The following is a 57,671-nucleotide window of genomic DNA, read 5'->3' on the forward strand; positions in this document are numbered from 1 at the left end:
CGAACTCCTGCACAACCTGTATGCGCCAACGCGCAAAGAACTGGCGCACGCCCGTCTGGTTGTAGAAGCCGCTGAAGCCGCCGCTCGCGAAGGCCGTGGCGTTGTCTCCCTGAACGGCAAGATGGTCGACAGCCCGGTTATCGAGCGCGCCCTTCTGGTTATCTCCCGTGCAGAACTTTCCGGCATTCGCGAAGAATAAGGCAAAAAAATGACGCAGAAAATCGAACAGTCTCAACGACAGGATCGCGTGGCGACCTGGAGCCGTCATGCTGAAAGCGACCTTTCCGCTTTCCACAGCAGCGCAAAAGTCGCGTTACAGGCGCAAAAACCCCGCGACAAAAAACTGTGCGCTAACCTGGAAGACGCTATTCGCCGTTCAGGTTTACAGGATGGAATGACCATCTCTTTCCACCACGCCTTCCGCGGTGGCGACCTGACCATTAACCTGGTGATGGATACCATTGCCGCCATGGGCTTTAAAAACCTGACGCTGGCGTCCAGCTCCCTGAGCGACTGTCACGCTCCGCTGGTGGAACACATTCGTCAGGGCGTCGTCAGCCGCATTTATACTTCCGGTCTGCGTGGTCCGCTGGCGGAAGAGATCTCCCGCGGTTTACTGGCTGAACCTGTGCAGGTCCACTCTCACGGCGGTCGCGTACACCTGGTGCAAAGCGGTGAGTTAAGCATTGACGTAGCCTTCCTCGGCGTACCGTCCTGCGACCAGTTTGGTAATGCTAACGGCTACACCGGTAAAGCCTGCTGTGGCTCACTCGGCTACGCCCGTGTCGATGCCGATAACGCTAAACAGGTGGTCCTGCTGACCGAACAACTGCTGAGCTACCCGCATAATCCGGCCAGTATCACCCAGGATCAGGTGGATCTGATCGTGCAGATCGAGCAGGTCGGTGATGCGGACAAAATTGGCGCCGATGCAACCCGCATGACGACCAACCCGCGTGAGCTGCTGATCGCTCGCAGCGCGGCAGAGGTGATTGCCAACTCCGGCTACTTCAATGAGGGCTTCTCTTTGCAGACCGGTACCGGTGGCGCCTCGCTGGCCGTAACCCGCTTCCTGGAAGACAAAATGCGCAGCCGCGACATCCGCGCCGACTTCGCACTGGGCGGCATCACTGCCACCATCGTTGACCTGCATGAAAAAGGGTTAATCCGCAAACTGCTGGATGTACAGAGCTTCGACAGTGCCGCCGCAAAATCCCTGGCCCGCAATCCAAACCATATTGAGATCAGCGCTAACCAGTACGCTAACTGGGGTTCGAAAGGCGCATCGGTTGACCGTCTGGATGTCGTAGTGCTGAGCGCACTGGAAGTGGATACGAACTTCAACGTCAACGTGCTGACCGGCTCCGACGGTGTGCTGCGCGGCGCATCCGGTGGCCACTGCGATACCGCTGTCGGTGCTGCGCTGTCGATTATCGTCGCCCCATTGGTTCGCGGTCGCATCCCGACGCTGGTTGATAACGTGCTGACCTGCGTCACCCCTGGCTCCAGCATTGACATCCTGGTCACTGACCACGGTATCGCCGTCAACCCTGCACGTCCTGAACTGGCTGAACGTTTGCAGGAAGCGGGGATGAAAGTGGTCTCCATCGACTGGCTGCGCGAGCGTGCACAGCAGCTTACCGGTCAGCCACGCGCCATCGAATTCACCGACCGGGTGATTGCCGTTGTGCGTTACCGCGACGGTTCAGTGATTGATGTTGTGCATCAGGTGAAGGAATAAGCCATGCACCTGCTCCCTGAACATGCCACCTGCCACGCGGTTTCTATTCCCGAGCTGCTCGCCAGCCGCGATGAGAGACAAGCACGGCAGCATGCCTGGCTCACCCGCCACTGCGTGCCACTGGTCTCTTTTACCGTGGTCGCACCGGGTCCGATTAAAGACAGCGAACTCACTCGTCGCATTTTTAATCACGGTATCACTGCCCTGCTCACGCTGGCGGAACAATCGGGCTGGGTTGTCAGGGAGCAAAATGCGCGGGTTTCTGCCAGCGGGCCGGAAGGTCTGTTGTCTATAGAGGCCCCGGCACACGACCTCAAGCTCGCCACCATAGAGCTTGAGCATTCACACCCGCTGGGACGGTTATGGGACCTCGATGTCCTGACTCCGGAAGGAGAAATCCTGTCTCGCCGTCATTTCACGCTCCCTGCACGCCGCTGCCTGCTGTGCGAGCAAAGCGCAGCCGACTGCGCGCGGGGTAAAAGCCACACGCTTTCCGAGTTACTTATTCGCATGGAGGAACTGCTGCATGATGCCGATTCCCGCAACATCGACTAAATCCGCCGTTCTTCCTCAGGATTTACCAGAAGCGTACGCGACGCTCGCGTGGCGTGCCATGCTGACGGAAGTCAACCTGTCTCCCAAACCCGGTCTGGTGGATCGTATTAACAACGGCGCGCACAAAGACATGGCGCTGGATGACTTTCACCGCAGCGCCGAGGCGATTCACGCCTGGCTGCCGCGTTTCGTCGAATACGGGGCCTTCAGCGCGCAACTGGTACCTGAAGATGTGCTGAAAGGACTGCGTCCGGTGGGGATGGCCTGCGAGGCCGAGATGTTTCGCGCCACTGCCGGGGTGAACACCCATAAAGGCAGTATCTTTTCGCTGGGATTGCTGTGCGCCGCCATTGGTCGCCTGCACCAGCTCAGCCAGACCGTCACACCTGAAACCATTTGCTCTACAGCAGCAGCCTTTTGCCGCGGCCTGACCGAGCGCGAACTGCGCCAGAACAATCAACAACTCACGGCTGGCCAACGTCTGTATCAACAACTGGGATTAACCGGGGCTCGCGGTGAAGCTGAAGCGGGCTATCCATTAGTGATCCACCACGCGTTACCGCACTACCGCGCATTGCTGTCTCAGGGTCGCGATCCTGAACTGGCATTGCTCGATACCTTACTGCTGCTTATGGCAATCAACGGCGATACCAACGTAGCTTCCCGCGGTGGCGCTGAGGGTCTGCGCTGGTTACAGCAGCAATCTGCCACATTATTGCAGCAAGGGGGAATTCGCACCCCCGCCGATCTCAATTACCTGCACCAGTTCGATCAACAGTGCATTGAACGCAACCTCAGTCCCGGGGGCTGTGCCGATCTGCTGATTGTCACCTGGTTCTTAGCTCAGATTTCACAAGTTCATCATTATCACCATTAAAGATCCTTTCCGGAGAATCATTCATGTCTTTATCAAAAGATAGTATATGGAAGTTACTGGCCCCGCTGGTCGTCATGGGTGTCATGTTTCTTATCCCCGTCCCTGATGGAATGCCCCCGCAGGCCTGGCACTACTTTGCCGTGTTTGTGGCCATGATTGTCGGTATGATCCTCGAGCCTATCCCGGCAACAGCGATCAGCTTTATCGCCGTGACAATTTGCGTTATCGGCAGCAACTACCTGCTGTTTGATGCCACAGAACTGGCAGACCCCACCTTTCACGCCGGCAAACAGGCACTGAAGTGGGGTCTGGCTGGCTTCTCCAGCACCACCGTCTGGTTGGTGTTTGGTGCGTTCATCTTCGCACTGGGTTATGAAGTCACCGGTCTGGGTCGTCGTATCGCGCTGTTCCTGGTGAAGTTCATGGGGAAACGTACCCTGACACTGGGCTATGCGATTGTTATTATCGACATCCTGCTGGCGCCATTTACACCGTCGAACACCGCGCGTACCGGTGGTACCGTTTTCCCGGTTATCAAGAACCTGCCGCCGCTGTTTAAATCATTCCCGAACGATCCGTCAGCTCGCCGTATCGGCGGTTATCTGATGTGGATGATGGTGATCAGTACCAGCCTGAGCTCCTCTATGTTCGTTACCGGCGCTGCGCCAAACGTACTGGGTCTGGAATTCGTTAACAAAATTGCCGGTATTCAGATCAGCTGGCTGCAATGGTTCCTCAGCTTCCTGCCAGTCGGTATTATTTTGCTGATCGTTGCGCCGTGGTTATCCTACGTTCTGTACAAACCCGAAGTCACTCACAGTGCAGAAGTTGCCGCATGGGCCGGTGACGAACTGAAAACCATGGGTAAACTGACCCGTAAAGAGATGACCCTGATCGGTCTGGTGCTGCTGAGCCTGGGTCTGTGGGTATTCGGCGGCAAGCTGATTGATGCCACCGCCGTGGGTCTGCTGGCGGTTTCTCTAATGTTGGCTCTGCACGTAGTACCGTGGAAAGACATCACCCGCTATAACAGCGCATGGAACACGCTGGTCAACCTTGCCACCCTGGTGGTAATGGCCAACGGCTTAACCCGTTCCGGTTTTATCGACTGGTTCGCTAACACCATGAGCTCACACCTGGAAGGCTTCTCACCTAACGCGACTGTGATCGTGCTGGTACTGGTGTTCTACTTTGCTCACTACCTGTTTGCCAGCCTGTCTGCGCATACCGCGACCATGCTGCCAGTAATTCTGGCGGTCGGTAAAGGGATCCCGGGCGTGCCAATGGAGCATCTGTGTATTCTGCTGGTGCTGTCCATCGGTATCATGGGTTGTCTGACACCGTATGCCACCGGCCCTGGCGTGATCATCTACGGCTGTGGTTATGTGAAGTCCAAAGACTACTGGCGTCTGGGCGCCATCTTCGGCGTTATCTATATCGCCATGCTTCTGCTGGTCGGCTGGCCGATTCTGGCAATGTGGAGCTAATCGTACTTCTTAGTCCTTAGCAAAAACGCGTAACGAAAATGATGCCGCTCAGCTAAACCTGAGCGGCTTTTTTTATGATTTAATAGATGACATTCAGAAATTATATAAGTATCCGAATTCATCATGACATCGACACGGCGTTATTGCTCTTTGCTGGCGGCACTTCTGCTGCCGGTTTCTGCGGCCCAGGCCGAACAACTTCAGGCAAAACAGTACGGTGACTTTGATCGCTATGTGCTGGCGCTCTCCTGGCAAACCGGTTTTTGTCAGAGCCAACACGAACGTAATCGTCAGGAACCCGACGAATGCCGCCTGCAAAAAGAAACTGCAAATAAAGCAGATTTCCTGACCGTTCACGGTCTGTGGCCTGGCCTGCCAAAATCGATTGCTGCCCGCGGTGTAGATAATCGTAGGTGGATGCGCTTTGGCTGCGCCACGCGCCCTATACCAAACCTGCCGGAGGCTCGTGCCAGTCGCAAATGCGCCGCGCCAGAAACGGGGATTTCGCTGGAAAGCGCCGCAAAACTGAGCGCTGTGATGCCCGGCGCTGGCGGAACATCGTGTCTCGAACGTTACGAATATGCCAAGCACGGCGCCTGTTTTGGTTTCGATCCTGACGCGTACTTTGGCACTATGGTGCGAATGAATAGCGAGATAAAAAATACCGAACTCGGCAAATTTATTGCCGACAATTACGGACAAACCGTCAGCCGCAACGCATTTGACGCCGCCGTCGCGAAAACCTGGGGTAAAGAAAGCGTGAAGGCAGTGAAGTTAAGCTGTCATGGTAATCCGGCCTACCTGACTGAAATCCAGTTTACGCTCAAGGCAGCCACCATTAATGCCCCGCTTTCCGCAGCATCGTTCCTGCCGCAAGCGCATCCTGGAAACTGCGGCAAGCAGTTTATCCTCGACAAAGTCGGTTATTGATCGCCTGAATGTGAACTAAATCACTTCAAACCTGGGGTAAGTCTCAGTATCATCATAAAAGCTAAACCCTTGCCGCCTGACGGTGAGGGTTTTCTTTTGGGATTATTTACCTGCGCACCCGCAGTATCGACGACATGGAGTAATAAATGTCCAGACCAACTATCATCATTAACGACCTCGATGCTGAGCGCATTGACCGCCTGTTGGAGCAACCTGCGTTTGCGGGTTTACCGATTGCTGACGCCTTAAACGCCGAGCTGGATCGCGCCCAAATGTGTTCTCCAGAAACCATGCCGCACGATGTCGTCACCATGAACAGCCGCGTGAAATTCCGCAATCTGAGCGATGGTGAAGTCCGAGTGCGTACCCTGGTGTATCCGGCCACGATGACCGACAGCAGTACTCAACTGTCGGTGATGGCCCCGGTAGGTGCTGCCCTGCTGGGTCTGCGCGTTGGCGACACGATCCACTGGGAACTGCCAGGTGGTACATCAACCCATCTCGAAGTCATCGAACTTGAGTACCAGCCTGAAGCTGCGGGCGACTACCTACGCTAACTCTGTTATAGCAAAGCTACTCGCTTTATCTTACAGGGGATGCTTACGCATCCTCTTTCCGATGATATCCCCGCCCCTCATTGACATTATTGCTGCTTTCCCTTTCCTGCTCGCAAAACATAAATCTGTGTCGTGACTGACAGAATCATTTTTAATACTATGCTGTTATGTGTTCATGTAATGACAAGGAGAATGTTTATGTACAACACAATCATAATGCCTGTTGATGTATTCGAAATGGAACTGAGCGACAAGGCTGTTCGCCATGCAGAATTTCTGGCACAGGAAAATGGGATTATCCATCTTCTGCATGTGCTTCCTGGCTCCGCCAGCCTGAGCCTGCATCGTTTTGCTGCTGACGTTCGCCGTTTTGAGGAACATCTGCAGCACGAAGCGGAAACCCGCCTGCAAACGATGGTCGGTCACTTCAGTATTGATCCTTCTCGCATCAAACAGCACGTTCGCTTTGGTAGCGTACGTGATGTAGTCAACGAGTTGGGCGAAGAGCTGAACGCCGATGTGGTGGTCATTGGATCGCGCAACCCATCAATCAGCACCCATCTGCTGGGTTCTAACGCCTCCAGCGTAGTCCGCCACGCCACCCTGCCGGTGCTGGTCGTTCGTTAAAAAAAGGGGCTACCTTTCGGTAGGCATCGATGTTATTTCATCGAATCGGTAAGCCTGAAACGCGTTTGCGACCTCAGGCATTTTCCTTCTTTTGCAGGTGAGTCTTACTTTCTTTCTTATTGTACGGTGGAGCGAATCAGGTAATCAAAGGCGCTCAGTGATGCTTTTGCACCTTCGCCGGTAGCTATGATTATCTGTTTGTACGGCACGGTGGTGCAGTCACCCGCAGCGAAAACCCCTTTCACGCTGGTTTCACATTTGGCATCAATAATGATTTCGCCCATGCGATTACGCTCAACGGCGCCTTCCAGCCAGTTGGTGTTTGGCAGCAGGCCAATCTGCACAAAAATACCCGCCAGTTCCACATTGTGGACGTCGCCGCTGACGCGATCGCGGTATTCCAAACCGGTCACCTTGCTACCGTCACCCTTCACTTCAGTAGTTTGCGCATTCAGAATAATGTCGACGTTTTTCAGGCTACGCACTTTATTTTGCAGAACCTGATCAGCCTTCATTTCCGGCGCAAACTCAAGCAGCGTCACATGTTCAACTATACCGGCCAGATCGATAGCCGCTTCAACGCCCGAGTTACCGCCGCCAATCACCGCCACGCGTTTGCCTTTAAACAGTGGGCCATCACAGTGCGGGCAATAGGTTACGCCTTTGGTCCGATACTTATCTTCGCCCGGTACGTTCATGTTGCGCCATTTGGCACCGGTGGCAATAATAATGCTGCGTGCTTTTAGCACCGCGCCGGAGGCCGTTTCAATCTGGTGCAAGCCGCCTTCCTGCGCAGCAGGAACCAACTTGCTGGCGCTCTGGCTATCAATCACATCAACATCATAGTCATCAACATGTGCTTTCAGCGCGCCTGCCAGTTTTTGACCTTCGGTTTTCGGCACCGAGATATAGTTTTCGATATCAACGGTATCCAGCACCTGACCGCCAAAGCGTTCCCCCATCAAGCCGGTACGAATACCTTTACGTGCGGAATACACTGCCGCCGCCGCCCCTGCAGGACCCGAACCGACGATCAGCACATCATAGGCATCACGTTTATTCAGCTCTTCTGCCGCGCGCTTCTCAGCACCGGTATCGACTTTGGCTACGATTTCCGTCAGCGTCATACGCCCCTGACCAAACTCTTTGCCGTTCATATACACGGCCGGAACGCCCATCACGTTGCGATCGGTAATCTCATTCTGGAAAGTACCGCCATCAATCGCCGTATGCTTGATTCGCGGGTTCAGCACCGACATCAGGTTCAGCGCCTGCACCACGTCAGGACAGTTGTGGCAGGACAGTGAATAATAGGTTTCAAACTCAAAATCGCCATCGAGATCGCGGATCTGCTCCAGCAGAGACTGCGCTTCTTTTGACGGATGACCACCGGTCCACAGCAGCGCCAAAACCAGAGACGTAAACTCGTGGCCCAGTGGAGAACCGGCAAAACGCGGTCCCTGGTGAGAACCTGGATTAGTAATCAGAAACGATGGCTTACGTACTGCCAGCGTGTTGTCTTCTTTAAAGGTCACTTTCTCTGACAGTTCAGCAATTTCAGTTAGCAGTCCCTTGATTTCTGCCGATTTAGCGCTGTCATCCAGCGTAGCAATCAGCTCAACAGGTTTGGTCAGTTTCTCAAGGTAAGCCCTGAGCTGGGTTTTCATATTTGTGTCGAGCATTGTTCTTCCCTCTCTGAAAACATCATCATGCAAGCCGATTTCACGGGACTGCATCAATGCAACTTGCGTCATGATGCTGGAATAAAATGGGCGCGCCTGCGCCCATGACTGACGTAATTTCCTAAGTATTTCGCGTCAGAGCAAGGCGGCTAGCCTGAGAATCCCCGGGAGCTTACAGAAGTAAGTGACCGGGGTAAGCAGGTGACGCCAACACGGCTATGACGTGAAAGACGACGAAAATTTAGATTTTACCGACCAGGTCCAGGGACGGCGCTAATGTAGCTTCACCCTCTTTCCACTTAGCCGGGCACACTTCGCCAGGGTGAGAAGCGACATACTGCGCGGCTTTAATTTTACGCAGCAGGTCAGACGCATCGCGGCCGATACCTTCAGCGGTAACTTCGATCGCCTGGATGATACCCTGCGGGTCAACAACGAACGTTGCACGGTCAGCCAGACCTTCATCTTCACGCATGTTGTCGAAGTTACGGGTCAGGGCGCCAGTCGGATCACCGATCATCGCGTATTTGATTTTGGCGATGGTGTCAGAGCTGCTGTGCCAGGCTTTATGCGTAAAGTGGGTATCGGTAGATACAGAGTAAACGTCTACGCCCAGCTTCTGCAGTTCTTCGTAATGGTCTGCCACGTCGCCCAGTTCAGTCGGGCATACGAACGTAAAATCAGCCGGGTAGAAGAAGAAAACACTCCAACGACCTTCGATATCTTTCTCGGTAACTTCGATGAACTCACCGTTTTTGAACGCCTGGTTTTTAAAAGGTTTAATTTTGGTATTAATCAAAGACATCTGTACTTCCTCCGTGTTTTCGTTGAGGGATAAGTTAACGAAAATCTTTCATCAGGGCTAATGCGTTTCCTTTATCAAATCAATAAGCGTTAACTAACAACCGACTCAACAAAATGTTGTGAAACCGTAGCAAAAAGTAAAAAGGCCCCCTTTGCAGGGAGCCCATTACCCGAGTTACCCGCTGATAACTTCAGTGCCAGCAGACTGGCTAAGTGTTGCGCTCTACATTACCTTAACAAAGGTTGTAACAGCGATTGGGATTACATCACCCCACTCAAGAAAGGGCAATCGACAGACCGTCGGTCTTACCTATGGCTGTGATAGGTTTTGCAATTCAGCCCCCTTTCCTTTTGATTTTATAAGGAAAATCAATGTTTAAACGTACATTACTCTTCGCTTTGCTCCCTGCCGTCGTGCACGCCGAAGAACTCCCTGCCCCGGTAAAAGCCATCGAAAAACAGGGCATTACCATCCTCAAGCCGTTTGACGCGCCAGGTGGAATGAAAGGTTACCTGGGAAAATACCAGGATATGGGAGTGACTATCTATGTCACGCCTGACGGGAAACACGCCATTTCCGGCTACATGTATAATGAAAAAGGCGAAAACCTCAGTAATACATTGATAGAAAAAGAAATCTATGCACCTGCAGGCCGTGAAATGTGGCAGCGCATGGAAAAAGCGTCGTGGATTCTGGACGGGAAAAAAGACGCGCCGGTTATTGTCTATGTTTTCGCCGATCCCTTCTGCCCATATTGCAAACAATTTTGGCAACAGGCGCGCCCATGGGTTGATTCAGGAAAAGTACAACTCCGGACATTATTGGTCGGCGTAATCAAGCCCGAGAGTCCGGCAACCGCCGCAGCAATTCTGGCCAGCAAAGATCCGGCTAAAACATGGCATGACTATGAGGCCTCTGGCGGTAAACTCACGCTGAAAATGCCAGAGACGCCCCCTTCCGAGCAGATGAAGGTATTGAATATCAACCAAAAATTGATGGATGACTTGGGCGCTAACGTCACGCCGGCAATCTACTACATGAGCAAAGACAACACATTACAACAGGCTGTCGGGCTGCCGGATAAGGAAAAACTGGACATTATAATGGGTAATAACTAAAACTAATATTATGAGTGATTGTTATCGTTCTCATTTCAATCACTCATGATGCATTTTCTTCTCGTCAAATTAATACTGACTGTGATACTTTAGTTTAAATTAATTATTCATTAAGCGCATAAAAGATTCTTAAAAGAAATAATTTGCAATTCAAATATATAAAAATGAAATATTTCCACATAAAATAACAATGAGAATATACATATGGCTAACCTCTATGACCTTAAAAAATTCGATCTCAACCTATTGGTTATTTTTGAGTGTATTTATCAACATTTGAGTATCAGTAAGGCCGCCGAAACGCTGTATATCACGCCATCCGCCGTAAGTCAGTCGTTGCAAAGACTACGCACACAGTTTAATGACCCTCTATTTATTCGGTCTGGTAAAGGGATCACACCTACGGTGACGGGCATTAACCTGCACCATCATCTTGAGCAAAATCTTAACAATCTGGAGCAAACGATAAATATCATGCATAGCTCCAGCCTGAAAAAGAAGTTTGTCATTTACTGCCCACAACTTGTTACCGGTTTTAATATAAGAGAGTTAATTCATTATCTGAGAGAGGATGCCGATGTCGAAATTGAACATCATGATATATTAATGTCAGCAGAAACGGCTGAAAACATATTGGCTTATCGTAAAGCTGATCTGGTCGCTACTATTGTACCCGTGCGCAATCGTTCCATTATCTGCGCCCCGTTCAAAACCATCGAAGGTGTATTGGTTTGCAGTAGCAACCACCCCAGAATAAATGATTCAAGCACCCTTAAACAAGTACTGGAAGAACAGTTTACCTCTCTTCTCTCTGAAGAACTGGGTATGAAAGAGTACCAGTCAAAAACTAACGAATTTATGGCCAATCGTAATATAGGGTTTAGCAGCGACTCTCTTATTTCAATTACCAACGTCATTTCCAGCACTGATATCGTTGGTATTATTCCCAGAGTCATTTTCGAGCACTACGCACCTATTTTCAATCTAAAAGAAATAGATATTGGTATAAAGATACCGTCAGCCCAACTTTTTCTGATGTATAATCGCGCCTCACTTAACAACAGCGGCTTTGCTGAATATATAAAAAGAATTATACCCGCGAGCGAATGAGCCAACATCGTTCATTTTTTAATTCAATGCATGCGCGATATGAATCAACAGAACTCATACATCAAGTAAATATATTTAAAAAAGTTGCATGACACGTAAATTAGCATATCTTATTGCAACCATTTATTATGTATAAAAATAATAAAGTTACGACCTGAGCTTGATATGTCTGTTTATAAAATACCGCTAAGTAAAAATGTACTTGAAGCCGCTCAGGAGCGCATTACGTGGACGCTGGAAACGCTGCCGCGCATTTGTGTTTCATTATCAGGTGGCAAAGATTCAGGGGTGATGTTGCATCTGACGGCCACACTGGCCCGTCAGATGCATAAAAAAATTCACGTATTATTTATCGACTGGGAGGCCCAGTTTTCCTGCACTATCGACTATGTGCAGGCATTGCGCGAACATTACTCCGACGTTATTGAACGGTTTTATTGGGTCGCCTTGCCGTTAACCACGCAAAATTCACTCTCGCAATTTCAGCCGGAATGGCAGTGCTGGGAGCCGAATACGCAATGGGTTCGCCAACCGCCAGCAGATGCCATTACCGATCCCGAGTTCTTCCATTTCTATCAGACCGGAATGACCTTTGAACAATTCGTTCGCGAGTTCGCTGACTGGTTTTCAGAAAAGCGGCCGGCCGCAATGCTGGTCGGGATCCGCGCCGACGAGTCATATAATCGTTTTGTCGCTATTGCCAATTCGCAAAAACAGCGCTTTGCCGATGATAAACCCTGGACGACCGCTGCTCCCGGGGGGCACACCTGGTACATTTATCCCATCTATGATTGGAAAACGGCCGATATCTGGACCTGGTTTGCTAAAACCAATATGACATGCAACCCCTTGTATAACCTGATGTACCAGGCCGGTGTCCCGACGCGATACATGCGCATTTGCGAGCCCTTTGGCCCGGAACAACGCCAGGGCCTTTGGCTCTATCACGTTATTGAACCGCAGCGATGGGCAGCCATGTGCGCCCGCGTGAGCGGCGTTAAAAGTGGGGGTATTTATGCCGGTCATGACAACCATTTTTACGGACACCGGAAAATATTAAAACCGGATCATTTAAGCTGGCAAGAGTACGCCATGCTGCTGCTAAACAGCATGCCAGAACAGACAGCTGAGCACTATCGCAACAAAATCGCCGTCTATATTCAGTGGTATAAGAAAAAAGGTATGACCGATATCCCGCAAAATCAAGACGGTGATATTGGGTCCAGAGATATCCCCTCATGGCGGCGAATCTGCAAAGTCCTGTTGAATAATGATTACTGGTGTCGGGCGCTTTCTTTTAGTCCAACAAAGTCAAAAAGCTACCAACGCTATAACGAACGCATGAAAAAAAAACGTCAGGAATGGGGGATTTTATGCAACAACGATTAACACAGGAGCTCCTCGGTTTTCTTTCTGAACTCCCCGAAAAAGAGCGAATTGAGGCCATAAATGAATTCAGAATAGCCATCCACAGCGTCAGTCCTTTTCGCGAAGAGCCGGTAGATTGTGTGTTATGGGTCGAAGGAAATCATATTACGCCTAACGACTACAACCCTAATAACGTGGCACCGCCGGAGAAAAGACTGCTGCTGAAATCCATCGAGGCGGATGGATTTACCCAACCCATCGTTGTGGTTCACTCAACGGAAGAAGAATATGAAATCATTGATGGTTTTCATCGACATGAATTAGGCAAAAGCAAACCCTCGCTGAGATCCCGACTAAAAGGTTATTTACCCATCACCTGCTTGCAGCGTGAACGCCATGAACGCATGGCGGCAACGATTCGTCACAACCGTGCTCGCGGACGGCATCAAATCCACGCCATGTCTGAAATTGTCCGTGAATTATCACTCCTCGGCTGGAGTGAAGAAAAAATCGGTAAAGACCTCGGGATGGACAGTGATGAGGTATTACGTCTCAAGCAAATCAACGGTCTGCAAGAATTGTTCGCCGACCGCCGATTCTCCAAAGCCTGGACGGTGAAGTAACTACAGCGCGGCCAGGCGTTCTGCTGCCGCCAACAGCGTCGATTCCTGCTTGGCAAAACACAGGCGAATCAACTTGTGTGGGAAAGGATCGGCGCAAAAAACTGACAGAGGGATCGCTGCTACCCCCACCTCTTTGGTCAGCCACTGGCAAAACGCCACATCATCGAGATCCGAGACGGCACTGTAATCGATCAGCAAAAAATACGTCCCTTCGCAGGGCAAAATGTCCAAACGACTGTCACGGAGTGCGTTCACCAGCACATCACGTTTTCGCTGATAAAACGCGGGCAGGTCGCGGTAATGCGTTGGGTCGGCCCGCAGCATATCCGCCAGTGCCAACTGCGCTGGCGTATTGACCGAGAAGGTCAAATACTGGTGTACCTTACGTAATTCGACGCTGATGTTTTTTGGCGCCACACAATACCCAACCTTCCATCCGGTCATATGGTAGGTTTTGCCGAATGATGAGACCGCAACCGCACGCTCGCGCAGCTGCGGATGTGCCAGCACGCTGGCATGCCCTTGCGCGGCAAAGCAGATGTGTTCATAGACTTCATCGCTTACCACAAAAATATCGCGTGCTTTAATGGCCTGCCACAGCGCATCAAAGTCTGCTTTTTGCCAGACGGTGGCAGAGGGGTTATGCGGTGTGTTGAGGATCACCAGTCGGGTCCTGTCGCTCAACAACGCGGTAAATGCCTGCCAGTCCACGCGAAAAGATGGCGGCTGCAGCGCGATACGTTTAACCACGCCGCCAGATAGCGCCACCGCGGGCGCATAGCTGTCATAGCTCGGGTCAAAACAAATCACCTCATCGCCGGGTCGCACTAAGGCCGTAATCGCCGAGTACAGTGCTTCCGTCGCTCCCGCCGTCACCGTAACCTCACTGTCAGCATCCGGTTTATAGCCGTATAACTCGGCGGTTTTGTCGGCGATGGCTTCACGCAGCGGCTGCACACCTGTCATGGGGGCATATTGGTTCGCCCCTTGCGCTACATGGTACGCCAGGCGTTCTTGCAGATAGTGTGGGCCGTCAAAATCCGGGAATCCCTGCGACAGGTTAATCGCCTGATGTTCCTGCGCCAGGGCGCTCATTTGCGAGAATATGGTAGTGCCTAAATTGGGGAGTTTGCTTTGCACAATCAGCGAGTTATTACTCATTATTGTTATCCTGACGTGTGATGTTGTGGTTGAAGCCACTATAACACGATGTTAGTATTTGGCAATCAAGACGTTTAGACGTCTATATAAAAATAACCTGCGTGGACAGGACAGCCAAAAGGACAACACAACATGAGTCAGAGCGAAATTCGCGTCGTCGTCGGCCCGGCCAATTACTTTTCCCATACCGGCAGCCTGTCCAGACTGCATGATTTCTTCACCGCCGACATACTGTCGCGTGCCGTCTGGGTGTATGGCGAGCGAGCTATCGCCGCTGCCCGTCCCTATCTGCCTGGCGCATTTAATTGTGACGGGGCAAAGCACCTGCTGTTTACCGGCCATTGCAGCGAAACAGACGTTCAGCAACTGGCAGAAGATGCCGGTGATCACCGCAGCGTGGTGATTGGCGTGGGCGGCGGCACATTACTCGACACCGCCAAAGCGCTGGCCCGTCGTCTCGGTTTGCCTTTCGTGGCGATCCCAACCATTGCCGCGACCTGTGCGGCCTGGACGCCGCTCTCCGTGTGGTACAACGATGCCGGTCAGGCGCTGCACTTCGACATTTTCGATGACGCCAACTTTCTGGTGCTGGTGGAGCCGCAGATAATCCTCAATGCACCAGAGGAATACTTACTGGCGGGCATCGGCGACACGCTGGCGAAGTGGTACGAAGCAGTCGTGCTGGCACCGCAGCCCGAAACGTTGCCGCTGACCGTGCGCCTGGGGATTAACGGCGCGCTGGCTATTCGCGACGTGCTGCTGCAATACAGCGAGCAGGCGCTGGCTGATAAAAAGCAGGGGAAACTCAGTCAGGCGTTTTGCGATGTGGTGGATGCAATCATTGCCGGCGGCGGCATGGTGGGCGGTCTGGGCGAGCGTTACACCCGCGTAGCGGCGGCACATTCGGTGCATAACGGTCTGACGGTGCTCCCGCAGACGGAGGCGTTTTTACACGGTACCAAAGTGGCCTACGGCATCCTGGTACAGAGTGCGCTGCTGGGGCAAGACGATGTACTGGCTCAACTCACTTCAGCCTACCAGCGTTTCAATTTACCCACCCGGTTGGCCCAGTTAGACGTGGATATAAATAACCGTGCTGAGATCGATAAGGTGATTGCGCATACACTGCGCCCGGTGGAATCCATTCACGCACTGCCGGTCACGTTAACGCCAGAAACCCTGCTCGCGGCGTTTGAGAAGGTGGAGTCGTTTACGGTGTGATTATGTTGCAGATTACAAATAACGTGGAATGCTCAAAATAATTCGAGTTGCAGGCAGGCGGCAACGCAGCGAATCCCCGAGAGCTTACATAAGTAAGTGACCGGGGTGAGCGAGGAAAGCCAACACAGCTGCAGCTTGAATTATGAAGAGCGTTAGCAGCACTTCGCCCCACCTTTGCCCCCATAGCGCGCATCCTGACGCTCACGGAAGAATTCTTCGTAGGTCATCGGCGCCTGCTCCGGATGCGTGACGCGCATATGCTCAACATAGTTGTCATAATCCGGCACACCAATCATCAGGCGGGCGGTTTGACCTAAATATTTCCCGGCTTTTGCGAGTGTTTCAAACATAGTCATTCCCTGTCATGCAAACGCCCTCCCCGCTGCGGAGAGGGCTTGTGGGTTATGAGAATATTAGTGCGCGCCTTTCGCCTGCGCCACGATTTCTTCGACATTCTCTGGCATCGGTTCGTACGGCGTTTCTTTTGACGTCGGTTTGTCCTCTTTCAGCGCGGCCCTCGCCGTTTTAATGGCGAACAGACCCAGAACCACCACCACCACCATGAAGAAGATGGTCAGTCCAGCATCCAGACGGTTGTTAAACACCAATTGTGAAAGCTGCGACTGGGTGTATTGCGCCGGAATGTTACCGCTATCGATCATCGCCTGGAACTTGTTGGCGATCGCCAGGAAGCCAATTTTGGTATCCGGACTAAACGCTTTCTGCCAGCCGGCGGTCAGAGTACAAATCAGCAGCCAGGCGGTTGGCACCAACGCCACCCATGCGTAGCGCTGACGTTTCATCTTGAACAGTACCACCGCACACAGCATCAGCGCCATGCCAGCCAGCATCTGGTTGGCGATACCAAACAGCGGCCACAGGGTGTTGATACCGCCTAATGGATCCACCACGCCCTGGTGCAGGAAGTAACCCCAGGCCAGCACGCACAGCGCCGTTGCCAACAGGTTCGCAGGCAGTGAATCAGTACGCTTCAGGCCTGGTGACACCACGCCCAACAGGTCCTGCAGCATAAAGCGTGCAGCACGCGTACCGGCATCGACCGCGGTCAGAATAAACAGGGCTTCGAACAGAATAGCGAAGTGATACCAGAACGACACATCCATCATGCCACCCAGCGCACCGTGCAGAATGTACGCCATCCCTACCGCCAGAGTAGGCGCACCGCCCGCACGAGAAATAATGGATTGCTCGCCCACTTCGTTAGCGATTTGATGCAGGGTATCCGGGGTAATGGCAAAGCCCCAGCTACTGACCACCTGCGCCGCAGAAGCGACCACATCCACCGTGCCTGCAGGTGCCAGCACCGCCATCGGGCTGTTCATCGCAAAGTACACGCCCGGATCGATGATACACGCAGAGACCAGCGCCATGATGGCGACAAAGGACTCCATCAGCATCCCGCCGTAGCCGATAAAACAAGCCTGCCCTTCATTTGCCAGCATCTTCGGCGTGGTGCCGGACGCAATCAGCGCATGGAAGCCAGAAACCGCCCCGCAGGCAATGGTAATAAACAGGAATGGGAACAGGTTGCCCGTCCACACCGGACCGGTACCGTCAACGAATTTGGTCAGCGCAGGCATGGTCAGCGTTGGACGCATGATCAGAATGCCCACCGCCAGACCGACAATAGTACCAATCTTCAGGAAGGTAGACAGGTAGTCACGCGGTGCCAGCAGCAGCCACACCGGCAGCACGGCGGCCACGAAGCCGTAACCCACCAGCATCCAGGTCAGCTGTACACCGGTAAAGTCAAAGTACGGTGCCCAGGTTGGGCTTTCAGCCACCCAGCCGCCGGAAATAATGGCAAACACCAGGAATACCAGGCCGATAATCGACACCTCACCAATGCGACCCGGACGCAGATAGCGCAGGTAAATGCCCATAAAGATCGCCAGCGGGATGGTAAACGCTACGGTGTAGGTTCCCCACGGGCTGTGGGTCAGCGCTTTCACGACGATCATCGCCAACACAGCGAGGATAATCACCATGATCATAAAACAGGCCACCAGCGCAATCACACCCGCCGTTGGGCCCATCTCTTCTTTCACCAGTTCGCCCAGGGAACGGCCATCGCGACGGGTGGAGACAAACAGCACCATAAAGTCCTGCACCGCGCCCGCCAGTACCACCCCGGCCAGTAGCCAGATCATGCCCGGCAGGTAGCCCATTTGCGCTGCCAGCACCGGTCCGACTAACGGACCCGCTCCGGCAATCGCCGCAAAGTGGTGACCAAACAATACTTTTTTATCGGTAGGAACGTAATCCAGACCGTCGTTATGCCGCACGGCTGGCGTCATACGCGTCGGGTCCAGTGCCAGCACATTTTTCGCGATGTACAGGCCATAAAAACGGTAGGCAATAAGATAGACACAGACCGACGCCACCACAATCCACAGCGCGTTGATCTGTTCACCACGGTTTAACGCAATATATCCCAGGGCAAATGCTCCGATAACGGAGAGCAATGTCCAGAGAAGGTATTTCCCTGATTTATTCATGGTTGTTGTCCGTTTGCGTGATCCAGAAAGATGTTACATTTTGTTTCTATAACACCTTTCCTGAATTTAACAACCTGACAACTACATAAACCCGAGACTCTACTGACTATTTACATTGCATTGTTAACTAGATCACTTCATTTACCTGTTAAGCCTGCAATTTCATTTTACGATGTCGGCAATGTCACCCCATCACCGCCGTGCCTAAGCGACAGGTACAGCAGCGCCGTCCTTGCCCATCAAAAATCACGATCTCCCAGCTTTGGTTCTGCCGCCCGAGATGCAGCGGCTGACAAACGCCGCGCACTTTTCCCTGCGATACCGCACGATGGTGGGTAGCATTGAGTTCCGTACCGACCACACATTGTCCATCGCGGGTCATCATGTAGCCCGCCATCGATCCCAGCGTTTCCGCCAGTGCCGCCGACGCGCCACCGTGCAGCAGACCAAACGGCTGATGGGTACGATGGTCCACCGGCATTTCAGCTTCCAACACGTCATCGCCCAGCCGGGTATAGACCACGCCTAAATGCGCCACCAACGTGTTCTGGCTGGTGGCATTGAGTTCATCGAGCGTGAGGTGTCGTTTCCAGATCATCATTACGCTCCCAGCGTCGAGCCGCCGTCCACCACGATATCCTGCAAGGTGATATGGCTGGCCAGGTCGGAGGCGAGGAATAAGACAGTGTTGGCGATTTCCTGCGGACGAGCAATCTTACCCAACGGAATGCCGAGCTTAAACTGCTCGCCAAACCCGCGAATACGCTGCTGTTCGGCGTCGTCACTAACCCACAGCGTACGTTGCATATCGGTGTCGGTCGACCCCGGCGAAACCACATTACAGCGCACGCCACTCGTAGCCAGTTCCAGACCGACGGTCAATGCCAGGCTTTTCAGCGCGGCTTTTGACGCGCCGTAAGCGCTCATACCGATGCGTGGCGTATGTGCCGCATCCGATGCAACGGTGACTATCGCCCCGCCCTGCTGGCGGCGAAACTGCGCCATGGTGTGCTGAAACAGATTGAACGCGCCGCCCACATTGACGGCGAAGGTCTGCTGCCAGTCCTCAACGCTCAGCGCGTCGGTTGGCCCCATACGTAAAATCCCGGCGGCGTTGACCAGCACATCCAGCCGCTCGGTGTTCGCCAGCAAGCGCTCGCACACCTGCGCCACCTGCGGTGCATCCGCCACATTCATTACCTCGGTGGCAAACGGATAAGCTTCACCGTCAAACGCCAGATCGAAGCCAGTCACCCGCGCACCCGCGTCAACAAACGCCAGCGCCGTGGTGTAACCAATGCCTTTTCCTGCGCCGGTAACCCAGACGGTTTTGCCTGTGAAATCAAACCCAACCATTACTTCACCTCGCGGGAAAGCAGTTTCCACCAGGCGTCAATGGTCGGATTTTTCGCCAGCATCACGAAGTCGATATCGCCATGCACTTTACGCCAGCGGGCGGCCAGCGCCATCATACGTACCGAATCCAGACCGTAGTCGATCAGATTTTCGTCATCCAGCGGCTCATCGGATTCATCCAGCAACGGCAGAATAACGCTGCGTAGCGCCTCTTTACTGGCAGGCACCGGCGTTGGCAAGAGTTCCTGCGTCATCACCACCCGCCCAGAGCGTCCTGCAACATATTTCAGCGACATCAGGTGTTCATCGCGGCTAAAGTCAGCCAACGCATCGGCCACCATAAACGGCTTAATGTCGCGCATGAACGCGTCGGTTGCGGTGGTCATACAGCCAATATGCGCGTAGACGCCGGTAATAATCAGCTGATTACGCCCGGTTTCTTTCAGCATCTGTTCCAGCGGGGAGCGATGAAACGCGCTGTAGCGCCATTTCACCAGGATTGTATCCGCTTCGTCCGGGGCCAGCGCGTCGACAATCTTCTGCTGTTCCGGCGAGCGCGTCAGCCCCGGTCCCCACATATCGTTCAACAGGGCACGGTCTTCATCGCTTTGATCTTTCGGCTGGGCAGTGTAATAGACCGGAATGTTATGCGCTTTGCAGTACTGGCGCAGCGCGGCGATATTGGCCACTACCTGCTCCATCATCGGGCAGTTATCGCCCCAAAAACCGATAAAATAGTCCTGCATGTCGTGGATCAGCAGCGCAGCACGCTCGGGTTCAAACGCCCAGTCAACTTTATTGGCGGGAACATCAAGCGCGGTGGGCAGCGCATAAGCCTGCAGTTTAGGAATTGCCATCTCTTTTCTCCTTCAGGCCAGTGAACGTGATGCCAGCCACTGACGTAATTGTTTTTTATCCACTTTCCCGACCGGGGTCAGCGGCAGCGACGCCACGCACTCGACGCGGTCCGGTAATTTGAACTCCGCCACGCCCTGCTCACGCAGGAAACGACGCACCTGAACTGCGCGCAGCGGTTCTTTCACCACCAGACAGGCACAGCTTTTCTCGCCCATCAGCTCATCATCCACGCTGACCAGCGCCGCATGAACCACCGCCGGGTGGCGCAGTAACAGGTTTTCTATCTCTTCGGCGGCGATCTTCTCCCCGCCCCGGTTGATCTGATCCTTCTCGCGCCCTTGTACGGTGATGTAACCATCATGATCGATGGCGATCAGGTCACCTGAGCAGTAGAACCCGTTGGCATCAAAGGCGCTGGCGTTGTGTTCAGGACTGTTGAAATAGCCGCGGAAGGTATACGGCCCGCGCGTCATCAGGCGTCCGGTCTCACCCTGCGGCAAAGGATTACCGTCGGCATCGGCCACCCAAACCTCGTCATCCGGGCACATCGGGCGTCCCTGGGTATTGATGATTCGCTCAGGACTGTCGTCCAGACGGGTGTAGTTCACCAGCCCTTCCGCCATGCCGAAGACCTGCTGTAACTGACAGCCGATCTCTGCCGGAATACGGGCGGCAAGCGAAGCAGAAAGCCTCGCCCCACCGACCTGCAACAGTTTCAGCGATGCCAGTTGCGCATGACTGCCCCATTCTGCAATCGCCTGCAGCCACAGGCTTACCGCCGGGGGAACCAGCGCCGTGACGTTAACCTGATGCTTCTCAATCAGCGGGAAGCACAGCGTGGCGCTCGGGTCCGTCGCCAGCACCACGGTTCCACCGGCGAGGAACACGCCCAGCGCGCCCGGTGAGCTCATGGCGTAGTTATGCGCGGCCGGGATCGCACACAGATAGCGCGTTTCTTCGGTAAAATGGCAAATTTCGTTGCTGCGCCGTACGCTGTAGTAATAATCGTTATGGGTACGCGGGATCAGCTTCGGCGTCCCGGTGGTGCCACCGGAAAGTTGGAAATACGCCACTTCATCGGCAGGCGATGGCGTGGCGGTAAAATTGTGAGCAGGCTGGCTTATCGCATTTTGCAGGTTGTGTTCACCCTCGTCATTGAGCAGCAGCACCACGCGTAGCGAGCTGTGATCACTCACAAATGCGTTTAGGAAATCATCCGCAGCAAACAGCGCATGTGCGCGGTCAGCAATCAGCAGCACCGGTTTGATTTGCGTCGCGTAGGCGTTGAGCTCAGTGCGTTGATGGCTGTACAACCCAAAAACGGGAGCCACACCCAGCTTCAGCAGCGCAAAGAAGGTGATATACAGCTCCGCCACATTGCCCAACTGCACCAGCGCGGTTTCACCGGGTTTAATGCCCTGACGACGCAGGCTGCTGGCAAGATTGTCCGCCGCCTGGTTAAGCTGGCGGTAGCTCAGATGCCGCGATCCATCAATCACCGCCGTATGGTCACTGTCGGCATGACGGGTCAGAATGTCGGTCAGCGGCAGATCCTGCCAGTAGCCTTTTTCACGGTAACGGCGGGCAAATTCTTCCGGCCAACGGGTGAAAGGAATACTCATTATCGCTCCTTAGAGGCCTGGTCAATAAGGCTCTTAATGCAGTCCAAAAACATTCAACATGGTCGAAAGCTTGGCGCCCGTTTCACGCCATTCGGCAACCGGGGAAGAGGCAGGCACAATGCCGGCACCGGCGAAGAAACGCACCTGATTACGCAACAGCTTCGCGCAGCGGATCGTCACCACCCACTCGCCGTTGCCCTGCGCATCACACCAGCCGACAATGCCGCCAAACAGTTCGCGCTCGAACGGCTCCAGCTCGGCAATCAGTTTCTGCGCAACGTGATGTGGAAAACCGCTCAGCGCTGGCGTCGGGTGCAGCAGGCAGGCCAGCGTCAGGGCATTTTCCTCGGGATTAGCTTGACCTTCAAATGGCGTACCGAGATGCCAGAGCGTGGGCGTGGTGACCAGTTGAGGAGAAGACGGCAGTTGCAGTTCACGACTGCGATCGCGCAGTACCGTTTTCATAGCCTGCGTCACGAGATCGTGTTCATGGCGGTCTTTCTCGGAGGCCAGCAGGCGGATCCCGGCTTCTCTGTCCAACACGTCATCCGGCTGACGCCGCGCCGAACCCGCCAGTGGCAATGAACTGAAATGGTCACCGTCTTTACGTAACAGCAACTCCGGACTGGCGCCGATCAATACGCCGCCATCTTCGATCGGCACATGGAAGTTATAACTTGCCGGATTTTGCGCCACCAGACGCTCCAGCAGCGCACCGCTGTCAATGTTGGCGTCGGCGGTGATATCGATCAGCCGCGACAACACCACTTTGTCCACTTCCGGGGTGGCGGTCCGGGCCGCTGCCTGGGCGACCATGTGTTCAAATACGTCCTGTTCAGGAATCGCTTTACGTTCCACGACGCTCAGCGACTGATGCGCGGTAAAGTAGCGCGACGATTGTTGCTTCGCCGTGCGGGAGAAGCTCTGCCAGGACCGGGGGATAAACAGCGACGATGGCTGGCGGGTATCAAAAGGGATGGCCCCAACCATGATGGGATTAGCGATACCCTGCGATTTGGCATCGGCAAACAGGGCGTGCATTTTTTGCTGGAACGGGCTGTCCGGTGAATCCCCATCAACTGCCGGTTCCGCATAGCGGGCAAAGCATCCTGACGTCGTAAAGCTACGGTACGGCGACATAAAGAAAAAACTGTCGGGAGCGAGTGTTGCCATAGTCTGCGGTATTTCCTCGGCCAGTGACGTATCCATATCATCCTCCAAAAATGATAAAGGTTTTAATAATGATTATCATTTATATTTTCGGTCGCTAACCTAAAAGCAAAGCGCCGGTATGTCAACTCTTGCCGTCACACAATGTGCGACTTAGGCTTGCATCCCTGTCCGCTAACAATGAAAATGAGAAGCATTAACTACATTGATAACAGGAAACTTATTCGTGCGACTCCCCGCGTTTTACCGAACGGCGCTCTTATTGGTTGGGCTGTCTCTTTCAGGAATTTCTTTAAGCCATGCTGCTGACTGGCCGCGTCAGGTCACCGACAGCCGTGGGATTCATACGCTGGAACAGAAGCCACAGCGCATTGTCTCCACCAGCGTGACGCTGACCGGGTCGCTGCTGGCCATTGATGCGCCAATTATCGCCAGCGGGGCCACCACGCCGAATAACCGCATCGGCGATGCACAGGGTTTTTTACGCCAGTGGAGCGAGGTGGCAAAAGCCCGCAAGCTGAGCCGTCTGTATATTGGCGAACCGAGCGCCGAGGCCGTTGCCGCACAAATGCCGGACCTGATTCTGATCAGCGCCACCGGCGGTGATTCTGCCCTCGCCCTGTACGATCAGCTGTCCACCATTGCCCCCACGCTTATTATTAATTACGACGACAAAAGCTGGCAGTCGCTGCTGACGCAGTTAGGTGAGATCACCGGGCATGAACAACAGGCGGCGGCACGCATTGCCGAGTTTGATAAGCAGTTGCAGGCGGTTAAGCAGCGCATTACCCTGCCGCCACAGCCGGTCAGCGCGCTGGTGTACACCGCCGCCGCGCACAGCGCCAACCTGTGGACGCCAGAGTCTGCGCAGGGCCAGCTGATGGAGCAGCTCGGTTTCACGCTGGCACCGCTGCCTGCCGGACTGCATACCAGCCAGAGTCAGGGCAAACGTCACGACATTGTGCAGCTTGGCGGTGAGAATCTGGCAACCGGACTGAACGGCGAGGCGCTGTTCCTGTTTGCGGGCGACAGCAAAGATGCCGACGCCATTTACGCTAACCCGCTGTTGGCACACCTGCCTGCCGTGCAGAATAAACGCGTCTACGCACTGGGCACTGAAACCTTCCGTCTGGATTACTACAGCGCCACGCTGCTGCTGCAACGCCTCTCCGCACTGTTTTAATCTTTAGTGCCGGATGAGGTTTACGCCTTATCCGGCATTCACCGGCATCTGCCGAAAACGACGGACCTCACTCAACAGCAACAGCAGCAACAGACCAACGATAGCCAGGCCGAATCCACTGACGCTTGCCGACACGACCGGCGTCATCATCGCACCCAAACCGCCTAACAGCGCTGCGCCGATGGCATCACCGGTGACGTTCTGTGCGGTCCACAAACCGTTAATACGCCCGAGCATCGCTTCCGGCGTCTGCGTCTGTAACAGGGTGTACTGCAACAGAGAACTCACCGCGCTCAGCCAGCCAAACAGCGCCAGGCAGACCACGCCCAATTGCCAGACCGGCATCAGTCCAAACAGACCAATTGCGAGGAAGGACGCCACGGTCGACGTCAGCATAATCAAACCAGGGCGCACGCTGTGCGCCAGTTGCCCACTGGTCAATGCGCCGATGGCGGCACCCAGCGGGATCGCCGCATACAGCAGACCAATCTGGGCGCTCGACATCTGCCAGCTCATCGCCAGCGCCGGGTAAAGTACGCGCACAGCGCTGGCCATGGTCAGCAGGCCGCCCAACAGCGCAATGCCGCCAATCAGCGGACTGGCAAGCAGGAAACGAAATGCTGCCAGCAGGGATTTCAATGGGTGTTCACGTGGCTGGGGCGGCGGCGGTAATGCAGGAAGGCTCAACAACGGCAGTAAGGTAATAAAAGTGCCTGCCGCCGCCAGACCATAGTTCCAGGCCACGCCGCCGGTGGCGAGCAGTACCCCACCTACCATCGGCGATATCACCGATCCCAGGCGCACCGTCAGCATGGTGATGGCCCCCGCCTGCATCAGGTTTTCACGCCCAACCAGCGCCGGCGTTGCCGCCAGCAGCGCCGTAACGCCCAATGAAGCAAAAAAGCCGTCCCATAAACCGAGGATATAAATTGCCAGCAGCGACGGTTCCGGGAGCAGCGCGTTCAGACACAGACCAATAAAACCAATGCCGCAGGTACCACGCGCCAGCAGGATCACTTTTTTACGCTCATAGCGGTCGGCCAGCACGCCGCCGATCATCAGGCCAATAAACATCGCGCTGCCGGTGAGCGTTACCGACAAACCAACCTGCCAGGTCGACTGGGTCATCATCTGGATCTGTACCGGCACCGCCACGCCGAGTAGTCCCAGAGAGACGATGGAAATAAAACGGGCAAGGAAAACGGCGCGAAATGCAGGGTGGGTCTTTAGCAGGCTGAGATTGAGCAGCCAGGATTGTCGATTCATTACAGAGCCTTACCAGGTACTTTTTCAATATCCATTCAATGGCTGCACATGCTAACATACCTAAATAAGATCGATAACGATAATTACTATCATTATCAAGGATAGTTGATATGTCATGCTCTGTTTCCGCGACACGCGCCTTTGCCGTGCCCGGACTGTTGTTATTACTTGTTGTCACCACGGTATTAAGTCTGGTTATTGGCGCCAGGTCGCTCCCTGCCTCCGTGGTGCTGGATGCGCTCACCGGCAGTTGTCATAGCGCTGATTGCACCATTGTGCTAGACGCTCGACTCCCGCGCACGCTGGCAGGATTGCTCGCAGGCGGCGCGCTGGGACTGGCGGGTGCCTTGATGCAAACGCTGACCCGGAATCCGCTGGCCGACCCCGGTATTCTTGGCGTCAATTCTGGTGCCAGCTTCGCCATTGTGCTGGGGGCCTCGCTGTTCGGTTTCTCCTCCCCGCAAGAGCAACTGCTGATGGCCTTTTCCGGGGCGCTAGCCGCGTCGCTGATTGTCGCCTTTACCGGCAGCCAGGGGGGTGGACAGCTCAGCCCGGTTCGCCTGACGCTGGCTGGCGTAGCGCTGGGGGCAGTGCTGGAGGGATTATCCAGCGGCATCGCCCTGCTCAACCCTGACGTCTACGATCAACTCCGTTTCTGGCAGGCCGGTTCGCTGGACATTCGCAGTCTGCAAACCCTGAAAGTGGTCCTGATCCCAGTACTGATCGCCGGAGCCGTAGCCCTGTTCCTCAGCCGTGGTCTGAACAGTCTGAGCCTGGGCACGGATACCGCCACCGCGCTAGGCAGTAAAGTCGCCCGTACGCAGTTTATCGGTCTGCTGGTAATCACCGTCCTGTGCGGAAGCGCGACCGCGATTGTCGGCCCTATCGCCTTTATCGGCCTGATGATGCCGCATATGGCGCGCTGGCTGGTGGGAGCCGATCACCGCTGGTCGCTGCCCGTCACCTTACTGGCAACGCCTTCCCTGCTGTTAATTGCCGATATTATCGGTCGCCTGATTGTGCCCGGTGAGCTACGCGTATCGGTGGTCAGCGCGTTTATCGGCGCGCCGGTGCTTATTTTTCTGGTACGCCGTAAGCAGCGTGGAGGTGGCGCATGATGCACCTTTCTCGTCGACTGATGATCAGTTGCCTGCTGCTGGTTGTGGGCTGTATCGCCGTCGGATTATGGAGCCTGCGTAGCGGTGTTGTGACGCTGGAAACGCAGCAGATCATTGCCGCCCTGCTGGGGGATGCACCGCGCAACATTACGCTGGTGGTGACGGAATGGCGTTTACCGCGCGTGCTGATGGCACTACTGATTGGCGCAGCGCTGGGCGTCAGTGGCGCAATATTCCAGTCACTGATGCGTAACCCGCTGGGCAGCCCGGACGTGATGGGCTTCAATACCGGCGCCTGGAGCGGCGTGCTGGTGGCGATGGTGCTATTTGGCCAGCATCTTACCGCCATTGCGCTGGCGGCCATGCTCGGCGGGGTCCTGACCTCGCTGGTCGTCTGGGCGCTGGCCTGGCGCAACGGTATAGAAACGTTCCGCCTGATTATCATCGGCATCGGCATTCGCGCCATGCTGGTGGCGTTTAACACCTGGCTGCTACTGAAAGCCTCCTTAGAAACCGCGCTGACGGCCGGACTGTGGAACGCCGGATCGCTCAATGGTCTGACTTGGGCGAAAACCTGGCCATCCGCGCCGCTGATTATTCTGATGCTGGTGTGCGCCACGCTGCTGGTGCGCCGCCTGCGCTTGCTGGAAATGGGTGATGACAGCGCCTGTGCGCTGGGCGTCAGCGTCGAACGATCGCGTTTAATGATGATGCTGGTGGCGGTAGTACTGACCGCCGCCGCCACTGCGCTGGCGGGGCCTATCTCGTTTATTGCCCTTGTCGCACCGCATATTGCCCGTCGCCTTAGCGGCACTGCTCGCTGGGGATTAACCCAGTCAGCGCTGTGCGGCGCACTGTTACTGCTTACGGCCGATTTATGCGCCCAGCAGCTATTTTTGCCTTATCAGCTTCCGGTCGGCGTTGTCACCGTAAGCCTCGGCGGTATTTATCTTATCGTCTTGTTAATTCAGGAGTCCCGCAAAAAATGACCGAATCAGTAGCCCGTTTGCGTGGCGACCAGTTAACGCTAGGGTATGGCAAGTTTACCGTGGCAGAAAACCTCGACGTATCGATCCCCGACGGCCACTTCACCGCCATTATTGGCCCCAACGGCTGCGGGAAATCAACGCTGCTGCGCACATTGAGCCGTCTGATGACGCCGGCGCACGGCAAGGTGTGGTTGGATGGTGAACATATTCAACATTACGCCAGTAAAGAGGTGGCGCGCCGCATTGGCCTGCTGGCGCAAAACGCCACTACGCCGGGCGATATTACCGTTCAGGAGCTTGTTGCCAGAGGCCGTTATCCGCATCAGCCGCTGTTCACCCGCTGGCGTAAAGAAGATGAAGACGCGGTGATGAACGCCATGAAAGCTACCGGGATCACCCACCTGGCAGCACAAAGCGTAGATACGCTTTCCGGCGGACAGCGCCAGCGAGCGTGGATCGCCATGGTGCTGGCGCAGGAAACGTCAATCATGCTGCTCGACGAGCCGACCACCTGGCTGGATATCAGTCATCAAATAGATCTGCTGGAACTGCTCAGCGAGTTAAACCGCGAGAAGGGCTATACGCTGGCCGCCGTGCTGCACGATCTCAACCAGGCCTGCCGCTATGCCACGCATTTAATCGCGCTTCGTGAAGGGAAGATTATTGCCGAGGGTGCGCCGAAGGAAATTGTTACGCCGCAGCTTATCGAAAAGATCTACGGACTGCGCTGCATGATTATTGACGATCCGGTGGCCGGAACGCCGCTGGTGGTGCCTCTCGGGCGTCAGAAATAACGTTATTTATTGTATGGCGACGTGTTCGTCGCCATACAATAATAAATCACACCAGTTGCTGCCCAAGGATCGCAATATCACGTTTACGCGATAGCATGGCATAATTCAGCAGCGTCCCACCGCACGCCGCCATTCCCCCCAACAGCGCCGCCAGAATAACGATCATGGATTTCGCGGGGCCGTCTTTTTTCACTGGCAGAGACGAGGCAAGTTGATATTTAAACGGTGAGAATTTGACGTCACTGACATTCATCGCCAAGAGCTGTTCAACGTGATACTGGCGGTTACGCAATTCACCGTTGATCTCTGCTACATCGGTTACTGATTTTTCGATTTCTAATTTACGCGCAATGCCATCCGCACCCAGCGAAATAGAGAAATCAGGATCGTCCTTCACGGCTTGTCCATTACTGTAAACCGGTTTTTTGATGCCAGCCGCATTCGCAATCTCGAGCGAATAATTCAATCTCTGAATGTTTGCATCCAATTGATTCTTCAGCCTGATTCGATCCATCGCCAGTCGTTCTTTCTCAAAGCTGGTTTTGATGGCCAATTTATTGCGAATATTCTCCAGCGTTTCTGTCACAACACGGTCAGAAATAAACTGGATATACCCTGCCAGCACGGCCTGGGCTTCTTCAGCCAGCGGTGCGGTAAAGCTTAGCGTCCACGCGGTATACAGCGAGGTTTCATTCTTCTTACCCTGATTTGCATCAACCGCTTTCATTTTTTCACTGAGGCGTGCTATCGCCCGATGCAAATTCATTTCGTCTATATCAGCGCCTTTCAGCTGATCCATCACATAAGGTGAAGAGCGCAGGTACTCTTCCAGCAGCGATGGCGACTGAAATTTCTTGATAAACAGGTTAAATACATCACCACGGTTAACGCTAATATCCATGTCCAGCACACGCAACTTGGTCAACGCATTCTCAAGTCCCTCCGCTGGGGTAACAATTGCCTCACTGGTCCATTTTTGCGGAAGCAGAAAAGACACCAAAATTCCCACACAGGCAAACGCGAAGACGGTAGCAATAATCTTGGTCCTGGCGCGCCACAAAATCTCGAGCAGGTTGAATAAATCAATTTCATTACCGCTTACCGTCGTCTGCGGATAAGCAGCTAATTCTGAATCATTATCTTTCTTTATTTTTATTGATGGCATGTTGTGTAACCTGAATTTCTGGCCAAAAGAAACGTCTTCCCGTAGACAAAGTCTACCAGCTAATAAGAATTATCCGAAACACTCTTTGCGCCTAATAACCTGCCAGATATTATATTCAGAATTTATTGAGTTTTATGGTCTCCACCCACCAGCATAAACAAAACAACCCCATAACATTTAATTTACATTATGGGGTTATTCAAATAAGCCAATAGTGAGTATTCCCGGCTACGCAGGCGGAGCGATCAACCTGTTTATGATCGGCCCAATCTTCTCAAACGCCGACGGCGAAATAATATCAACGTGCGCGCAGTCCTGACGGTAGATATCCAGACTGGCTATCCACGGCGACCAGCTATGTTCAGGGCTGACGCCCGATGGTAAGGTGCGTTCAGCGACAAACAGCGTAGCATGACCGTCAAAAGCCACGCTGTGCGCGGTGGTTAACAGACGCACCGCATCAGCATAGTTACCTTCAATGGTGCTAAACAGCGTGTCGGACGCATTGCCCTGCTGGGCCGCCAGAAACGCCTCGCGTTCGCGTTCGATTTCCGCCAATACGGCAGGATCCAACCCATTGGCCTCTTTTTCCTGCCAGTTTTGCGTTTCCGGCGGCCAGGTATCCAGCAACCCCAGGAATGCAACCTTCTCTCCCCTGGCCTGCAAGCGTGCCGCAATACCCTGCGCCAGCGTGCCGCCCAGCGAATACCCCAGTAAATAGTAGGGGCCGTGAGGCTGCTGCTCCAGCAACGTTTTAAGATGGTATTCACAGACCTCATCGAGATTTGCTGCCGTCTGCATCGGCCCACTAGGCCGTGGCGACTGAATGCCAGTAATTGACCACTCAGGGTTCAAATAGCGCGATAACACGCTAAACTGCCAGGCAAAGCCGGACGCTGGATGGAAACAGAACAGCGTTGGGCCGTGGCTGGTGCGCAGCGGTAGCAGCGCTTCAAACCCCAGTTGCTGTGACTGTGCGTCATCGTTGCTGTCCAACAGCGTACTGAGTTGTTCAACGGTGGAAGCAACCATCACCTGCCCTGGCGTCACCTGACGTTCAAATATGCGACTCAACTGCGCCGCCAGCTTCATCGCCAGTAACGAATGACCGCCGAGCGCGAAAAAGTCTGCTGCTACATCATTAACTTCACAGCCCAGCAGCGCGGAAAAGGCCTCGGCAATGGTGGTCTCCGTGCCCGGGTATGGCGCGCGTCCTGCCGTGCGCGGCGTCAACTGCGGCATCGGTAAGGCTTTACGATCCAGCTTACCGTTGGCGCTGAGCGGTAACTCCGCCAGCTGCAATAACACGGACGGCACCATATGCGCAGGCAGCGTTTCACGCAGTCTCGCCTGTAGTGCGGGAATATCCAGCGGTAACCCCGAATGCGACACCAGATACCCGACCAGCTGGCGCGCATCGCCGCCGGTAGCTACCGCCTGATTGAATACGCAGGCATGGGCCACGGCATGCTCGACATCCGGTAGCGTCTGCATTACCCGATCAATCTCACCCAGTTCAATGCGCTGCCCGCGAATTTTTAGCTGGTCATCGCTGCGCCCGAGGTATTCCACCGCACCATTATCCAGCCAGCGCGCCACGTCCCCGGTACGGTACATGCGTTCACCGGGCGCAAACGGATCGGCAATAAAACGACTTGCCGTCAGATCCGGGCGGCCCAGATACCCCTGCGCCAGTTGGATCCCTGTCAGGTACAGATCGCCCGCCACGCCGACAGGCACCGGGCGCATCATGGCATCAAGGATCCGCAGGCCCGTATTCCAGACCGGATAGCCAATCGGCACGCTGTTGCCGGTCACGGCGGCAAGCGCATCTCCGCATGCCGGATACCAGCTGACATCCACAGCCGCTTCGGTCGGGCCGTACAAATTGTGCAACGGTGCGTGGGTCAGCAGTTCCCACTCGCGGCATAGTTCTGCTGGCAGGGCTTCGCCGCTGCAGAACACCTGCTTCAGCGTAGCGCAGCTTTCCCGCGCCGTCTCCGGCGTCAGCGAGGCAACAAACGCCGCCAGCATCGACGGTACAAAGTGCGTGGTGGTCACGCCATATTGTGCAAAGAACTGCTGCATCGCCAGCGGGTCACGATGCGCCTCAGGCTCCGCCATCACCAGCTTTGCGCCCGTAATAAACGGCCAGAAAAACTCCCACACTGAGACATCAAAACTGCATGGCGTTTTTTGCGCCAACACATCATCGGCGGTCAGCGGATAGTGATTTTGCATCCACAACAGGCGGTTAACGATGGCGGTTTGCCCCACCATCACCCCCTTTGGTCTGCCGGTCGAACCCGAGGTAAAGATGATGTAAGCGGTATGCTCTGGACGCGATAACGCCAGCGGGACGCTATTTTCCGTTGGCAGCGGCGCGTTATAGCACAGACTGTCCAGCCCAGGAATATCGCGAAAGCGGGACAGCTGTTCTTCGGTGGTGACCAACAGCGACGGACGTGCGTCTTCCAGCATCATCCGCAGACGATCGTCCGGATAGCCGGTATCCAGCGGTAGCCAGGCAGCCCCCGCCTCCACAATGCCGTGCAATGCCAGCGTCAGGAACACAGAGCGCGGTAAGGCCACGGCAACGCTGTCGCCTGGTCGCACGCCGCGTTCACGCAGCACCTGCGCCAGTGCAACAACCTGCTCACGCATTTCGCGGTAGCTGAACTGATAACGAGCGTCGGCCAGCGCCGGCGCATCCGGTGTTTTCGCGGCCTGGTCCGCCACCAGCGCGCTGAGTGTGGTGAACGGAATATCAATTGCCGTCTCGTTTATTTGTGCCAGCTGTTCCTGTTCTGACGGCAATAGCATATCGGCATCGCCGCAGCGCAGCGCCGGGTTTTCGGCAAACTGGCCCATCAGCGCGGTTAAACGCGACGCATGTTGCGCCAGCGTCGCCTCATCATAACGCTGTTTATTGGCGAGAATTTCAATGCTCAGACCGCCGTTTTCATCCGGGAACAGCGCCAGTTCCAGATCGTTAACCGGCCCGGTCGCCAGCGTATGGGTTTGCGCCTGGATGCCGGGAAGATCCAGCTGGTAGTCAAAGATTTTCACGTTTAGTACCGGACCAAACAGCGCCTCTTCACCGGCCGCCCGGCCGCCGTCGCGCACAATTTGCTCCGCATCATAACGCTGATGACGACGCATCTTCTTGAGCTGCCCGGCCAGTCGTTTCGCCAGTTCAGGTAGGCTTTCCGCGGCATCAAGATGCACACCGAATGGCAGCACATTCAACACCGGCCCGGTTGCCGTTAGCGCCGCCGACCCCATGCGGCGCATGAAAATAAACCCGGCGGCATAATCCATCCGGCTGCATAAACGCCCCAACCATAGTGCCACCAGCGCCAGCGCTAAATCCGCACGCTGAATGTCAGGCATGCGCACGGCAAGCTGGCGGAATACGCCGTCGGGGGCGGTCAACTGCATGCGAATAATATCCGCGCTGGTCGCCCGGCCCGACTGGGGTTTGCCCGACAGCGAAGCCGGTGGCGGCAACTGCTCTCGCTGCCCGGCCCAGAATGCGCCGTCACGTTGATACGCCTCGCTGTGGCGATACTGCTGATACTCTTCCACCACCTCGGCAAAGGGGGTAAAAGGTGATTCCGGCGTCGGTTCGCCGTGCTGCCATGCGCGGTAAATGGCGGCTATCTGGCGGGTGATGGCAGGAAAACTGAAACCATCCACCAGCAAATGATGATAGCGCTGATACCAGTACCAACGGTTATCTGCCACTTGAATAAGTTGATGGCAGACCAGGGGTTTTGCGCCATCGGCACGAATGTCTTGCTGCAAGTCAGCCTGCATCAACGCCCGAGCGGCGTCGTGCGGACTGGCCATGTCACGGACATCGATAATCTCGGGTTGCGTAAAGGTGAACGTTGGATCAACCCACTGCCAAACCTCGCCGTTGTCTTCGCAAAACCGCATACGCAGGGTATCAGCATGCCCCAGACCGACAACAACCGCTTTCGCCAGCAGCGGTGCGTTCAGTTCCCCGGTTAATTCCACGTAGTGCGCGACGCTCCATGCTGAAGGCAACGTGGAGAGTTTTTCCGCCATCCAGATCCCCGGCTGGGCCGCGACTAACGGTAAGCGCTGAGTCATTCTGCCTCCTGTACATCGGCATAATTTGCAGGTGTTAGCGTGGTCCAGTTTTCCGCAAGCCATTGCTGGCAGGCTTCCTGGGATTGCGGTTCGCATGCGATGGCCCAGCCAGCAGGAAGCGAGCACTGCTGTGGCCAAAGGCTAAACTGACGTTGGGGATTTTGCAGAATGTAAAACTGCCCCTGCGGGTTATCGAAAGGGTTACTGAATTCCATACTCAACTCCTGTCGTGGAACATCGTCCGGTTAAATCGTGTCGGTGAGCGGCTGCCAGAGCGTCATCAGCCCGTGCATTAAGCCGCCGCGCCAGCAAAGCGCGTCGTGTCCACCTTCAACCTGACGCCAGAAAATAGACCGTGGTGCATGCGGTAACTGTGCGAAGAGCGCCTGATTAGCGCGAAAAATAATCGGTTCACGAATTCCGGCTTCCAGAACAATACGCAGCCCCTGCGCGCTCAACGTTCCTGCCCTCAGTTGTTCAATCACGATCCCATCCTGATGCCCTGCGCGATGCGGCCACCAGTAAGATCCGGACTGACTGAGCACGCAGCCAAAACGTTCCGGCCAGTTCAGACCGGCATACAGCGAGGACAATCCCCCAAAGCTTTGCCCGGCGACGACCGTGCGCTGCGGATCGTCACTGAACGCGGCAGTCGCGTTCACCAGCGGCAGTAACTCCTGCTGTACCGCCAGCCAGAAATCGGCATTGCACGGCAGCTCGCAACTGCGATGAGGCGTATCGATGGCATCAATCAGGAGATAAACGGCAGGAGGGAGCTGATGTTGTCGCGTCAGTGAGGTCAGCGCGGGCCAGACCGGCATGCTGTGCGCCCAAAACTGTCCGTCCAGCAGGACTGCCAGCGGACGTTCCCCGGGATTTGCCTCGCCGGTGGTAAACACCCACACGCGGCGCGTATTACCTAACCTTTCGCTGTGCCATTGCAAGCAAAGCGCTGGTGAATCCGGAGGTTGGGGACTGTCCCAGCCAGGCTGAACGGGGGCGTCGGGCATTTCCAGCGCTGAGACCGCATGCCCGCGCCCGCCTTGCCAGCTTTGAGGATTGAGGGGATCGGCGATGGCCTGCGGCAGCAACTGTCGCCAGCCTTCGCGTAATAACGTTCTGTCCGGAGTGTCGCCTGCGTTCAACGTGGCAAAAATGTCGTCTCGTGTAGAAGGGATGAAACAGTAACTGCCGCGCCAGCGGGCGTTCAGGGTAATGCTCCAGCACCAAACATCTGTACCGTCAATACGTTGCATCGACTGGGGAACGGCATTTTGATGGTGGTCGGTCACGCCGGTAATGTAGACCCACACGCGACGAATTGTTGAGTGTTTTTCCGTTCCCTGCGGGTCACGCCACCAAAACGTCACGCGGTAATCGCCGCTGTCCTCACGCACCCATTCCGGGCCATTTTTTGACTGCCACCACGCCTCACTTCCCATCATTAACGCCGCCACCGTCATAACCCCATGTTTATTGTGCAATTTTAAATCTAATCGTGAAATATATTGATAATATTATTGATAACTATTTGCATTTGCAATAGCGTATTGTCGCGCTGTGGGAAGCGCGTACAGTTTTTCACCACTCATAAACCGACCTGACGCTGCGAACTTTTTCTGGAACGGATGGTTTTCGCAGGAGCGGGCGACATCAGGCCAAATGCCCCACAACGGCACATTGGTTCACGTGGCTAAAAGAAAGCAGGACATACAATGAACAACAAGATTCATTCACTGGCCTTATTGGTCAATTTAGGGATTTACGGGATAGCGCTGCCAGCCATGGCAGAAGATAAAACCGATAGCACCGCCGTCTCGCATGAAGATACCATCGTCGTTACCGCCGCCCAGCAGAACCTGCAGGCGCCAGGTGTTTCCACCATCACCGCTGATGAAATCCGTAAGAATCCTCCCGCGCGCGATGTGGCGGAAATCATCCGTACCATGCCTGGCGTTAACCTGACCGGTAACTCAACCAGCGGCCAGCGCGGCAACAACCGTCAGATTGATATTCGCGGCATGGGGCCAGAAAACACCCTGATCCTGATCGACGGCAAGCCGGTCACCAGCCGCAACTCCGTACGTCAGGGCTGGCGCGGCGAGCGTGATACCCGTGGCGATACCGCCTGGGTACCGCCGGAAATGATCGAGCGTATTGAGGTGCTGCGTGGTCCTGCTGCGGCGCGTTACGGTAACGGTGCTGCGGGTGGTGTGGTGAATATCATCACCAAAAAAGGCAGCAACGAGTGGCATGGTTCCTGGGATACCTATTTCAACGCCCCGGAACACAAAGAAGAAGGCTCCACCAAACGCACCAACTTCAGCCTGAATGGCCCACTGGGCGGGGATTTCAGCTTCCGTCTGTACGGTAATCTTGATAAAACGCAGGCTGACGCCTGGGACATCAACCAGGGTCACCAGTCAGAACGTACCGGGACCTATGCCAACACCTTACCGGCGGGTCGTGAAGGGGTCATCAACAAAGACATTAACGGCGTAGTGCGATGGGACTTTGCCCCACTCCAGTCTCTCGAACTGGAAGCCGGTTACAGCCGTCAGGGCAACCTGTACGCGGGTGACACCCAAAACACCAACACCAACCAGTTGGTGAAAGATAACTACGGTAAAGAGACCAACCGTCTTTATCGCCAGAACTACTCCCTGACCTGGAACGGCGGCTGGGATAACGGCGTCACCACCAGCAACTGGGTACAGTACGAACACACGCGTAACTCCCGCACCCCGGAAGGATTAGCTGGCGGCACGGAAGGGATCTTCGATCCGAAAGCGTCGCAAAAATATGTCGACGCCGACCTGAGTGACGTCATGCTGCACAGTGAGGTCAGCATTCCGCTGGATCTGCTGGTCAACCAAAATCTGACGCTCGGTACCGAGTGGAACCAGCAGCGTATGAAAGACATGCTGTCCAACTCGCAAACCTTTATGGGCGGTAATATTCCTGGTTTTAGCAGCACCAACCGCAGCCCGTACTCGGATGCCGAGATCTTCTCTCTGTTCGCCGAAAACAACATGGAACTGACCGACAGCACCATGCTGACGCCGGGCCTGCGTTTCGATCACCACAGCATCGTGGGCAATAACTGGAGTCCGTCTCTGAACCTGTCTCAGGGACTGGGCGACGACTTTACCCTGAAAATGGGCATCGCGCGGGCCTATAAAGCGCCGAGCCTGTACCAGCTCAACCCGAACTATATTTTGTACAGTAAAGGCCAGGGCTGCTACGCCACCGGTTCCGCCAGCGGCATCGGCTGCTACATGATGGGCAACGACGACCTGAAAGCGGAAACCAGCATCAACAAAGAAATTGGCCTGGAGTTCAAACGCGACGGCTGGCTGGCTGGAGTCACCTGGTTCCGCAACGATTACCGCGATAAAATCGAAGCCGGTACCGTACCGTTGAACCGTATTAACAACGGTAAAACAGATATCTACCAGTGGGAAAACATTCCTAAAGCGGTAGTAGAAGGCCTGGAAGGTACGTTGAACGTCCCGGTTAGCCAAACCGTTAACTGGACCAACAACATCACCTACATGCTGCAAAGTAAAAATAAAGAGACCGGTGAACGTCTGTCGATTATTCCGCAGTACACGCTGAACTCCACGCTGAGCTGGCAGGCGCGCGACGATCTGTCCTTGCAGTCCACCCTCACCTGGTATGGCAAACAGCAGCCGAAGAAATACGATTACCAGGGCAAACCAGTGACCGGCAGCTCGGCTGATGAAGTCAGCCCGTACAGCATTGTCGGCCTGAGCGCGACCTGGGATGTCACCAAAAACGTCAGCCTGACCGGTGGCGTGGATAACGTCTTTGACAAACGCCTATGGCGCGAAGGGAATGCCCAGACCACGGGTGATATTGTGACCGGAAATTATATGGCGGGCGCAGGCGCGTACACCTATAACGAACCGGGCCGCACCTGGTATATGAGCGTTAACACGCACTTCTGATAACGTTTTTCCCTCTCCTCCATCGAGGAGAGGGAATTCGTGAGCCATAATGCACACAACCCACATTCCACTGTCCTTCGCCAGCCATACGCTGCATCTCGTTGAATTTGCCCCCGACAGCCTGCATGAACACGATCTGCTGTGGCTTCCTCATTACGCCCAGCTCGCAGCCTGCGGGCGTAAACGACAAGCGGAGCATTTAGCGGGGCGTATTGCCGCCGTCCATGCGCTGCGTGAATATAGCAGTAAAGCCGTGCCCGGCATCGGCGAACGCCGCCAACCGCTGTGGCCACCGGGTCTGTTTGGCAGCATCAGCCATAGCGCCTCGACCGCGTTAGCAGTTGTCTCGCCGCGCCCCATAGGGCTAGACATTGACGCTATTTTTACACCCCACACCGCTGCCGAACTGGCTGACAGCATTATCGACCACCATGAACAACAGGTTTTGCAAAGTTGCCCAGTCCCCTTTCCGCTCGCCTTAACCCTGGCGTTCTCCGCCAAAGAGAGCGTATATAAAGCGTTCAGTGCGCAAACTCGCGGACTGCCGGGCTTTGCCAGCGCCAAAATCATCGCCCTCACCGCCACGCACTTAACGGTGCAAATAATGCCGTCATTTTCGGCAAACCTCGGCGGACTGAACGTCAACGTGCGCTGGGCATCTCGCGATAACAGCGTCATTACCCTGTGTGACGCTACTTTTTAACAAACTCACCAATCGCCTGATACGTGGCCTGTGCTTCCTGCGGGACTTTATCTTCCAGCATCAAATAGGCATGAGTCATCCCCGGAAAGTGAACGTGCTGTACGGGAATGCCCTCAGCTTGCAGTTCGGCAACAAAGGCAAAGTCCTCATCGCGCAACGGATCCAGCCCGCCGCTAAAGAGTAATGTGGCCGGAAAATTTTTACGCAATGGAAAATAGAGCGGTGATGCCAGTTTACGATCTTCATCATTCTGGAAATACTGCTGGAAGTACCAGCGTATTTTGCTTTCATCGAGCAGTTTCCCTGTGCCATTTTCCTTCACGGACGGCCAGCCTGGCGTGTAATCCAGACTCGGGTAGATCAGCACCAGCCGATTAATCAGCCCCGGCTGATGACGGGAAAGCGACTCGGCGAGCGTTGCGCTGAAAGCACCGCCACCGCTGTCACCGACCAGGGTCAGTTGACGCTGATAGGGAATGTGCTGACGCTCGAGCACTGAATAGACATTTTCGACCACGGCTTTAGCATCGGAGAGACCCGCCGGATACGGGTTTTCCGGTGACCGCCGATAGTCGACCGACACCACCGTGTTGCCGGTTGCCGTCGCCAGATGCCGGGCTACGGGATCGTAGACCTCCACTGACCCACTCAGGTGTCCGCCGCCGTGAATAAACACCAGCACCGCAGGCGAACCGGCTAATGACGGACGATATATACGTACCGGGATGCGACGCTCCCCGGTATCCACTTCATCATTGATGACCGCTGCCATGGGGTCGGAAGTGGTGACGTTGGCTTTGGTCAAAGCCGCTAATCCTGCTCGCGAACTGAGCGTGTCGTAAACCGGTTTATCGGTCGTGGGTTGGGCGGCGAGAAATGCCGCCAGAGGTGCCGGCGGGGCTTGCGTCAGCGGGCCATGTTCCTGTTGCCAGCGTTGCTGATAGCGCTGTTGCTGCTCCTGCAACGCGTCGGCGCTGACAGCCGCGCTGAAAAGACTCGCCGCCATGGCGACTGCGGCGGGTTGAACTAAGCCCTTGCCGGATAACCCGAATCGGCTACCTGATTTCATGGTACGTTCTCCGTTGAACCGTTTCGCGAAAGAGTATAGCCGTTGCTAATAATCTGTCTGAACGGTTATGGCGGATGACGGTGTTATCCCTGCCGACACGCAGCCAGCGACTGACGCTGCTGACCCTGCGCATCAAAGTTTTCCGCGGCCAGCCAGCGTTGTAAAACGGCATCACGTTGTGGCCATTCACCGTCAATCATCGATAGCCAGTCGCTGTCGCGGTTACGGCCCTTGCGCACAATTTTCTGGCGGAAACGCCCTTCAAAGACAAAACCTAAGCGTTCTGCCGCCCGTCGCGACGCATCGTTCAGCGAGTCACATTTCCACTCCACACGACGATACCCGAGGGCAAATGCCTGACGCAGCAGCAGCCAGACGGTTTCCGTCCCCAGCACCGTATTTTTCATCCGCGGCGACCAGGTTACATGACCAATTTCGACCGAGCCGTTCTCGCGGTCCATCGCCATAAAGCACACCAGCCCGACGGCGCGCCCCGAGCGCAAATCGATAACCGCGTAGGGAACCAGCCCGGCGTCAGTAGATTTTCCCTTCACCCAGTGGGCCGCTGCCGCAACGCTCGTCGGCCGCTCGCTAGCAAGCCAGGTCCAGTCACGTTCGTCCGGCGCTTGCGCATAGGCGTCAAATAAATCGGCGGCATGGCGGTCTGCATCCAGCACCTCAAGACGGCAATAACGACCCTCCAGTACAACCCGAGGCAGCACTGACGCCCCATTCCAGTCCGGCAGGACATCGCCTACCGTCTGTCCATACAGATTAATTTCCGGCACTGCTCACCCCCGTTGTGAAAGCAAAAAACAGTTATAGCACCTGTCATTTTGCGTTCAAAGCGCAGGATGTGGATTTCCCTTATCGTACGGAAAACCGCCAGTCCTTCTATACTCTAAGGATTTCGAGTTGCAGGAAGGCGACAAGACTGCAAATTCCTGGGAGCTTACTAAAGTAAGTGACCAGGATGAGCAAGCGCTGTCAACGCACCTGCGGCTCGAAAGACGACGAGTAAATACTGATTAAAAATCAACGCTCAAGGGAACGCTATGTCACTACCCGACTTTCATGTCTCCGAACCGTTTACATTGGGCATTGAGCTGGAAATGCAGGTGGTTAATCCGCCAGGCTATGACCTGAGCCAGGACTCTTCCCGACTGATTGACACCGTAAAACCGCAGCTCACCGTCGGAGAAGTGAAGCACGATATCACCGAAAGTATGCTGGAGATGGCAACCGGCGTCTGCCGTAATATTGATCAAGCGGCAGCAGAGTTTTCCGCCATGCAGCAGATAATCCTGCAGACCGCGGCGGAATATCACCTCGACATCTGCGGCGGCGGCACGCACCCGTTTCAGACATGGCGGCGTCAGGAGGTGTGCGATGACGAGCGCTACCGGCGCAACCTGGAGAACTTTGGTTATCTCATCCAGCAGGCAACGGTGTTTGGCCAGCATGTTCACATAGGTTGTACCCACGGCGACGACGCCATTTACCTGCTGCACGGCCTGTCACGCTTTGTGCCGCATTTTATTGCGCTCTCTGCCGCCTCACCGTATATGCAAGAAGCCGATACGCGATTTGCCTGCGCTCGACTCAATATCTTCTCAGGATTTCCCGATAACGGTCCGATGCCGTGGGTTAACAACTGGCAGGAATTTGAGGGATTATTTCGTCGACTGGCCGACACCAGCCTCGTTGACAGCATTAAGGATTTGCACTGGGACATCCGCCCCAGTCCGCACTTTGGCACGGTAGAAGTTCGCGTAATGGACACCCCGCTCACCCTCGAGCATGCGATCAACATGGCCGGGCTCATTCAGGCTACGGCCCACTGGTTGTTGAAAGAGCGTCCCTTCAAACATCAGGAGCGTGATTACCTGCTGTATAAATTTAACCGTTTTCAGGCCTGCCGCTTTGGTCTGGAGGGGATCGTTACCGACGTGCATACCGGCACTCATCACCGACTGGCGGATGACACACTTCGATTGCTGGAGCTTGTCGCCCCCTCGGCGGATAAAGTGGGTGCCGCCAGTGCCATTGACGCCTTACACCAGCAGGTAAAAAATGGGCACAACGAAGCGCAGCGCATGCGTGATTTTGTGGCCGATGGCGGATCGCTAAGCGGACTGGTGAAAAAACATTGTGAGATCTGGGCGGGGCGTTAAGCGAGGGGTTTGCGTTAGCACAGGAGATCCCGGACAATGGTCTTTTAACTCAAGTTTAACAATGTTATGAAACACCCGCTTGAATCACTGATGACCGCCGCCGGGATCCTGCTGTTGGCCTTTCTGTCCTGCCTGCTGCTGCCCGCGCCTTCGCTTGGCCTGGTGCTGGCACAAAAACTCGTCGCCACTTTACATTTGATGGATCTTAACCAGTTTTATACGTTGCTATTTTGTTTGTGGTTTTTACTGCTTGGGGTGATTGAGTATTTTATTCTGCGTTTTATCTGGCGACGCTGGTTCTCGCTGGCGGATTAGCCCCGCGAGAACCTTTCGTCGTTAATGCGTACGGCTGTGGTTTTCTTTGCGGTACGCCCCAGGTGGCTGGCTGAACGTACGGGTGAAGATACGCGTAAAGGTTTGTTGCGAATCGAAGCCGTACTTCAGGCAGATATCGTACACTTTCTGGTCGGTATCACGCAAATCACGCGCCGCCAGCAGCAGCTTACGCTCGCGAATGTAGCGCCCAAGGCTCTCGCCTTTATACTGCATAAACAGACGCTGCAGATGCCATTTTGAATATCCCGCGTGGCGGGCAATATCATCAATGCGCAATGGTTGATTCAAATTATCATCAATCCATTCGACAATCGTCTCGATAACTTGTGCAGAAATCGTCATCGTTATCTCCCTTTTTTCATTGAGCCGCTGGCTGCCACCAGGCCGTGAACGGTTGGTCCGGTTCGGACAGTACTACCGGCTCACCCAGCATCGGCGTCAGCAGACGGTAATCTTTGAGACGGCTGGCCAGCGCCAGACGCTTGTAGGGATCGTCCCAGCTATGTTTCGCCAGTACAAAACGACCGGCATGACCGGGCACAACAGCTTTGGCATGGAGATCGGCGGATGCCTGCGCGGTCTCTTCCGGCATCATATGAATGAACTTCCAGTCCTGGTCATATTGACCGTTCTCCATAATCGCCACATCGACCGTGCCGAACTGTTCACCAATCGCTTTAAAATGCGGCCCGTAGCCGGAGTCTCCACTGTAATAAATATTTTGCTCTGGCGTTTCCAACATAAAGCTGGCCCACAGGGTCTGGTTACGCTTGATGCCGCGCCCTGAAAAATGCCGCGCCGGCAGGACATGCACAATCAGTGAGTCCGTCACCCTGACGGACTGATTCCAGTCCCGCTCTTCAATTATCTCGCTGTTCATTCCCCAGTACCGCAGATGCGACCCGACGCCAAGCGGCGTAATCACCCGCTTAATCTTCGGCATCAACGCCTTAATGGTGGCAAGATCCAGATGGTCATAGTGGTCGTGCGAGATGATGAGCAGATCGATTTCGGGCATGTTTTGTGCCGTCCACGGATACTCCCCGGCAAAGGCTTTATTCAGAAATGAAAACGGCGCAGCGTAGTTGCTCAATACCGGGTCGATGAGAATGCGTTGACCCGCCAGCTGCAAATACCACGAGGAATGACCCAGCCAGACGAGAGTATCCTGCTGCGGTGACAGACGCGCGAGTTCGGTTGCCACCAGCGGCAATGGCTGCGCAGGGCGAGCATTTTCGCGCTTCGCGACCAGAAATTCCCACCAGGCTGCCAGCATGCTTTTGTTGCCGGTGTAACCCAGCGTGGGCACCTGATTATGAAACTGTCCGTCACGGTAGTGTGGTGACTGTTCAACCTCACTCAGTTGTGCCCCTTGCGGCGCCTGACCGAATCCGGCATTGAGTACAAACGGTAAACTTGCAGCTGCAGCAATGAGCATAATAACAACCACACAAACTGTGAGACGCCTCATATCCTGACCTTAAACGCGCCCCTTTCCGCTGGTTTGCGCGACTGACTCTTGATTATGAGTGAGTAAGCACTCATTATAGAAATCGCAAGTTCGCCGTCAAGATGATTTTCAATCTTTGACATTCACCGTTGCGGTGCTGCGAAGGCCGTGATTCAATCGTGTTTTTAACAGGCTTAAGGGTAAAGTGTAGTGGCTCGTCCGAAGAGTGAAGATAAAAAATTGGCATTACTGGAAGCAGCAACCACAGCATTTGCGCAGTCCGGCATTGCGGCCTCTACCGCCGTCATTGCCCGCAATGCAGGCGTTGCTGAGGGAACTTTGTTTCGCTATTTCGCGACAAAAGATGACCTCATCAACGAACTTTACCTCCATTTAAAGCACGATATGTGCCAGTCAATGATGGCCAATCTGGACCGTTCAGTGACCGATGCCAAAACCATGATTCACTTCATCTGGAATAGCTACATTAGCTGGGGCCTGCATCACACCGCCGGACATCGCGCCATCCGTCAGCTTGCCGTCAGCGAGAAAATCACCAAAGAAACCGAGCAACGGGCTGAGGATATGTTCCCCGAACTGCGTGATTTTTGTCATCGCTCGGTGCGCCCGGAGTTTATGTCCGACGAGTATCGCGCCTTTGGTGATGCGTTTTTTCTGTCACTGGCTGAAACCACAATGGAATTTGCTACCCGCACCCCTGCCCGCGCCGATGAATACATTGCCATGGGGTTTGAAACCATGTGGCGCGCCCTCACCCGCGAGGAAAAATAATGGACGGTCAGACATTACATGCGTGCGCAAAACGCCTTGCGCTTGAACTGCCATTTACCGAACACTGCTGGCCGTTTGGCCCGGAATACGACGTCTTTAAGGTCGGTGGCAAGATTTTTATGCTGGTCTCAGAGCATCACGGACGCCCGCTGGTCAACCTGAAGTCAGATCCGCAAAAGTCGCTACTCAATCAGCAGATCTACCCCAGTATTGAACCCGGTTATCACATGAATAAAAAACACTGGATTTCAGTTTATCCCGGTGACGATATTACCGAGTCCTTACTGGCAGACCTGGTGAATGACTCGTGGCATCGGGTGGTGGACGGCCTGCCTAAGCGGGATCAAAAACGCCTGCGTCCCGTCTGATTTATCGCTAACCCCGATAAGTGTTTATGCCTTTTTCTGTCTTATCTTTTTGCCGCTTTCCCTGTACCCTGCTGAAACAAAACGCACCCGCAGGGTAAGAAAAACGACCAGGAGTTTTTATGGATATTGTTTCTGTCGCCTTAAAACGCTACTCCACCAAGGCATTCGATCCGACCAAAAAACTGACCGCTGAGCAGGCAGAAAAATTAAAAACGCTGCTGCAGTTCAGTCCGTCCAGCACCAACTCGCAGCCGTGGCATTTTATCGTGGCCAGCACTGACGAAGGCAAAGCGCGCGTAGCCAAAGCCGCCGCCGGCGGTTTTGTGTTCAACGAACGTAAAATCCTCGATGCGTCCCACGTCGTGGTGTTCTGCGCCAAAACAGCGATGGACGATGCTTGGCTGGAACGTGTAGTGGATCAAGAAGAAGTCGACGGTCGTTTCGCCACGCCGGAAGCCAAAGCCGCCAACCACAAAGGCCGAACCTTCTTTGCCGATCTGCACCGCAAAGAGCTCAAAGATGACGCGCACTGGATGGCAAAACAGGTGTACCTGAACGTCGGTAACTTCCTGTTAGGCGTGGCGGCAATGGATCTCGATGCGGTACCTATCGAAGGCTTTGATGCCGCGGTTCTCGATGCAGAATTTGGTCTGCAAGATAAAGGATTCACCAGCGTGGTTATCGTCCCGGTGGGCCACCACAGCGTAGAAGACTTCAACGCCGCGCTGCCAAAATCACGTCTGCCGCAGGAAACTACCCTGACGGAAGTCTGATCCTCACATTTGCATAACCTCCACACAGCGGTCATCATAGACCGCTGTTTATTAAGGAGACGTTATGCAGGAATTGATATCTCAGGTAGAAGACCTCGGCATTGAAATGAATCACACCACTTCGCTGGTGATGATTTTTGGCATTATTTTTATCACCGCCATTATTGTTCACGTTATTTTGCACTGGGTGGTACTACGCGCATTTGAAAAACGCGCCAACGCCAGCTCCCGCCTGTGGCTGCAAATCATCACGCAGAACAAGCTATTTCACCGCCTGGCGTTTACGCTGCAAGGTATCATCGTCAATATACAGGCCGCACTCTGGCTACAAAAAGGCAGCGAAGCCGCAGAGATATTAGTCACCTGCGCCCAGCTGTGGATCATGATGTACGCCCTGCTGTCGGTCTTTTCTCTGCTCGACGTTATTCTTAATCTGTCGCAAAAACTCCCCGCCGCCTCGCAGTTGCCGCTGAAAGGCATCTTTCAGGGCATCAAGTTAATCGGCGCGATTCTCGTCGGCATTCTGATGATTTCACTGCTGATTGGTCAATCACCCGCCATCCTGATAAGCGGTCTGGGTGCCATGGCGGCGGTCTTAATGCTGGTGTTTAAAGACCCGATCCTCGGTCTGGTAGCCGGAATACAGCTTTCGGCCAACGATATGCTCAAACTGGGCGACTGGCTGGAAATGCCGAAATACGGCGCAGATGGTGCGGTGATCGATATTGGTTTAACCACCGTCAAAGTACGCAACTGGGATAATACCATCACCACCATTCCCACCTGGTCGCTGGTCTCTGACTCGTTTAAAAACTGGAGCGGCATGTCAGCGTCCGGCGGTCGGCGAATTAAGCGCAGTATCAGCATCGATGCCACCAGCATTCGTTTTCTCGATGAAGATGAGCGCCAGCAATTGCATAAAGCGCATCTGCTGAAACCGTATTTGACCACGCGCCTTCAGGAAATTAACGAGTGGAACCAGCAATTAGATGCGCCTGAATCCGTCTTGAATCATCGCCGGATGACCAATATCGGGACGTTTCGCGCCTACCTGAACGAATATTTACGTCACCATCCGCGCATTCGCAAAGATATGACGTTAATGGTGCGCCAGTTAGCTCCGGACGACCACGGGTTGCCGATTGAGATTTATGCTTTTACTAATACGGTGGTGTGGCTGGAATATGAAAGTATTCAGGCTGACATCTTCGACCATATTTTTGCTGTGGTCGAAGAGTTCGGATTACGTATTCATCAGTCGCCGACCGGGAATGATATTCGCGCCCTGTCAGGGGCGTTTCAGCGTTAATCTTTAGCTACTGGCGCGCGCAATATAGCGCCAGTCCATCATCACCCTTTCTGTTGGGGCATCGGGGTTATCGATTTTATTCAGTAATAACCCCACCGCCTTGCGGCCAATATCACGCGAAGGTTGCTCAATAGTTGAAAGCTGTGGGGAGACCATTTCAGCCAATTCCGTACCGTCAAAGCCCACCACGGCGATATCCTGCGGGATCTGTAACCCGGCGTTGCTAATAGCACGCATCGCACCGGCTGCCAGCGTGTCCGATACCGCAAACACCGCGTCGGGTTTCGCCTCGGCCGCCAGCAGGTTTTCCATCGCCGCGATCCCGGCGCTGGAACTTAACTCACGGGCGTACTCCACTGCCTGATACTCCAGCGATAACGCATGCAGCGCCGCCTTGTAGCCGCGTTCACGCAAACGGGCGTATTTGTAGCTCAGGTCATGGTTGATCAGCGCAATACGCCGATAGCCCTTGTCTACCAGATGCGATATCACCGACTGCGCGGCGTCTACATCGTTAATGCCCACACAGGAAACCGCACCTTTATCGGCATATTCCGCACACTGCACCCACGGAGCATCACCAATCAGGGTGGTCAGTTCCGGTAATTTTGAGAAGGCATCCATGGTGATGATGCCATCAACAATTTTACCTGACAGCAGCTTCAGCGCTGACTTCGAACGCGCTGTATCCGAACCGGAATTACACAGCAGAATGCGATAGCCATTTTTCTCCGCCTCCTCCTCAATACCTTTCACCACCTCGGCACAAAACGGGTTGGCAATGTTGGAGACCATTACGAGGATCATCGAGCTTCGCGCCGTGCGCAGTTGACGAGCCAGCAGGTTGGGCTGGTAATTACTTTCCTTAATAGCCTGCAGCACACGTTCACGGTTTTTGGCCTTGACGGACTCACTGTTATTCAGCACACGTGATACCGTCGCTACCGACACACCGGCAAGCTGGGCGATTTTTTGAATAGACATAACGACGACACATCCTGCGTTTTACGCTTTGTGCTGAGGCTACCATAAAATCACCGCCCGGCGAACCGGACCGGTTTAACGCTGTACCGACACCCAGCGCTGCTGTTGATGGCTTTTTATAATCGCATCAATGATGTACATCACGTCTGCGCCATCCTTGAACGAGGCAAAACGTCGGGCCTGTGGCGCGGGCATTTGGCCTGTCTGTACGGCCTGATAGAACTGCAGCATCATATTTTTAAACGCATCCGGCCAGCCCTCAATATGCCCACCGGGGAAATGCGCGCTGGCGGCGACATCGGTATTCATTAGCCCCGGATCGTCCGTCAGGATCTGGTTCGCCTGTTGGCGGTGGCCCACCCACAGTTGCTGCGGCGTTTCCTGATCCCAACTCAACGCACACTGGCTGCCGCTAATCTCAAAGCTCAGATGGTTTTTGCGCCCGGCACTAACCTGCGAGACGCTAAAGCAGCCTTTGCTGCCGTCGTCAAACCGCACCAGCACCGACCCGCGGTCTTCGGTGGTCACCGGTTTATCCTCCAACTGCCGACCAACCGTCTGCGAATTAAACGTCGCACCACCGGCCACGTCCGCTTTCCGCGTGGGCCAGACGATCGCGAGATCGGCCATCACCTCAACAATGCGTTTACCGGTGACAAACTGCACCGTGTCGCACCAGTGCGAGCCAATATCGGCCACCGCCCGCGAGCCGCCGCCCAACACCGCATCAACCCGCCAGTTGTAGTCGGTCTCCAGCAGCATCCAGTCCTGTAAATAGCTGCCCTGCACGGCAAACAGACGTCCAACGCTGCCATTGCGTACCATGCTGGCCGCCTGCTGCACCATCGCAAACTGGCGATAGACAAAACTCACGCCGTGCACGACCCCCGCCTGCTCCGCCAGCGTCACCAGTTCATGGGCCTCTTCGGGGGTCATGCACAGCGGTTTTTCAGAAAATACGTGCAGTCCAGCACGCAGTATCTGCCGGTTGATGTCGGCATGCAGATGATTCGGCGTACAGTTGTGGACCACCTGCAGCCCCGGGTGCGCCAACAGCGCTTCCACACTGCCATATGCATGAGGCACCTGTAGCACGCTGGCCCGCGCCTGAGCCACCGCCAGCGAACTGTCGCAGAGTGCCACCACCTGCACATTCCCCAGTCGACGCAGCGCCTCAATATGCGCAGGCCCAATAAACCCGCTGCCAATAATGCCAACCTGGATCATTTGCGTACCTCATCGCCTGCGGCGAAATCATCAAATGCGTGGGATGAAACCGGAATAATATGCCGCTGAATAAACTCACGGCCTTCGCGGGCACCGGTTTCTGCGTCTTTCAGGCAGCATTCCCACTCCAGTACCGCCCAGCCGGGATAATCATATTGTGTGAGCTTGCTGAAAATCGTTTTGAAATCAACCTGCCCGTCGCCTAATGAGCGGAAGCGTCCAGCGCGGTCGATCCACTGCTGGTAACCGCCGTAGACGCCGCTGCGGCTGCTGGCTTGATACTCCGCATCCTTGACATGAAACGCTTTTATGCGCGAGTGATAGGCGTCGATGAATCCGAGATAGTCCATCTGCTGCAACAGCAGATGGCTGGGATCGTAGAGCATATTGCAGCGCGGATGATTATCCACCAGCGCAAGAAAACGCTCGAACGTGATGCCATCATGCAGATCTTCGCCGGGATGAATTTCAAAACAGACATCAACCCCTTGTTCATTAAAACCGTCGAGAATCGGCCGCCAACGGTCAGCCAGTTCCTGAAATGCCTCGGCAAAACGCTGCGCATTATGCGGCGGCCAGGGGTAAAAATAGGGCCACGCCAGCGATCCGGAAAACGTGGCGTGCGCCGTCAACCCCAGTTTTTGCGAGGCTGCCGCAGCCTGGTGTAACGTCCGCGTCGCCCACGCCTGTCGGGCCTGTGAATTGCCGCGTACCGCCTGCGGCGCAAAACCATCAAAAGCGTCATCGTAGGTGGGATGAACGGCAACCAGTTGGCCTTCGAGATGGGTGGATAATTCGCTGATCGTCAGTCCGTGCTGCGCCAGCATTCCGCGAATATCATCGCAGTAAGTCTGGCTAACAGCGGCCTGTTCAACATCAAACAGCGACGCATGATTACACGGCATCTGTATGGCTTTGTAGCCCAGACCCGCGGCCCACTGCGCCAGCCCGTCCAGGGTATTGAACGGAGATTGCCCACCGATAAACTGCGCCAGAAAAATCCCCGGTCCCTTAATGGTTCTCATAACCCCTCCTGAATATTACGCCTGCTCTTTCTCGTCATACTTGAAAGAGAAAAGGAAAATCACGGCAATCACCGCCGCTGCAACCGCCGGGATCCACCAGAACGGGATCCATGACTCAGGTACTGCCTGCCCCGCCACCAGACGGTTATACAGCGCACCGGAAATTTGCGAGCCCAGCAGCATGCCGATCCCGTAGGTAAACATTACGATCATGCTTTGCGCCTGGCCTTTCACCTTTTCCCCGGCAATACGGTCGGTGTAGATAAAGCCGACCACAAAGAAGAAGTCGTAACACACTCCGTGCAGCAAAATACCGAGATACAGCAGGATGCGCCCTTCTTCGCTGATGCCCAGCGCAAAGAAGGCGTAGCGCACAAACCAGGCACACATACCGATCAGCAGCATGTATTTCACTCCCAGCCGTCTGAACAGGAATGGGATCACCAGCATGAAGAAGATTTCGGACATCTGACCGAACGACATCGCGGTACTGACATCCCCAACGCCCGCATCCGCCAGAAACGATGCGGTGTACGCGTAGTAGGTCCCCAGTGGTACCGAGATTAACGTGGCGCAGAGTGAGAAGACGAAGAAATGACGGGTTTTGAGTAAGGCGAAAGCATCGGCGCAAAACAGATCGCGGACTTTTACCGGCAACCCTTTCGCGGGCGCAGGCGTGTTTGGCAGCGTCAGGCTGTAGAGCGCCAGAATCACAGAGATAACCGCCGCCAGCGTAAAGATGCCGGTGGTATCCGAAATACCGGTCACGCCGATAAAGATCCCCGCAACAATCCAGCCTATGGTGCCAAACACCCGTACTACCGGGAAGGTTTTATCTTTATCCGACAGGCTGTGAAACGCAATATTATTGGTCAGCGCCAGCGTCGGCATGTAGCACAGCGTGTAGCCAAACAGCAGGCCAATCAGCAGCGCACCGTTTTGCGCTACCAGCGCCTGCGGCACAAACCACAGGATCGCCGCCCCGGCGAGGTGCATCACCGCCATCACTTTTTGCGAGGCAAAAAAGCGATCCACCAGCATACCTAAGACAAACGGCGACAAGATTGAGGCTATCGGTCCGGCGGAAAACGCATCGCCAATCAGCAGCGACATATTGTGCTGGCTCATCACCAGTCCCAGCGTGACGGACCAACTTCCCCAGATAAAGAACTGTAAGAACATCATCAGCGACAGCCGCGGCACCAGCAGCCGGTACTGTACGCTCTGTTTTCCACTACTCTCGGTTGTCGACACCATTTTTTGCCCCACCCTTAAAAAAGTAATCGATTACAAATAGGTTCAAATGAAAAGTAATCGATTACAAAATAAAGATCCTGTCAGTAAGAACAGAACTGGGAGATCAATCACGATAAAGTTCAGGGAGTGACCGATCTCATCGCAAAGGATGAGATCGGTAAGGGATTAGCGGGCTTTACGGCGCAGCAGTTTGAAGGCCACAAACAGGAACAGGATCCATGCCGGTAGCAGCATCGCCGACAGACGCATCTCATCCATGGTGCACATCAGCACCAGAATCATGCCGAGGAACGCAATACACAGGTAGTTTCCGGCCGGGTACAGCAGCGCTTTAAACTGAGTGTCACGCCCTTTGCGACGCATTGCCGCGCGAAAGCGCAGGTGCGCCAGGCAAATCATGATCCAGTTCAACAGCAGCGTCGCCACGACCAGCGCCATCAGCAGGCTGAAGGCCTTTTGCGGCAGCGCGTAGTTGATCAGCACCACCAGCGAAGTGATCGCCCCGGAAAGCACCAAAGAGTTAACCGGTACGCCGCGACGGCTGACGCGGGTCAAGAACTTCGGTGCATTGCCCTGCACGGAGAGGCCAAACAGCATGCGGCTGTTGGAGTACACGCCGCTGTTATACACCGACAGAGAAGCCACCAGAATAACGAAGTTCAGCGCGGAAGCCACCACGTTGCTGTCAAGATTATGGAAAATCATCACAAACGGGCTGCTGTTTGATTTCACTTCAACCCATGGGTATAGCGCCAGCAGCACCACCAGTGAACCGATGTAAAACAGCAGAATACGATACACCACCTGGTTTACCGCTTTCGGAATACTTTTTTGCGGATCCTGCGCTTCTGCCGCAGTAATACCGATCAGTTCCAGCCCACCAAAGGAGAACATGATCACCGCCAGCGAGAGGATCAGCCCGTTCCAGCCGGTGGCAAAAAAGCCGTTATAGCGCCAGAGATTATCGATACTTGCCTGTTCGCCACCGTGACCAGAAAACAACATCCAGACGCCGAAGCCAATCATGCCAATAATCGCCAGCACTTTGATCAATGCAAACCAAAACTCGGTTTCGCCATACAGTCGCACGTTGACCAGGTTGATGGCATTGATGATCACGAAGAATACGGCGGCCCAAATCCAGGTAGGCACATCGGGAAGCCAGTATTGCATGTAGATCCCAGCCGCCGTCAGTTCAGCCATGCCGACCAACACAAACATCACCCAGTAGTTCCAGCCAGACAGAAAACCGGCAAACGGTCCCCAGTATTTATAGGCAAAGTGGGCAAACGATCCGGAAACGGGTTCTTCAACCACCATTTCGCCCAGTTGGCGCATGATCAGAAACGCAATGATCCCGGCTACGCCATAGCCCAACAGCACCGCCGGTCCTGCCATTTGAATCGCCGGGCCAATGCCCAGAAACAGACCCGTACCAATTGCGCCGCCCAGCGCAATTAACTGAATATGGCGGTTTTGCAACCCCCGCTGAAGCGTCGGCTCACTCGTTGACGCGGCATCGGACACGCTGGTGTCGGATGCAGATGACGCGTTTTTCACGCCCTACCCCTGTGTCGTTTATATTGAAGGGGCTTCTTTTAACATTTCAACCTGGTTGTCGCAAGGCGCAATCGTTTGGATACGCCGGGCATCCTTGCCCAGCGCACCGAGGCGCAGGAAAAAAGTCACAAATCAACGGGCGTTAGCGGAAGCCAACGCGTTGTTGTTATTTATTCAGATCAATACGCACCACGTTATCGGGTGCATCCGTGGAGTGGTCTTTATTGAATTTCTGCTTCACAGTGACAAACAGCGTTTGCCCATCTGCAGAGAGCAGCAGGCTATTCGGGTTCGGCGGCAGATCCCAGCTTTTCTTCACGCTGTAGTCGGTTGCATTCAGGCTAAGTAGTTTCCCGGCATCGCGCTGGGTAATATAGATTTCGTTGCGCTTTGCATTGAATTTCACCGCTAACGAATCGCCAACATCGAGTTGCTTGAGCAATTTACCGGTGTGGATATCCAGCACCAGAGTCGTTTTCGCTTGCGAGTTATCGGTGACAAACAAACGGCCCGTTTGCGCGTCTTCTGCCATATTCAGCAACAGCGCAGGTTTCTCACCCAGCGGCTTCCAGCGTTTCTCTATACGCTGATTACGCGGGTTGATCACCAGGATTTCGCCGCCGCCATTGGCGGCATAAATACGCTGAGTGACGTCAGAGTAATGCAGACCGGTCATCCATTTACCGGTGTTTTTGATACGGGTTTTCAGCTTCAGGGTTTCGGCATCCACCACCCAAATTACCGCCGGGTCAGCCACCGCGCCAATATAGAGCAGGCCATTATGCAGCAGCACCTGGCGCGCACCGTACGGGAAACCTTCGGCATTACGTTCCGGGAACAGTACACGATTTTTCACTTTACCATCGGCGATATTCAGGGCGCTCAGGCCGCCGTCCAGTGAGTTAGTAACGTACACCGTTTTACCGTCTGGCGAGAGCGCCATACCAAAGTTTTTCATATCGGTATGGCTTAGACCGAGAGTCTTGAGCGTTTTCGGATCCAGTTTGTAAACCACTCCGCCCTGGACATCTTTAAATCCTTCCGCACTGGCAACATACAGTGCATCGCCCGCCGGACTCAGCGCCATTTCATACAGACCATCAGCCAACGCACGCTGCTGGACATCAGTAGCAGCTGGCGTCACAGCTTTTTCCTGTACCGCCGTACGACTGGCTGGCGTTGAATGTGCGGCACAGCCACTTAGCGCTGCGGCAATCAGCAATGCCAGAGCGGATGTTGTTTTTTTCATTGCGGGGATCCTTACCAGAGTGTACGGAAATGGTTAACAACAAAAGAGAATGAGAACTATACGCATTATCTTTATTGAATCAAGAATAATTAGCTCGTGAATAAAAAAGATGAAACGGAGGTTTGAAGAGTGCGACTGACGCGCGCTACCTCCGCTTTCTTATAATTACCGTGAATTATTCTGGACGAAAAGGCACCGCAGGCCACAAAATGCACCTTACTGTTTTTTCAACATTTTTAAACGCGTTCCCCAGGTCAAGTTCCTGTCACGCGCTTTAAGCCACGCCGGGCAGCGACCGTCATGAATAAGATCATTAAACGTCTTGAAATCATCAAAAGTGCCATCGAACTGGAAGATGACGAGATCATTTTCCAGCAACTGGTGCATTTGAAAAATGATGCGTTGACGGACGTACCCAAAACGATCGTTCAGGCACTTGAAGCACGACGCTTCAGCGATGCCCTGCATGAAATCACCGGCTGGCTGCAATCACAGCGAGCGGTATCAACGTGGCAAGATCCCGGCATCGCTGCCAGCAAACTTGAGCTAAAAGCACTTGAAACACAGTTGCGCGACTTAATTGATAAACGCAATGCACGCATTCAAATCCTTGATGACTTCAACGACTTGTATCATCAGCACCTTGGGCCACTGATGAGTCGTATTCTCGAGTTGCGTAAACATCTGGCCGCCAGTGCGCAACGTAAGCAGGAAGCTGAGCGCAAACGCCGGGAAAAAGATTATCAGTCCTGTCAGCACTTTATTTCTCAGGCGGTCGATCAACTGGCGCAACTCAAACAGCAGTGGATGAGCCAGCGTTCAGACTCGCGCGAATCAGTGGAAACCCGGCAGCGCATTCAGCAGCAAACGGAGCTTATCACCGCCCTGCTGGCGGAAATTCGCGAACTGGAAAACGACTTTTCCCGCCAGGATGACAGCGCCACCCGCCAGGCGCAGGAAGAAGCCCGTCACGAATATGATGAATATCAGGAGCAACAGCAGGACGCGCAGCATCGTTATAACCGCGAACGGACACTTTCTCATGATGAGCGCAATGAACTAAAACGCCTGTGGCGGCAGGCCAGTCGCCTGTGCCACCCGGACGTGGTTGCGGATGACCTGAAAGATAAAGCGCACCAGATGATGGTACAGTTGAATCAGGCGCGACAAAATGCCGATCTGGCCGCCGTTCGTACGCTGCTTACCCAGTTGCAAAACGGTCTCGAACCGATGATGGCAAGCGACCGCCTTAACGATCTGCAACATTTACGCCGCAAGATACAGCAGCTCAGAGAGCAAATTAGCAGCTTGCTCAATGAAATTAGCGAACTGGAAGCTGAGAACGCCTGGCGCCTCGCCGCCTCTGTGACAGATAAGGAAGCCTACTTTGCCGACCAACAACGGGCGTTAACCGAGATCCGCAATACGCTGGAAGATCAGGTACGCCAGGTCGAGCAAGAACTGCTGGCCGGATAAGCCGACGACGTACAAAAAACAAGCTAATCGCTATTCTTTCGTGTGATTTTCAAATTAAGCACAAAAAGACAACTTTAGAATTAAACCCTTGATATTTATAAAATCAAAGCACATAACACCATAAAACAAAATGAAGACGTAAATAAATTTGAATATGGCAATATTTTCATCCCTCCCCTATACACCCTCCGCGCCAGCCTGGTTTAAGTTAAGAATTATCTTACAGCGTTCTCATTGTGCTAAAAATGAGCCCTATCCAACTGAATTACGCTCTTTTTTGGCGACCTTCTTAGCCACACCTATCAGAATCCCCTGTGTCTTTAGGGTTATCCAGTCCGCAATTTTCTCGATTCATAAGCGAAATCTATCAATCATCTGCCCAGAGGTGATTTAAACGATTTTATCTTAAATTTTAACAAAGTGTAATATCAACATTAAGAATAGTTAAAGATTTTAATAAATACAGAAAGTATCTGTTGAACCCGAAATAAATAAGGATACGTTCAAAACACAGAACGGGATATTCGTTTTAATTAACATTTCACGCATCGCGAGGAACTCTTTTTAATAAAAAAAGAGGCGATTGCTTGCATCAAAATTTCAAGGAGATCGTTATGTCTAAAGCTGTATTTTTGGGTGACTCACTTTACCCGTGGCTTGGCATGCGAGAAATTTTACGTGGTTCAGCATTATTTACGGATATCACGTACCACTCCTCTCAGACGCTTTCTGCCGTCAACATACATTCTCATAAATTGGATTGCATCATTATTAATCCTGGCAATTCTGATTTTTTAAAATATGCCAGAATTATCCGCAACATGGCCTTACGCCCTGCGACGATGATTATCGTTCTGGCCGATGAAGCCACTTTTTCACTTTTTCAAACCGTTTGCGGGATGAACATGCATTTTCTCGATCAAGACGACTCTCTTGATCAACTTTTGCACGCGTTCACCTCTATCACTCAAATAAAAAAATCACGCACTATCAAAGCAGTACATAACAAAATAACCGCAAACGAATTTAACGTCATGATGATGTTGGCCCGCGGTTGGACGCTGACTCAAATCGCTGGCGCATCGCAAAAAAGTGAAAAAACCATTGGGACGTACAAAAGCAACATTGCCAGAAAGCTTGGCAAAACCAATACCCGGCTCAAGTACACCATCTCGCACTATAGTCAGCCGTAACTGACTTATTTAAGGACAACCATAACGATTATTTTTTAAAAGGGACTCGCTTTCAGTTCGTCTTCTATTCCGCGAAACCCGGAAGGTATCCCCATTTTTAAAAATCGACCTGCCAGGTAGCACTCCCGCGTGCCAACCATAGCCAACAACTCAACGTAATAACGCATGCAATATAAAATGCAGATAAGGGTTATATATGAATAAAGTTTACAGCATTATTTGGAACGCGGTACTCGGTATCTGGGTTGTCGTTTCCGAATTAACCAAAGGCAAGAAAAAAAGCAGTTCGCGTAAAACTGTCGCGGTATTGGCGGCCAGTGCATTAAGCGGTGCTTCAATGCTGGCATCTGCGGCACCGATTATCGATACAGGTGAGCACAATATTTATACTGACTATCAGAGAGGTATTTCAGCTGAGGTAAATGAAGGAATTCATAATTATGGCTTCTTATATGAAGATAACTCTACCGGTCAGGCGCTCAACATCAGCGGCGCAATCCCAACGATTGCCCCAGGTCAAAGCGGCGTTGTGGAGTCAACCACCATCAGAGAGCTGCTGCAAAACGGAAAAATCACCCTAAAAGCCACCGGGCCGGATCAGAACGTCAAAACGATCTCCACCGTGGAGCAACTGGCAGAATACCTGACTCATACTCAATCGGCGAAACCTTCGCAGAGCATAGATTTTGATGTTTTTGATCCGGCGCTTCCGGGAGAACCCGAGCCAATTAAAG

The 57,671-nt window shown here is 54.1% G+C and carries 53 protein-coding genes (2 of these 53 only partly in view); 28 read left to right on the forward strand and 25 right to left on the reverse strand.

From position 1 onward, the window contains the following. The 8 genes from FDW88_RS09445 to uspG form a co-directional block, all read left to right on the forward strand. Positions 1-199: the final stretch of an aldolase/citrate lyase family protein gene (locus tag FDW88_RS09445; RefSeq protein ID WP_096757912.1), read on the forward strand. Its footprint begins 710 nt before the window's first position; 199 of the gene's 909 nt are visible here — the last part of the coding sequence; the start codon falls outside the window, past its left edge; its stop codon occupies positions 197-199. Positions 200-208: 9 nt separating this feature from the next. Continuing rightward, positions 209-1,741 (forward strand): citrate lyase subunit alpha, encoded by a 1,533-nt coding sequence (gene citF / locus FDW88_RS09450; RefSeq protein WP_137362436.1) that lies wholly within the window; start codon positions 209-211, stop codon positions 1,739-1,741. A gap of 3 nt (positions 1,742-1,744) precedes the next feature. Continuing rightward, the gene (citX, locus tag FDW88_RS09455; protein WP_137362437.1) at positions 1,745-2,296 is read left to right on the forward strand and encodes a citrate lyase holo-[acyl-carrier protein] synthase; all 552 of its coding nucleotides are present in this window, start codon (positions 1,745-1,747) and stop codon (positions 2,294-2,296) included. Next, complete coding sequence (gene citG, locus FDW88_RS09460; RefSeq protein WP_115259112.1) at positions 2,268-3,173, forward strand: triphosphoribosyl-dephospho-CoA synthase CitG; 906 nt, start codon at positions 2,268-2,270, stop codon at positions 3,171-3,173. Before citX ends, citG begins: the two co-directional genes overlap by 29 nt. A gap of 23 nt (positions 3,174-3,196) precedes the next feature. After that, positions 3,197-4,660 (forward strand): citrate/succinate antiporter CitT, encoded by a 1,464-nt coding sequence (gene citT, locus FDW88_RS09465; RefSeq protein ID WP_115259113.1) that lies wholly within the window; start codon positions 3,197-3,199, stop codon positions 4,658-4,660. Positions 4,661-4,783: 123 nt separating this feature from the next. Next, positions 4,784-5,590, forward strand: coding sequence for a ribonuclease I (gene rna / locus FDW88_RS09470; RefSeq protein WP_137362438.1), 807 nt, complete (start codon positions 4,784-4,786; stop codon positions 5,588-5,590). Positions 5,591-5,736: 146 nt separating this feature from the next. Then, positions 5,737-6,147, forward strand: coding sequence for a nucleoside diphosphate kinase regulator (rnk, locus tag FDW88_RS09475; RefSeq protein ID WP_003022104.1), 411 nt, complete (start codon positions 5,737-5,739; stop codon positions 6,145-6,147). A gap of 198 nt (positions 6,148-6,345) precedes the next feature. Beyond that, entirely contained in the window at positions 6,346-6,774 is a 429-nt protein-coding gene (gene uspG / locus FDW88_RS09480; protein WP_096757918.1) for a universal stress protein UspG, read from the forward strand. A gap of 116 nt (positions 6,775-6,890) precedes the next feature. Here the strand turns inward: uspG and ahpF are convergent, their stop codons facing one another. Together ahpF and ahpC are read right to left on the reverse strand one after the other, a co-directional pair. Continuing rightward, the gene (gene ahpF, locus FDW88_RS09485) at positions 6,891-8,456 is read right to left on the reverse strand and encodes an alkyl hydroperoxide reductase subunit F (RefSeq protein ID WP_137362439.1); all 1,566 of its coding nucleotides are present in this window, start codon (positions 8,454-8,456) and stop codon (positions 6,891-6,893) included. 241 nt (positions 8,457-8,697) lie between these two features. Further along, positions 8,698-9,261 (reverse strand): alkyl hydroperoxide reductase subunit C, encoded by a 564-nt coding sequence (gene ahpC, locus FDW88_RS09490; RefSeq protein WP_115259117.1) that lies wholly within the window; start codon positions 9,259-9,261, stop codon positions 8,698-8,700. Positions 9,262-9,632: 371 nt separating this feature from the next. Between ahpC and dsbG the strand changes: the two genes are divergently transcribed. The 4 genes from dsbG to FDW88_RS09510 all read left to right on the forward strand — a co-directional run bounded on the left by dsbG (position 9,633) and on the right by FDW88_RS09510 (position 13,480). Next, positions 9,633-10,379 carry a thiol:disulfide interchange protein DsbG gene (gene dsbG, locus FDW88_RS09495; protein ID WP_137362440.1) on the forward strand — a complete coding sequence of 249 codons (747 nt, stop codon included), beginning with the start codon at positions 9,633-9,635 and terminating at the stop codon, positions 10,377-10,379. Between the two features lie 204 nt (positions 10,380-10,583). After that, a complete protein-coding gene (locus FDW88_RS09500) occupies positions 10,584-11,489 on the forward strand; it encodes a LysR family transcriptional regulator (protein ID WP_137362441.1) in 906 nt (301 codons plus the stop codon). A 165-nt stretch (positions 11,490-11,654) separates the two neighbouring features. Beyond that, positions 11,655-12,878 (forward strand): phosphoadenosine phosphosulfate reductase, encoded by a 1,224-nt coding sequence (locus tag FDW88_RS09505; protein ID WP_137362442.1) that lies wholly within the window; start codon positions 11,655-11,657, stop codon positions 12,876-12,878. Then, positions 12,863-13,480: a ParB/RepB/Spo0J family partition protein gene (locus tag FDW88_RS09510; RefSeq protein ID WP_096757924.1), complete on the forward strand. Its 618-nt coding sequence runs from the start codon at positions 12,863-12,865 to the stop codon at positions 13,478-13,480. The genes FDW88_RS09505 and FDW88_RS09510 overlap by 16 nt, the downstream gene beginning before the upstream one ends. On the opposite strand, the gene FDW88_RS09515 is transcribed toward FDW88_RS09510, so the two are convergent. Beyond that, on the reverse strand, positions 13,481-14,641 hold the full coding sequence (locus FDW88_RS09515) for a pyridoxal phosphate-dependent aminotransferase (RefSeq protein ID WP_117342206.1): 1,161 nt from the start codon (positions 14,639-14,641) through the stop codon (positions 13,481-13,483). 132 nt (positions 14,642-14,773) lie between these two features. Here FDW88_RS09515 and FDW88_RS09520 point away from each other — a divergent pair, with 132 nt between their 5' ends. Then, entirely contained in the window at positions 14,774-15,862 is a 1,089-nt protein-coding gene (locus tag FDW88_RS09520) for an oxidoreductase (protein WP_137362443.1), read from the forward strand. Between the two features lie 152 nt (positions 15,863-16,014). Here the strand turns inward: FDW88_RS09520 and FDW88_RS09525 are convergent, their stop codons facing one another. The 7 genes from FDW88_RS09525 to entC form a co-directional block, all read right to left on the reverse strand. Continuing rightward, the gene (locus tag FDW88_RS09525) at positions 16,015-16,212 is read right to left on the reverse strand and encodes a YbdD/YjiX family protein (RefSeq protein WP_096757928.1); all 198 of its coding nucleotides are present in this window, start codon (positions 16,210-16,212) and stop codon (positions 16,015-16,017) included. A 63-nt stretch (positions 16,213-16,275) separates the two neighbouring features. After that, positions 16,276-18,381, reverse strand: a complete 2,106-nt coding sequence (gene cstA, locus FDW88_RS09530; RefSeq protein WP_096757929.1) for a pyruvate/proton symporter CstA — start codon at positions 18,379-18,381, stop codon at positions 16,276-16,278. 184 nt (positions 18,382-18,565) lie between these two features. Continuing rightward, the gene (gene entH, locus FDW88_RS09535) at positions 18,566-18,979 is read right to left on the reverse strand and encodes a proofreading thioesterase EntH (RefSeq protein WP_137362467.1); all 414 of its coding nucleotides are present in this window, start codon (positions 18,977-18,979) and stop codon (positions 18,566-18,568) included. 2 nt (positions 18,980-18,981) lie between these two features. Next, positions 18,982-19,737, reverse strand: coding sequence for a 2,3-dihydro-2,3-dihydroxybenzoate dehydrogenase EntA (entA, locus tag FDW88_RS09540; RefSeq protein WP_137362444.1), 756 nt, complete (start codon positions 19,735-19,737; stop codon positions 18,982-18,984). After that, positions 19,737-20,594, reverse strand: coding sequence for an isochorismatase (locus tag FDW88_RS09545; RefSeq protein WP_115259126.1), 858 nt, complete (start codon positions 20,592-20,594; stop codon positions 19,737-19,739). The genes entA and FDW88_RS09545 overlap by 1 nt, the downstream gene beginning before the upstream one ends. A gap of 12 nt (positions 20,595-20,606) precedes the next feature. After that, positions 20,607-22,217, reverse strand: coding sequence for a (2,3-dihydroxybenzoyl)adenylate synthase EntE (gene entE / locus FDW88_RS09550; RefSeq protein ID WP_137362445.1), 1,611 nt, complete (start codon positions 22,215-22,217; stop codon positions 20,607-20,609). A gap of 33 nt (positions 22,218-22,250) precedes the next feature. Continuing rightward, positions 22,251-23,426 carry an isochorismate synthase EntC gene (entC, locus tag FDW88_RS09555; protein WP_117342200.1) on the reverse strand — a complete coding sequence of 392 codons (1,176 nt, stop codon included), beginning with the start codon at positions 23,424-23,426 and terminating at the stop codon, positions 22,251-22,253. Between the two features lie 187 nt (positions 23,427-23,613). On the opposite strand from entC, the gene fepB reads away from it, so the two are divergent. Beyond that, positions 23,614-24,570, forward strand: coding sequence for a Fe2+-enterobactin ABC transporter substrate-binding protein (gene fepB, locus FDW88_RS09560; protein ID WP_115259129.1), 957 nt, complete (start codon positions 23,614-23,616; stop codon positions 24,568-24,570). Positions 24,571-24,597: 27 nt separating this feature from the next. Here fepB and entS read toward each other — a convergent pair whose 3' ends face one another. Further along, complete coding sequence (gene entS, locus FDW88_RS09565; protein WP_137362446.1) at positions 24,598-25,836, reverse strand: enterobactin transporter EntS; 1,239 nt, start codon at positions 25,834-25,836, stop codon at positions 24,598-24,600. Positions 25,837-25,946: 110 nt separating this feature from the next. On the opposite strand from entS, the gene fepD reads away from it, so the two are divergent. The 3 genes from fepD to fepC are packed head-to-tail and all read left to right on the forward strand — an operon-like array spanning position 25,947 to position 28,737. Continuing rightward, the gene (gene fepD, locus FDW88_RS09570) at positions 25,947-26,954 is read left to right on the forward strand and encodes a Fe(3+)-siderophore ABC transporter permease (RefSeq protein WP_096757936.1); all 1,008 of its coding nucleotides are present in this window, start codon (positions 25,947-25,949) and stop codon (positions 26,952-26,954) included. After that, positions 26,951-27,943, forward strand: a complete 993-nt coding sequence (gene fepG, locus FDW88_RS09575; RefSeq protein ID WP_170974162.1) for an iron-enterobactin ABC transporter permease — start codon at positions 26,951-26,953, stop codon at positions 27,941-27,943. Before fepD ends, fepG begins: the two co-directional genes overlap by 4 nt. Then, positions 27,940-28,737 (forward strand): iron-enterobactin ABC transporter ATP-binding protein, encoded by a 798-nt coding sequence (fepC, locus tag FDW88_RS09580; RefSeq protein ID WP_115259131.1) that lies wholly within the window; start codon positions 27,940-27,942, stop codon positions 28,735-28,737. Before fepG ends, fepC begins: the two co-directional genes overlap by 4 nt. A gap of 46 nt (positions 28,738-28,783) precedes the next feature. Here the strand turns inward: fepC and wzz(fepE) are convergent, their stop codons facing one another. From wzz(fepE) to fes, 4 genes are all read right to left on the reverse strand, one after another. Further along, positions 28,784-29,902 (reverse strand): LPS O-antigen length regulator Wzz(fepE), encoded by a 1,119-nt coding sequence (wzz(fepE), locus tag FDW88_RS09585; RefSeq protein ID WP_137362447.1) that lies wholly within the window; start codon positions 29,900-29,902, stop codon positions 28,784-28,786. 228 nt (positions 29,903-30,130) lie between these two features. Next, on the reverse strand, positions 30,131-34,021 hold the full coding sequence (gene entF / locus FDW88_RS09590) for an enterobactin non-ribosomal peptide synthetase EntF (RefSeq protein WP_137362448.1): 3,891 nt from the start codon (positions 34,019-34,021) through the stop codon (positions 30,131-30,133). Further along, on the reverse strand, positions 34,018-34,236 hold the full coding sequence (locus tag FDW88_RS09595) for an MbtH family protein (RefSeq protein WP_096757939.1): 219 nt from the start codon (positions 34,234-34,236) through the stop codon (positions 34,018-34,020). The genes entF and FDW88_RS09595 overlap by 4 nt, the downstream gene beginning before the upstream one ends. A gap of 30 nt (positions 34,237-34,266) precedes the next feature. Continuing rightward, positions 34,267-35,484: an enterochelin esterase gene (fes, locus tag FDW88_RS09600; RefSeq protein ID WP_137362469.1), complete on the reverse strand. Its 1,218-nt coding sequence runs from the start codon at positions 35,482-35,484 to the stop codon at positions 34,267-34,269. 252 nt (positions 35,485-35,736) lie between these two features. Between fes and FDW88_RS09605 the strand changes: the two genes are divergently transcribed. Both FDW88_RS09605 and entD read left to right on the forward strand, forming a co-directional pair. Then, positions 35,737-37,992 carry a TonB-dependent siderophore receptor gene (locus tag FDW88_RS09605; RefSeq protein ID WP_115259136.1) on the forward strand — a complete coding sequence of 752 codons (2,256 nt, stop codon included), beginning with the start codon at positions 35,737-35,739 and terminating at the stop codon, positions 37,990-37,992. A gap of 49 nt (positions 37,993-38,041) precedes the next feature. Continuing rightward, positions 38,042-38,695, forward strand: coding sequence for an enterobactin synthase subunit EntD (gene entD / locus FDW88_RS09610; RefSeq protein WP_137362449.1), 654 nt, complete (start codon positions 38,042-38,044; stop codon positions 38,693-38,695). Here entD and FDW88_RS09615 read toward each other — a convergent pair. Further along, on the reverse strand, positions 38,685-39,764 hold the full coding sequence (locus FDW88_RS09615) for an alpha/beta hydrolase (RefSeq protein ID WP_137362450.1): 1,080 nt from the start codon (positions 39,762-39,764) through the stop codon (positions 38,685-38,687). The two genes, entD and FDW88_RS09615, sit on opposite strands and share 11 nt — an antisense overlap. An 83-nt stretch (positions 39,765-39,847) precedes the next feature. Beyond that, a complete protein-coding gene (locus FDW88_RS09620; protein ID WP_137362451.1) occupies positions 39,848-40,552 on the reverse strand; it encodes a GNAT family N-acetyltransferase in 705 nt (234 codons plus the stop codon). Between the two features lie 267 nt (positions 40,553-40,819). On the opposite strand from FDW88_RS09620, the gene FDW88_RS09625 reads away from it, so the two are divergent. After that, positions 40,820-41,938 (forward strand): YbdK family carboxylate-amine ligase, encoded by a 1,119-nt coding sequence (locus FDW88_RS09625; protein ID WP_137362452.1) that lies wholly within the window; start codon positions 40,820-40,822, stop codon positions 41,936-41,938. 66 nt (positions 41,939-42,004) lie between these two features. Next, positions 42,005-42,253, forward strand: a complete 249-nt coding sequence (locus FDW88_RS09630; protein WP_115259141.1) for a DUF1158 domain-containing protein — start codon at positions 42,005-42,007, stop codon at positions 42,251-42,253. A gap of 21 nt (positions 42,254-42,274) precedes the next feature. Here the strand turns inward: FDW88_RS09630 and FDW88_RS09635 are convergent, their stop codons facing one another. Both FDW88_RS09635 and FDW88_RS09640 read right to left on the reverse strand, forming a co-directional pair. After that, the gene (locus tag FDW88_RS09635; protein ID WP_045440915.1) at positions 42,275-42,616 is read right to left on the reverse strand and encodes a RamA family antibiotic efflux transcriptional regulator; all 342 of its coding nucleotides are present in this window, start codon (positions 42,614-42,616) and stop codon (positions 42,275-42,277) included. 16 nt (positions 42,617-42,632) lie between these two features. Continuing rightward, entirely contained in the window at positions 42,633-43,745 is a 1,113-nt protein-coding gene (locus FDW88_RS09640) for an MBL fold metallo-hydrolase (protein WP_117342189.1), read from the reverse strand. A 189-nt stretch (positions 43,746-43,934) separates the two neighbouring features. Between FDW88_RS09640 and FDW88_RS09645 the strand changes: the two genes are divergently transcribed. The 4 genes from FDW88_RS09645 to FDW88_RS09660 all read left to right on the forward strand — a co-directional run bounded on the left by FDW88_RS09645 (position 43,935) and on the right by FDW88_RS09660 (position 46,966). Further along, positions 43,935-44,516 (forward strand): TetR/AcrR family transcriptional regulator, encoded by a 582-nt coding sequence (locus FDW88_RS09645; RefSeq protein ID WP_135912414.1) that lies wholly within the window; start codon positions 43,935-43,937, stop codon positions 44,514-44,516. Beyond that, the gene (locus FDW88_RS09650; protein ID WP_115259144.1) at positions 44,516-44,884 is read left to right on the forward strand and encodes an MmcQ/YjbR family DNA-binding protein; all 369 of its coding nucleotides are present in this window, start codon (positions 44,516-44,518) and stop codon (positions 44,882-44,884) included. Before FDW88_RS09645 ends, FDW88_RS09650 begins: the two co-directional genes overlap by 1 nt. 119 nt (positions 44,885-45,003) lie before the next feature. Beyond that, the gene (gene nfsB, locus FDW88_RS09655; protein WP_115259145.1) at positions 45,004-45,657 is read left to right on the forward strand and encodes an oxygen-insensitive NAD(P)H nitroreductase; all 654 of its coding nucleotides are present in this window, start codon (positions 45,004-45,006) and stop codon (positions 45,655-45,657) included. Between the two features lie 64 nt (positions 45,658-45,721). Continuing rightward, positions 45,722-46,966 (forward strand): mechanosensitive ion channel family protein, encoded by a 1,245-nt coding sequence (locus FDW88_RS09660; protein ID WP_137362453.1) that lies wholly within the window; start codon positions 45,722-45,724, stop codon positions 46,964-46,966. A 3-nt stretch (positions 46,967-46,969) separates the two neighbouring features. Here the strand turns inward: FDW88_RS09660 and FDW88_RS09665 are convergent, their stop codons facing one another. The 6 genes from FDW88_RS09665 to FDW88_RS09690 all read right to left on the reverse strand — a co-directional run bounded on the left by FDW88_RS09665 (position 46,970) and on the right by FDW88_RS09690 (position 54,268). After that, positions 46,970-47,950 (reverse strand): LacI family DNA-binding transcriptional regulator, encoded by a 981-nt coding sequence (locus FDW88_RS09665; protein WP_137362454.1) that lies wholly within the window; start codon positions 47,948-47,950, stop codon positions 46,970-46,972. 75 nt (positions 47,951-48,025) lie between these two features. Further along, positions 48,026-49,177 (reverse strand): Gfo/Idh/MocA family protein, encoded by a 1,152-nt coding sequence (locus FDW88_RS09670; RefSeq protein WP_137362455.1) that lies wholly within the window; start codon positions 49,175-49,177, stop codon positions 48,026-48,028. After that, a complete protein-coding gene (locus FDW88_RS09675; RefSeq protein WP_137362456.1) occupies positions 49,174-50,202 on the reverse strand; it encodes a sugar phosphate isomerase/epimerase in 1,029 nt (342 codons plus the stop codon). The genes FDW88_RS09670 and FDW88_RS09675 overlap by 4 nt, the downstream gene beginning before the upstream one ends. A 15-nt stretch (positions 50,203-50,217) precedes the next feature. Then, entirely contained in the window at positions 50,218-51,459 is a 1,242-nt protein-coding gene (locus FDW88_RS09680) for an MFS transporter (RefSeq protein WP_115259150.1), read from the reverse strand. A gap of 165 nt (positions 51,460-51,624) precedes the next feature. After that, complete coding sequence (gene pheP, locus FDW88_RS09685) at positions 51,625-53,019, reverse strand: phenylalanine transporter (protein WP_096757960.1); 1,395 nt, start codon at positions 53,017-53,019, stop codon at positions 51,625-51,627. Between the two features lie 166 nt (positions 53,020-53,185). After that, positions 53,186-54,268: a YncE family protein gene (locus FDW88_RS09690; RefSeq protein WP_137362457.1), complete on the reverse strand. Its 1,083-nt coding sequence runs from the start codon at positions 54,266-54,268 to the stop codon at positions 53,186-53,188. 300 nt (positions 54,269-54,568) lie between these two features. Between FDW88_RS09690 and FDW88_RS09695 the strand changes: the two genes are divergently transcribed. The 3 genes from FDW88_RS09695 to FDW88_RS09705 form a co-directional block, all read left to right on the forward strand. Then, positions 54,569-55,744, forward strand: coding sequence for a DnaJ family molecular chaperone (locus FDW88_RS09695; RefSeq protein ID WP_137362458.1), 1,176 nt, complete (start codon positions 54,569-54,571; stop codon positions 55,742-55,744). Between the two features lie 614 nt (positions 55,745-56,358). Then, positions 56,359-56,937, forward strand: coding sequence for a LuxR C-terminal-related transcriptional regulator (locus FDW88_RS09700; protein WP_137362459.1), 579 nt, complete (start codon positions 56,359-56,361; stop codon positions 56,935-56,937). Positions 56,938-57,133: 196 nt separating this feature from the next. Beyond that, on the forward strand, positions 57,134-57,671 hold the beginning of the coding sequence (locus FDW88_RS09705) for an autotransporter outer membrane beta-barrel domain-containing protein (RefSeq protein ID WP_137362460.1). Its footprint extends 8,816 nt past the window's final position; the window shows 538 of its 9,354 coding nt (coding positions 1-538); it begins with the start codon at positions 57,134-57,136; the stop codon falls past the right edge of the window.

Origin of the sequence: Citrobacter sp. wls829 (genome assembly GCF_005280825.1) — a bacterium.
GTDB lineage: Bacteria > Pseudomonadota > Gammaproteobacteria > Enterobacterales > Enterobacteriaceae > Citrobacter > Citrobacter gillenii.

What these genes read in the sequence shown, in the direction of transcription:
- citF (WP_137362436.1), top strand. Translation starts at nt 209, where the DNA reads ATGACGCAGAAAATCGAACAGTCTCAACGACAGGATCGCGTGGCGACC.
- citX (WP_137362437.1), top strand. Translation starts at nt 1,745, where the DNA reads ATGCACCTGCTCCCTGAACATGCCACCTGCCACGCGGTTTCTATTCCC.
- citG (WP_115259112.1), top strand. Translation starts at nt 2,268, where the DNA reads ATGATGCCGATTCCCGCAACATCGACTAAATCCGCCGTTCTTCCTCAG.
- citT (WP_115259113.1), top strand. Translation starts at nt 3,197, where the DNA reads ATGTCTTTATCAAAAGATAGTATATGGAAGTTACTGGCCCCGCTGGTC.
- rna (WP_137362438.1), top strand. Translation starts at nt 4,784, where the DNA reads ATGACATCGACACGGCGTTATTGCTCTTTGCTGGCGGCACTTCTGCTG.
- rnk (WP_003022104.1), top strand. Translation starts at nt 5,737, where the DNA reads ATGTCCAGACCAACTATCATCATTAACGACCTCGATGCTGAGCGCATT.
- uspG (WP_096757918.1), top strand. Translation starts at nt 6,346, where the DNA reads ATGTACAACACAATCATAATGCCTGTTGATGTATTCGAAATGGAACTG.
- ahpF (WP_137362439.1), bottom strand. Translation starts at nt 8,456, where the DNA reads ATGCTCGACACAAATATGAAAACCCAGCTCAGGGCTTACCTTGAGAAA.
- ahpC (WP_115259117.1), bottom strand. Translation starts at nt 9,261, where the DNA reads ATGTCTTTGATTAATACCAAAATTAAACCTTTTAAAAACCAGGCGTTC.
- dsbG (WP_137362440.1), top strand. Translation starts at nt 9,633, where the DNA reads ATGTTTAAACGTACATTACTCTTCGCTTTGCTCCCTGCCGTCGTGCAC.
- FDW88_RS09500 (WP_137362441.1), top strand. Translation starts at nt 10,584, where the DNA reads ATGGCTAACCTCTATGACCTTAAAAAATTCGATCTCAACCTATTGGTT.
- FDW88_RS09505 (WP_137362442.1), top strand. Translation starts at nt 11,655, where the DNA reads ATGTCTGTTTATAAAATACCGCTAAGTAAAAATGTACTTGAAGCCGCT.
- FDW88_RS09510 (WP_096757924.1), top strand. Translation starts at nt 12,863, where the DNA reads ATGCAACAACGATTAACACAGGAGCTCCTCGGTTTTCTTTCTGAACTC.
- FDW88_RS09515 (WP_117342206.1), bottom strand. Translation starts at nt 14,641, where the DNA reads ATGAGTAATAACTCGCTGATTGTGCAAAGCAAACTCCCCAATTTAGGC.
- FDW88_RS09520 (WP_137362443.1), top strand. Translation starts at nt 14,774, where the DNA reads ATGAGTCAGAGCGAAATTCGCGTCGTCGTCGGCCCGGCCAATTACTTT.
- FDW88_RS09525 (WP_096757928.1), bottom strand. Translation starts at nt 16,212, where the DNA reads ATGTTTGAAACACTCGCAAAAGCCGGGAAATATTTAGGTCAAACCGCC.
- cstA (WP_096757929.1), bottom strand. Translation starts at nt 18,381, where the DNA reads ATGAATAAATCAGGGAAATACCTTCTCTGGACATTGCTCTCCGTTATC.
- entH (WP_137362467.1), bottom strand. Translation starts at nt 18,979, where the DNA reads ATGATCTGGAAACGACACCTCACGCTCGATGAACTCAATGCCACCAGC.
- entA (WP_137362444.1), bottom strand. Translation starts at nt 19,737, where the DNA reads ATGGTTGGGTTTGATTTCACAGGCAAAACCGTCTGGGTTACCGGCGCA.
- FDW88_RS09545 (WP_115259126.1), bottom strand. Translation starts at nt 20,594, where the DNA reads ATGGCAATTCCTAAACTGCAGGCTTATGCGCTGCCCACCGCGCTTGAT.
- entE (WP_137362445.1), bottom strand. Translation starts at nt 22,217, where the DNA reads ATGAGTATTCCTTTCACCCGTTGGCCGGAAGAATTTGCCCGCCGTTAC.
- entC (WP_117342200.1), bottom strand. Translation starts at nt 23,426, where the DNA reads ATGGATACGTCACTGGCCGAGGAAATACCGCAGACTATGGCAACACTC.
- entS (WP_137362446.1), bottom strand. Translation starts at nt 25,836, where the DNA reads ATGAATCGACAATCCTGGCTGCTCAATCTCAGCCTGCTAAAGACCCAC.
- fepD (WP_096757936.1), top strand. Translation starts at nt 25,947, where the DNA reads ATGTCATGCTCTGTTTCCGCGACACGCGCCTTTGCCGTGCCCGGACTG.
- fepG (WP_170974162.1), top strand. Translation starts at nt 26,951, where the DNA reads ATGATGCACCTTTCTCGTCGACTGATGATCAGTTGCCTGCTGCTGGTT.
- fepC (WP_115259131.1), top strand. Translation starts at nt 27,940, where the DNA reads ATGACCGAATCAGTAGCCCGTTTGCGTGGCGACCAGTTAACGCTAGGG.
- entF (WP_137362448.1), bottom strand. Translation starts at nt 34,021, where the DNA reads ATGACTCAGCGCTTACCGTTAGTCGCGGCCCAGCCGGGGATCTGGATG.
- FDW88_RS09595 (WP_096757939.1), bottom strand. Translation starts at nt 34,236, where the DNA reads ATGGAATTCAGTAACCCTTTCGATAACCCGCAGGGGCAGTTTTACATT.
- fes (WP_137362469.1), bottom strand. Translation starts at nt 35,484, where the DNA reads ATGACGGTGGCGGCGTTAATGATGGGAAGTGAGGCGTGGTGGCAGTCA.
- FDW88_RS09605 (WP_115259136.1), top strand. Translation starts at nt 35,737, where the DNA reads ATGAACAACAAGATTCATTCACTGGCCTTATTGGTCAATTTAGGGATT.
- entD (WP_137362449.1), top strand. Translation starts at nt 38,042, where the DNA reads ATGCACACAACCCACATTCCACTGTCCTTCGCCAGCCATACGCTGCAT.
- FDW88_RS09615 (WP_137362450.1), bottom strand. Translation starts at nt 39,764, where the DNA reads ATGAAATCAGGTAGCCGATTCGGGTTATCCGGCAAGGGCTTAGTTCAA.
- FDW88_RS09625 (WP_137362452.1), top strand. Translation starts at nt 40,820, where the DNA reads ATGTCACTACCCGACTTTCATGTCTCCGAACCGTTTACATTGGGCATT.
- FDW88_RS09630 (WP_115259141.1), top strand. Translation starts at nt 42,005, where the DNA reads ATGAAACACCCGCTTGAATCACTGATGACCGCCGCCGGGATCCTGCTG.
- FDW88_RS09635 (WP_045440915.1), bottom strand. Translation starts at nt 42,616, where the DNA reads ATGACGATTTCTGCACAAGTTATCGAGACGATTGTCGAATGGATTGAT.
- FDW88_RS09640 (WP_117342189.1), bottom strand. Translation starts at nt 43,745, where the DNA reads ATGAGGCGTCTCACAGTTTGTGTGGTTGTTATTATGCTCATTGCTGCA.
- FDW88_RS09650 (WP_115259144.1), top strand. Translation starts at nt 44,516, where the DNA reads ATGGACGGTCAGACATTACATGCGTGCGCAAAACGCCTTGCGCTTGAA.
- nfsB (WP_115259145.1), top strand. Translation starts at nt 45,004, where the DNA reads ATGGATATTGTTTCTGTCGCCTTAAAACGCTACTCCACCAAGGCATTC.
- FDW88_RS09660 (WP_137362453.1), top strand. Translation starts at nt 45,722, where the DNA reads ATGCAGGAATTGATATCTCAGGTAGAAGACCTCGGCATTGAAATGAAT.
- FDW88_RS09665 (WP_137362454.1), bottom strand. Translation starts at nt 47,950, where the DNA reads ATGTCTATTCAAAAAATCGCCCAGCTTGCCGGTGTGTCGGTAGCGACG.
- FDW88_RS09670 (WP_137362455.1), bottom strand. Translation starts at nt 49,177, where the DNA reads ATGATCCAGGTTGGCATTATTGGCAGCGGGTTTATTGGGCCTGCGCAT.
- FDW88_RS09675 (WP_137362456.1), bottom strand. Translation starts at nt 50,202, where the DNA reads ATGAGAACCATTAAGGGACCGGGGATTTTTCTGGCGCAGTTTATCGGT.
- FDW88_RS09680 (WP_115259150.1), bottom strand. Translation starts at nt 51,459, where the DNA reads ATGGTGTCGACAACCGAGAGTAGTGGAAAACAGAGCGTACAGTACCGG.
- FDW88_RS09690 (WP_137362457.1), bottom strand. Translation starts at nt 54,268, where the DNA reads ATGAAAAAAACAACATCCGCTCTGGCATTGCTGATTGCCGCAGCGCTA.
- FDW88_RS09695 (WP_137362458.1), top strand. Translation starts at nt 54,569, where the DNA reads ATGAATAAGATCATTAAACGTCTTGAAATCATCAAAAGTGCCATCGAA.
- FDW88_RS09700 (WP_137362459.1), top strand. Translation starts at nt 56,359, where the DNA reads ATGTCTAAAGCTGTATTTTTGGGTGACTCACTTTACCCGTGGCTTGGC.